General features: G+C 54.3%; 47 protein-coding genes (2 of these 47 only partly in view). 22 read left to right on the forward strand and 25 right to left on the reverse strand.

Going from position 1 to position 57,671, the window contains the following annotated elements; all coding sequences use genetic code 11:
• The 4 genes in view from Q4551_RS01350 to Q4551_RS01365 are tightly spaced (at most 10 nt apart) and all read right to left on the reverse strand, a layout consistent with a single transcriptional unit that may run on beyond the window.
• Window positions 1-500: the 5' portion of a hypothetical protein gene (locus Q4551_RS01350; RefSeq protein ID WP_303431329.1), read on the reverse strand. 7 nt of this gene lie to the left of the window's left edge; the window shows 500 of its 507 coding nt (coding positions 1-500); it begins with the start codon at window positions 498-500; its stop codon lies off the left edge, out of view.
• Between the two features lie 10 nt (window positions 501-510).
• Window positions 511-1,029, reverse strand: coding sequence for a TlpA disulfide reductase family protein (locus Q4551_RS01355; protein ID WP_303431330.1), 519 nt, complete (start codon window positions 1,027-1,029; stop codon window positions 511-513).
• Window positions 999-2,069 carry a hypothetical protein gene (locus Q4551_RS01360; protein ID WP_303431331.1) on the reverse strand — a complete coding sequence of 357 codons (1,071 nt, stop codon included), beginning with the start codon at window positions 2,067-2,069 and terminating at the stop codon, window positions 999-1,001. The genes Q4551_RS01355 and Q4551_RS01360 overlap by 31 nt, the downstream gene beginning before the upstream one ends.
• On the reverse strand, window positions 2,051-2,713 hold the full coding sequence (locus Q4551_RS01365) for a hypothetical protein (RefSeq protein WP_303431333.1): 663 nt from the start codon (window positions 2,711-2,713) through the stop codon (window positions 2,051-2,053). The genes Q4551_RS01360 and Q4551_RS01365 overlap by 19 nt, the downstream gene beginning before the upstream one ends.
• Before the next feature lie 856 nt (window positions 2,714-3,569).
• On the opposite strand from Q4551_RS01365, the gene Q4551_RS01370 reads away from it, so the two are divergent.
• The gene (locus Q4551_RS01370; RefSeq protein ID WP_303431334.1) at window positions 3,570-5,423 is read left to right on the forward strand and encodes a bifunctional diguanylate cyclase/phosphodiesterase; all 1,854 of its coding nucleotides are present in this window, start codon (window positions 3,570-3,572) and stop codon (window positions 5,421-5,423) included.
• Window positions 5,424-5,478: 55 nt separating this feature from the next.
• The gene (gene parC, locus Q4551_RS01375) at window positions 5,479-7,737 is read left to right on the forward strand and encodes a DNA topoisomerase IV subunit A (protein WP_303431335.1); all 2,259 of its coding nucleotides are present in this window, start codon (window positions 5,479-5,481) and stop codon (window positions 7,735-7,737) included.
• A gap of 21 nt (window positions 7,738-7,758) precedes the next feature.
• Here parC and rsmD read toward each other — a convergent pair whose 3' ends face one another.
• Window positions 7,759-8,310, reverse strand: coding sequence for a 16S rRNA (guanine(966)-N(2))-methyltransferase RsmD (gene rsmD, locus Q4551_RS01380; RefSeq protein ID WP_303431337.1), 552 nt, complete (start codon window positions 8,308-8,310; stop codon window positions 7,759-7,761).
• 170 nt (window positions 8,311-8,480) lie between these two features.
• On the opposite strand from rsmD, the gene ftsY reads away from it, so the two are divergent.
• The 4 genes from ftsY (at window position 8,481) to rpoH (ending at window position 12,648) form a co-directional block, all read left to right on the forward strand.
• Window positions 8,481-9,908 carry a signal recognition particle-docking protein FtsY gene (gene ftsY / locus Q4551_RS01385; RefSeq protein WP_303431338.1) on the forward strand — a complete coding sequence of 476 codons (1,428 nt, stop codon included), beginning with the start codon at window positions 8,481-8,483 and terminating at the stop codon, window positions 9,906-9,908.
• A 9-nt stretch (window positions 9,909-9,917) separates the two neighbouring features.
• Window positions 9,918-10,595, forward strand: a complete 678-nt coding sequence (gene ftsE / locus Q4551_RS01390) for a cell division ATP-binding protein FtsE (RefSeq protein WP_303431395.1) — start codon at window positions 9,918-9,920, stop codon at window positions 10,593-10,595.
• The gene (gene ftsX / locus Q4551_RS01395; RefSeq protein ID WP_303431339.1) at window positions 10,576-11,610 is read left to right on the forward strand and encodes a permease-like cell division protein FtsX; all 1,035 of its coding nucleotides are present in this window, start codon (window positions 10,576-10,578) and stop codon (window positions 11,608-11,610) included. Before ftsE ends, ftsX begins: the two co-directional genes overlap by 20 nt.
• Window positions 11,611-11,775: 165 nt before the next feature.
• The gene (rpoH, locus tag Q4551_RS01400; RefSeq protein WP_303431340.1) at window positions 11,776-12,648 is read left to right on the forward strand and encodes an RNA polymerase sigma factor RpoH; all 873 of its coding nucleotides are present in this window, start codon (window positions 11,776-11,778) and stop codon (window positions 12,646-12,648) included.
• A 170-nt stretch (window positions 12,649-12,818) separates the two neighbouring features.
• Here the strand turns inward: rpoH and rho are convergent, their stop codons facing one another.
• Together rho and trxA are read right to left on the reverse strand one after the other, a co-directional pair.
• A complete protein-coding gene (rho, locus tag Q4551_RS01405) occupies window positions 12,819-14,081 on the reverse strand; it encodes a transcription termination factor Rho (protein WP_303431341.1) in 1,263 nt (420 codons plus the stop codon).
• 185 nt (window positions 14,082-14,266) lie between these two features.
• Window positions 14,267-14,593, reverse strand: coding sequence for a thioredoxin TrxA (gene trxA, locus Q4551_RS01410; RefSeq protein WP_303431342.1), 327 nt, complete (start codon window positions 14,591-14,593; stop codon window positions 14,267-14,269).
• A gap of 160 nt (window positions 14,594-14,753) precedes the next feature.
• Here trxA and ppx point away from each other — a divergent pair, with 160 nt between their 5' ends.
• Window positions 14,754-16,265 carry an exopolyphosphatase gene (gene ppx, locus Q4551_RS01415; RefSeq protein ID WP_303431344.1) on the forward strand — a complete coding sequence of 504 codons (1,512 nt, stop codon included), beginning with the start codon at window positions 14,754-14,756 and terminating at the stop codon, window positions 16,263-16,265.
• Window positions 16,266-16,331: 66 nt separating this feature from the next.
• On the opposite strand, the gene ppk1 is transcribed toward ppx, so the two are convergent.
• From ppk1 to rpiA, 4 genes are all read right to left on the reverse strand, one after another.
• The gene (gene ppk1, locus Q4551_RS01420; protein ID WP_303431345.1) at window positions 16,332-18,431 is read right to left on the reverse strand and encodes a polyphosphate kinase 1; all 2,100 of its coding nucleotides are present in this window, start codon (window positions 18,429-18,431) and stop codon (window positions 16,332-16,334) included.
• 9 nt (window positions 18,432-18,440) lie between these two features.
• Window positions 18,441-19,451: a porphobilinogen synthase gene (gene hemB, locus Q4551_RS01425; protein ID WP_303431346.1), complete on the reverse strand. Its 1,011-nt coding sequence runs from the start codon at window positions 19,449-19,451 to the stop codon at window positions 18,441-18,443.
• A gap of 217 nt (window positions 19,452-19,668) precedes the next feature.
• Window positions 19,669-22,449, reverse strand: a complete 2,781-nt coding sequence (locus tag Q4551_RS01430) for a YdbH domain-containing protein (RefSeq protein ID WP_303431347.1) — start codon at window positions 22,447-22,449, stop codon at window positions 19,669-19,671.
• Window positions 22,449-23,123, reverse strand: a complete 675-nt coding sequence (gene rpiA, locus Q4551_RS01435) for a ribose-5-phosphate isomerase RpiA (RefSeq protein ID WP_303431348.1) — start codon at window positions 23,121-23,123, stop codon at window positions 22,449-22,451. The genes Q4551_RS01430 and rpiA overlap by 1 nt, the downstream gene beginning before the upstream one ends.
• A gap of 143 nt (window positions 23,124-23,266) precedes the next feature.
• Between rpiA and ilvA the strand changes: the two genes are divergently transcribed.
• On the forward strand, window positions 23,267-24,784 hold the full coding sequence (ilvA, locus tag Q4551_RS01440) for a threonine ammonia-lyase, biosynthetic (protein ID WP_303431349.1): 1,518 nt from the start codon (window positions 23,267-23,269) through the stop codon (window positions 24,782-24,784).
• Between the two features lie 17 nt (window positions 24,785-24,801).
• On the opposite strand, the gene Q4551_RS01445 is transcribed toward ilvA, so the two are convergent.
• The 3 genes from Q4551_RS01445 to smrA all read right to left on the reverse strand — a co-directional run bounded on the left by Q4551_RS01445 (window position 24,802) and on the right by smrA (window position 26,487).
• A complete protein-coding gene (locus Q4551_RS01445; protein WP_303431350.1) occupies window positions 24,802-25,116 on the reverse strand; it encodes a ribbon-helix-helix domain-containing protein in 315 nt (104 codons plus the stop codon).
• A 94-nt stretch (window positions 25,117-25,210) separates the two neighbouring features.
• Window positions 25,211-25,777 carry a DJ-1/PfpI family protein gene (locus tag Q4551_RS01450; RefSeq protein ID WP_303431352.1) on the reverse strand — a complete coding sequence of 189 codons (567 nt, stop codon included), beginning with the start codon at window positions 25,775-25,777 and terminating at the stop codon, window positions 25,211-25,213.
• A gap of 125 nt (window positions 25,778-25,902) precedes the next feature.
• The gene (gene smrA / locus Q4551_RS01455) at window positions 25,903-26,487 is read right to left on the reverse strand and encodes a DNA endonuclease SmrA (RefSeq protein ID WP_303431353.1); all 585 of its coding nucleotides are present in this window, start codon (window positions 26,485-26,487) and stop codon (window positions 25,903-25,905) included.
• Between the two features lie 198 nt (window positions 26,488-26,685).
• Between smrA and Q4551_RS01460 the strand changes: the two genes are divergently transcribed.
• The gene (locus tag Q4551_RS01460) at window positions 26,686-27,384 is read left to right on the forward strand and encodes a hypothetical protein (RefSeq protein ID WP_303431354.1); all 699 of its coding nucleotides are present in this window, start codon (window positions 26,686-26,688) and stop codon (window positions 27,382-27,384) included.
• 87 nt (window positions 27,385-27,471) lie between these two features.
• On the opposite strand, the gene Q4551_RS01465 is transcribed toward Q4551_RS01460, so the two are convergent.
• Complete coding sequence (locus tag Q4551_RS01465) at window positions 27,472-28,191, reverse strand: YdiY family protein (RefSeq protein WP_303431355.1); 720 nt, start codon at window positions 28,189-28,191, stop codon at window positions 27,472-27,474.
• A gap of 181 nt (window positions 28,192-28,372) precedes the next feature.
• Window positions 28,373-28,588, reverse strand: a complete 216-nt coding sequence (locus Q4551_RS01470) for a DUF2798 domain-containing protein (protein WP_303431356.1) — start codon at window positions 28,586-28,588, stop codon at window positions 28,373-28,375.
• Window positions 28,589-28,955: 367 nt separating this feature from the next.
• Here Q4551_RS01470 and Q4551_RS01475 point away from each other — a divergent pair, with 367 nt between their 5' ends.
• The gene (locus Q4551_RS01475; RefSeq protein ID WP_303431357.1) at window positions 28,956-30,398 is read left to right on the forward strand and encodes a polyhydroxyalkanoate depolymerase; all 1,443 of its coding nucleotides are present in this window, start codon (window positions 28,956-28,958) and stop codon (window positions 30,396-30,398) included.
• 156 nt (window positions 30,399-30,554) lie between these two features.
• Here Q4551_RS01475 and Q4551_RS01480 read toward each other — a convergent pair whose 3' ends face one another.
• Window positions 30,555-31,733 (reverse strand): acetyl-CoA C-acetyltransferase, encoded by a 1,179-nt coding sequence (locus Q4551_RS01480; protein ID WP_303431358.1) that lies wholly within the window; start codon window positions 31,731-31,733, stop codon window positions 30,555-30,557.
• 123 nt (window positions 31,734-31,856) lie between these two features.
• A complete protein-coding gene (locus tag Q4551_RS01485; RefSeq protein ID WP_303431359.1) occupies window positions 31,857-32,369 on the reverse strand; it encodes a MarR family winged helix-turn-helix transcriptional regulator in 513 nt (170 codons plus the stop codon).
• A gap of 292 nt (window positions 32,370-32,661) precedes the next feature.
• On the opposite strand from Q4551_RS01485, the gene ectA reads away from it, so the two are divergent.
• From ectA to tal, 9 genes are all read left to right on the forward strand, one after another.
• Window positions 32,662-33,207, forward strand: a complete 546-nt coding sequence (gene ectA / locus Q4551_RS01490; RefSeq protein WP_303431360.1) for a diaminobutyrate acetyltransferase — start codon at window positions 32,662-32,664, stop codon at window positions 33,205-33,207.
• 13 nt (window positions 33,208-33,220) lie between these two features.
• Entirely contained in the window at window positions 33,221-34,492 is a 1,272-nt protein-coding gene (gene ectB, locus Q4551_RS01495; RefSeq protein WP_303431361.1) for a diaminobutyrate--2-oxoglutarate transaminase, read from the forward strand.
• An 81-nt stretch (window positions 34,493-34,573) separates the two neighbouring features.
• A complete protein-coding gene (locus Q4551_RS01500) occupies window positions 34,574-34,975 on the forward strand; it encodes an ectoine synthase (RefSeq protein ID WP_303431362.1) in 402 nt (133 codons plus the stop codon).
• A 60-nt stretch (window positions 34,976-35,035) separates the two neighbouring features.
• Window positions 35,036-36,496, forward strand: a complete 1,461-nt coding sequence (locus Q4551_RS01505; protein ID WP_303431363.1) for an aspartate kinase — start codon at window positions 35,036-35,038, stop codon at window positions 36,494-36,496.
• Window positions 36,472-37,416, forward strand: coding sequence for a hypothetical protein (locus Q4551_RS01510; RefSeq protein ID WP_303431364.1), 945 nt, complete (start codon window positions 36,472-36,474; stop codon window positions 37,414-37,416). Before Q4551_RS01505 ends, Q4551_RS01510 begins: the two co-directional genes overlap by 25 nt.
• Before the next feature lie 180 nt (window positions 37,417-37,596).
• Complete coding sequence (locus Q4551_RS01515; RefSeq protein WP_303431365.1) at window positions 37,597-40,965, forward strand: hypothetical protein; 3,369 nt, start codon at window positions 37,597-37,599, stop codon at window positions 40,963-40,965.
• Window positions 40,966-41,065: 100 nt separating this feature from the next.
• The gene (locus Q4551_RS01520; RefSeq protein WP_303431366.1) at window positions 41,066-42,157 is read left to right on the forward strand and encodes a hypothetical protein; all 1,092 of its coding nucleotides are present in this window, start codon (window positions 41,066-41,068) and stop codon (window positions 42,155-42,157) included.
• Between the two features lie 16 nt (window positions 42,158-42,173).
• On the forward strand, window positions 42,174-43,481 hold the full coding sequence (locus Q4551_RS01525) for a sugar ABC transporter substrate-binding protein (protein WP_303431367.1): 1,308 nt from the start codon (window positions 42,174-42,176) through the stop codon (window positions 43,479-43,481).
• A gap of 237 nt (window positions 43,482-43,718) precedes the next feature.
• Window positions 43,719-44,669, forward strand: coding sequence for a transaldolase (gene tal, locus Q4551_RS01530; RefSeq protein WP_303431368.1), 951 nt, complete (start codon window positions 43,719-43,721; stop codon window positions 44,667-44,669).
• A 34-nt stretch (window positions 44,670-44,703) separates the two neighbouring features.
• Here the strand turns inward: tal and Q4551_RS01535 are convergent, their stop codons facing one another.
• From Q4551_RS01535 to glnE, 3 genes are all read right to left on the reverse strand, one after another.
• Window positions 44,704-45,516: a class II glutamine amidotransferase gene (locus tag Q4551_RS01535; protein WP_303431369.1), complete on the reverse strand. Its 813-nt coding sequence runs from the start codon at window positions 45,514-45,516 to the stop codon at window positions 44,704-44,706.
• A 168-nt stretch (window positions 45,517-45,684) separates the two neighbouring features.
• A complete protein-coding gene (locus Q4551_RS01540) occupies window positions 45,685-46,614 on the reverse strand; it encodes a branched-chain amino acid transaminase (RefSeq protein WP_303431370.1) in 930 nt (309 codons plus the stop codon).
• A 23-nt stretch (window positions 46,615-46,637) separates the two neighbouring features.
• Complete coding sequence (glnE, locus tag Q4551_RS01545) at window positions 46,638-49,586, reverse strand: bifunctional [glutamate--ammonia ligase]-adenylyl-L-tyrosine phosphorylase/[glutamate--ammonia-ligase] adenylyltransferase (RefSeq protein ID WP_303431371.1); 2,949 nt, start codon at window positions 49,584-49,586, stop codon at window positions 46,638-46,640.
• A 422-nt stretch (window positions 49,587-50,008) separates the two neighbouring features.
• Here glnE and mrcB point away from each other — a divergent pair, with 422 nt between their 5' ends.
• Both mrcB and Q4551_RS01555 read left to right on the forward strand, forming a co-directional pair.
• Window positions 50,009-52,420, forward strand: coding sequence for a penicillin-binding protein 1B (gene mrcB, locus Q4551_RS01550; protein WP_303431372.1), 2,412 nt, complete (start codon window positions 50,009-50,011; stop codon window positions 52,418-52,420).
• Entirely contained in the window at window positions 52,399-52,902 is a 504-nt protein-coding gene (locus Q4551_RS01555; protein ID WP_303431373.1) for a M48 family metallopeptidase, read from the forward strand. Before mrcB ends, Q4551_RS01555 begins: the two co-directional genes overlap by 22 nt.
• Window positions 52,903-52,973: 71 nt before the next feature.
• Here the strand turns inward: Q4551_RS01555 and Q4551_RS01560 are convergent, their stop codons facing one another.
• The 4 genes from Q4551_RS01560 to Q4551_RS01575 form a co-directional block, all read right to left on the reverse strand.
• On the reverse strand, window positions 52,974-53,621 hold the full coding sequence (locus tag Q4551_RS01560) for a hypothetical protein (RefSeq protein ID WP_303431374.1): 648 nt from the start codon (window positions 53,619-53,621) through the stop codon (window positions 52,974-52,976).
• The gene (hemL, locus tag Q4551_RS01565; RefSeq protein ID WP_303431375.1) at window positions 53,618-54,913 is read right to left on the reverse strand and encodes a glutamate-1-semialdehyde 2,1-aminomutase; all 1,296 of its coding nucleotides are present in this window, start codon (window positions 54,911-54,913) and stop codon (window positions 53,618-53,620) included. The genes Q4551_RS01560 and hemL overlap by 4 nt, the downstream gene beginning before the upstream one ends.
• A 111-nt stretch (window positions 54,914-55,024) precedes the next feature.
• The gene (hemJ, locus tag Q4551_RS01570) at window positions 55,025-55,447 is read right to left on the reverse strand and encodes a protoporphyrinogen oxidase HemJ (protein WP_303431376.1); all 423 of its coding nucleotides are present in this window, start codon (window positions 55,445-55,447) and stop codon (window positions 55,025-55,027) included.
• A gap of 57 nt (window positions 55,448-55,504) precedes the next feature.
• Complete coding sequence (locus Q4551_RS01575; protein ID WP_303431377.1) at window positions 55,505-57,274, reverse strand: chloride channel protein; 1,770 nt, start codon at window positions 57,272-57,274, stop codon at window positions 55,505-55,507.
• A gap of 129 nt (window positions 57,275-57,403) precedes the next feature.
• Here Q4551_RS01575 and argC point away from each other — a divergent pair, with 129 nt between their 5' ends.
• Window positions 57,404-57,671, forward strand: partial view of an N-acetyl-gamma-glutamyl-phosphate reductase gene (gene argC, locus Q4551_RS01580; RefSeq protein WP_303431378.1) — the 5' portion only. 770 nt of this gene lie beyond the right edge of the window; the window shows 268 of its 1,038 coding nt (coding positions 1-268); the start codon lies at window positions 57,404-57,406; the stop codon falls past the right edge of the window.

The following is a 57,671-nucleotide window of genomic DNA, read 5'->3' on the forward strand; positions in this document are numbered from 1 at the left end:
GCCTTCAGAGTAGCAACTGCGCTGCGTTTGGCGGTGTCGTCCGTAATAGAAAGCAATAGTTTGAGATGGTTGCCACCTTTACGAAAAACGCCTTCATAGACCAGATCGCGGACACGGTTGTTGTCGTCACGTCCACGAACGACCACTTTCAACAGGTGGTTACCTGGTGCCAGTTCAAGATCGGTCAGAGGCTGGACAGCACCAAACTTGAGGGCCTGAACTTCTTTCTCTGTATACAAGTAATTAATTGGCGAGATGCCATGCCCTGATATGGTAATGGACATGGGGGTAAAGAATTTACCGTTACTGAGTGCCAGGTAGAGTGATGTCTTGGTACTGATCGGGCTGATCAGTTGTTTTTCGATGGCTGACAGTTCACTACTCAACTCAACGACCGAGCGTTTGGCTGAATCGATTTCAAGCTGAATGTCTTCCGGGGTTGCAGCTACGGCCTGGAATATACCGAAGAACCATAGCATCCCTGCAACTAAAAACTTCATAACCACCTCATCAACGTTGACGTACCACGCCGTCCACAGATAACCAGTGACTCAGGGCGCGACGAGTGAATTCCATATTTCTGAAAAGGTTACCTGCGTACAGGTAATCCAGTGTTCCGTCCGGGCTGACCAGCATAACGGCAGGCAAAGGGTTGATTTGCCATGCCCTGGTGAGCGACTGGTCGTATGCCAGTAACGGCAGACGTGTACGGGGTGCGTCTTTTACAAAACGGTCATTGGCATCCCAGATCACCCAGGTAACCAGTCCGTCTTTGCTGTACTGACGCGCCAGCCGTTCGTAGTGTCCCAGTGCTTTCTGGCAGTCTTTACAGGCACCCACCCAAATCAGCATGACTGGCTTGCCGCGCTGTTCTTCCAGGCTCAACGCATAGCCACCTTTTACAGGAGGGAGCGCAAGCTCGGTCAGCGTATCGCCAATCGACAGTTTGTTCGGAGCTGCTTCAGCTATCGAAAAACTGCTGATCAGGGCTGTCAGGATTAGTAGTAAAAACCGACTGCTATGCTCCATTGCAGACCTCGGTGCGAACCTTCTTGGTTGAGTACTTCATCATCGACGTGGTAGTAACGGGTTTCGGTACCAATCCAGTAGTCGCCCATCATGACCTGAAGCGATGTCCCTACACCGAGGTACATACCATGGCTGCTGCCTGTGAACTGTTCACCAATAAGGCCATCCACATTCAGCTGCCATGGCAGGAATGTTTCGCCATCGAGGCTGGTAATACCTTTGAGGAGGGAATAACCCAGACCGGCGGTGATGGCGCGGAAAGATGAATGCTCTTTCAGGTCAACATTGCCATCGTCATCTTCAATTGTTGGATTACCAAATGATGTTAATCCAAGCTCGATATTACCCAATGCATCCAGGCGATCGGTCAGGTGGTAACGGATAGAGCCACCAAACAGCAGGCTGTCACCGTATTCGGCGGAGGTTTGTTGCCCAAGGGACATGCCAATCAGCATGGTCTGCTCAGGTATGCCATCAGAAAAATCGAAGGTGCGGGGAATAGGTTCAAATATCTCTGCCGTTCGTGGCGTTGCGGCAACACCGGCGAGAGGCAAGATGCCTTGCATGATATTGGCCCCATTAAGAACAGAGCTGGGATCAGTCGGCACTTCATCTGCCATATAGCTCTGCTCTGAACTCAGTTGTGCCATCTGAGCCAGGATGGTTTCCATCATGGCCGGGTTATCAAACGCGGATACCTCGGTCGGCTCTTTTTGAGGAACCATGGAGAGCATCTTCTCGAGCACTCTCGGGTCGTTCAGAGCATCCGGGTTTCCTGGAGCCAGCTCGGCATCGGCTTTGGCCTTTTCAGCGACCACCCTCAGCATTTTTTCGAGCACTCTTGGATCATTCAGAGCATCCGGGTTTCCCGGCGCCAGCTCAGCATCAGCCTTGGCTTTATCTGCGACCAAACTCAGCAGATTTTGCAATACAGCGGGGTCGTCAATAGATGATGGAGAAGTCTCGGCAGCTGCAATTGACGACGCTGCCAGGAGGAAACCCAGTGCAAGACTGGATCTTTTCAGAAACGAATTTTCCATACTAGGGCCAACGCTCCGTGATTTGCACTATTGCCAGACAAGGCTTGCTGGACCTGAACCCGGCCGCCGATGCTGACGTTGTAAGCTATATTCCAGTTGATGTCGGTCGTGGCTGACAGTACCGGCACAGTTGTGTCGTCCCCATCATCATCCCAGCGGGTCGAACCGCCGGAACTCTTGCCAATGCCAACTCCCAAATACCCATCCCATGACCAGCGGCCGTTCTCTGCAAAAGGGAAGCGCTTGCCTGCTTCCACTGAGTACCAGTCGTCATTTGTGTCGGTGGAACGGGTTATACGTACCGCTGCAGCCTGATCAAACAGAGTGAAGTTGGCTCCCAGAGTCAGAGCGGTTTCAGATGTTGCGGCCACTTCAAACTGCGGGTTGTTGTCGTCACTGTGATCAAGAAACTGCAGTGGTTCAAGTCGTTTGATATTTTCTGGCAATGCGTCGAGTGATTCAACACTGATCCAACCGTGATATTCACCTGCCTGTACGTATAGCCAGTTGAGCTGGCGCTTCAGGGGAATCAGTGCGGTATCCGACGGTACATCCGTCGTCACGGGATAAGTATCGGCCGGCCCCATGCGCAGCTGAATGGGTGCTGCGGTCGCAACAGAAACAAGACCGACACTCAGTGCCATAGCCTTGATCAGCGTGAGCAGTCTGCCGACTAAATAGTCTGTCGAACGTTGCTTTGTTTCCGGATTCGCCTGCATGTCGGCACCAGTTCCTTGTGTGAGTTACCAGTATTCGTGGCTGTGGCACAACGGCGGGCAGTATGCTTAGCCGCTCAGTGCTCGTCAACACAGTGTATCAATTATGTTACATCACGTTAATTCCGACATCTTTTGCGCACTTCGTCGGTATGGTACTGATCGCTGGCTTATGACGAAGCGATGAGAATAACAGTCTATTTGGACGGTTTTATGTCAGTTCGATAATAAATAGAAGGGGCCTGAGTGATTGTCCGACATGGCGAACAGGTATAACCACTCTGTTTGTGCGCAGGAATGGCGGTATTGCGTCATCTGCAGGGAAGATATGGCTCAATCATCATTGAGCCCTATTCAGACCGAGGCTTCTTGCTAATACTGTGCCTTTGGATTGTTAGCAAATCGACCAAGCATGTTGAATATAAGCAATAAAGTTGCCTGTTATCCGCACTTTCCCCGGCGTTTGTAACCACCGTCAGGATAAAAAAAATTTACAGATTGTGAATTGATTCCGATTTGATCAAGGGAATTTTTCTGGTTACTTCGATGTTTCAGGCAGCTGACAGGCGACTGCTGACATTCTGATCACAGTTCGCTAACCGGTCAATTGGGGAGATAGAGTTACATAAGTTAACACTATGCAGGATATGATGCCTTCACAGGGTTCCGACAGGAATCGGTTTTACAGACTTCTTTAGCGGGACAATGGATGCATTTCACCTCATCTCGTAGGGCAGGTCATTTCGACTGGCTGAAAAGTTATCATTCGCTGATGCTGTTGCCGATGGTGACAGCGCTTCTGCTTATGCCTTTTATGGATGGCACTGAAGTTCGTTACTGGCTGGTTTTCTGGGTGTTGGTGGTGGTGGTTTTGACGATTTGTCGAGCCTGGATGATGCACTCTAACCGGTTGCATTTGCAGCAGCACAGTGGCGTATTACAAGCCATCTTTGATGGCCTGCCCGATGGTATTTTTTTTAAAGACCGTGATGGCGTATACCGTTATGCCAACGAGCGGGCAATGGGAGCCATCGGGACCGACTTGCTAGGCAAAACAGATATTGAGCTGTTTGATGGTGACCCGGCCTGGGAATGCCAGTGCGCTGATGATGAAGTGTCTGACCAGGGCTGTCGCTACCGCCGAGAGCAATGGGTAACGTCATCCAGAGGAGAGCGAGTGTTGATGGAAATAAGCAAGTCACCGCTCTTTGATGCGCAAGGGCACTGTCTGGGAGTGCTTGGTGTCAGCCGCGATGTGACCGAGCTGCGCAAGATTCAGAATAATCTGGAATTTGTTGCGCATCATGATGCGCTTACCGGCCTCCCTAACCATACGCTGTTGTCGAAAAAAGCTGACTATGCCTTACGTCTGGCGCGGCGTCAGGGAGGGAGCCTGGCGCTGCTGCTTTTTGATCTCGACCGCTTGAAAGGGATCAATGACACCTTTGGTTACAATATCGGTAATTTGTTGTTGCAGGACGTGGCGCGCCGTTTTAGCAGCAATCTGAGAGATTCCGATCTTTGTGCCCGTATGGGCGGAGATGAATTTCTGCTCGTACTGCCAGAGTTTGGCGGTCACGATAACCTGGTCGCCAAGGCGACGCAGTTGTTGGCTGTGATTGCAGAACCTTATGAACTTAATGGCCATACTCTGTCACTTTCCAGCCATGTGGGTATCAGCTGTTTTCCACAGGATGGCGATGAATTTGACACCCTGGTTCGCCATGCTGACGCCGCCTTGCATCAGGCCAAATCCCAAGGACACAAGGCATTGTGCTTCTATGAAGCATTCATGCTGGAAACCCTGAACGAGCGCTCGGTGCTGGATCACGATTTGCGTGAGGCTGTCGATCTGGGTCAGCTGGAGATGATGTATCAGCCACAATTCCGTTTTGGGGACAAACAGCCACGACGGGTTGAGGCATTGATGCGGTGGCGGCATCCACGGCTGGGCAGTGTCTCGCCGCTGGAATTTATCCCGATGGCGGAAACCACGGGTCAGATTCACGATATGGGACAGTGGGCGGTGGAACAAGCCTGCCGACAATTTCTGGACTGGCGCGAGCAAGGCCTGTGGCTGGAAAAGATAGCCATCAATGTGTCTGCCATTCAGATCAATAGCGGATTTGCCGACCGGCTAATGGCATCGATGAATGCCATGTCATTCAACCCCGCCTGGCTGGAGCTGGAAATTACCGAAACGGCCATCATGAGCAGCATTACTGAAGTCAGCCGCCAAATCACCCTGTTGTGTAATCAGGGAGTCGAGTTTTCGATCGATGATTTTGGTACGGGTTATTCTTCACTGAGCAAACTGAAATCGATGCCTGTGACGGTACTGAAAATCGACCAATCCTTTGTGCGTAATATCAACGACGATATCAATGATTATGAAATCGTTCGGGCGATTATCCTGATGGCCAAAAGCCTGGGCCTGCATGTAGTGGCTGAAGGCATCGAATCGCAGCCACAAGCGGCGATACTGCAGCGCCTGGGTTGCGACTGGGTGCAGGGCTTTTTGTTTAGTCAGCCATTGTCCGGGGACGACTTTCTGGCTCGCTACCGTGACAACACAGGTGCTAGTGTTACCCCGGCTGCGGCAGAAAACGACAGCATGACCACGGAGAATGATTGCTGATCTGATGGGCCTCAGTCACAATCAGTCCACTTGAATCCAGCCGTATCCGATACCAATGACGCAAATCAGCTATACCGATGATGGCGTAGAACGCCAGTCTCTACGCCAGTACACCGAGAACGCTTACCTGAATTATTCCATGTACGTCATCCTAGATCGTGCCTTGCCTCACGTAGGAGACGGACTCAAACCGGTACAGCGTCGTATTATCTATGCCATGAGCGAACTGGGCCTGAAAGCCACGGCCAAGTACAAAAAGTCCGCCCGGACCGTGGGGGATGTGCTCGGCAAATACCATCCCCATGGTGACAGCGCTTGTTATGAAGCGATGGTCCTGATGGCTCAGCCCTTTTCCTATCGTTACCCTCTGGTGGATGGCCAGGGCAACTGGGGAGCTCCGGACGACCCCAAATCCTTCGCGGCCATGCGTTATACCGAAGCCAAATTATCGGCCTTTGCCGATGTGCTGTTGTCCGAGTTGGGACAGGGGACCGTCAACTGGCAACCCAATTTTGACGGCACACTGGACGAACCCACCACCTTGCCAGCTCGTTTGCCCCATGTTTTGTTGAATGGCACCACCGGTATTGCTGTGGGGATGGCCACGGATATTCCGCCACATAATATTCGTGAAGTTGCCAGTGCCTGTATTCATTTGCTGGATCATCCGGGGGCCACCAGTGACGATATCTGTCAGCTGGTACAAGGGCCGGATTTTCCGACCGAAGCGGAAATCATCACCCCTCGGGAGGAGCTGCAGAAGCTCTATCACAGTGGGCGTGGCAGTATCAAGATGCGGGCGGTCTACACCCGTGAAGATGGTGATATTGTCATTACCGCTTTGCCACACCAGGCATCCGGCTCCAAAATCATGGAACAGATTGCCGCCCAGATGCAGGCCAAAAAACTGCCGATGGTTGCCGACTTGCGTGATGAGTCTGATCATGAAAACCCGACCCGGCTGGTGATTGTACCGCGCACCCGCAAGGTCGAGGCCGATGCGCTGATGACTCACCTGTTTGCGACCACCGATCTGGAGCGTAACTATCGCGTCAATATGAATGTGATTGGTCTGGATGGACGGCCGCAGGTGAAAAACCTGATCACCATGTTGAGCGAATGGCTGACCTACCGAACCGACACCGTGCGCCGCCGTCTCCAGTTCCGGCTCGACAAGGTGCTGGCCCGTTTACACATCCTTGAAGGCTTGTTGGTCGCTTTTTTAAATATCGACGAAGTGATCGAGATTATCCGTGAGGAAGACCAGCCGAAACCGGCGCTGATGGCGCGTTTTGGTATTTCCGACAAGCAGGCCGAAGCCATTCTGGAATTAAAACTGCGGCATCTGGCCAAACTCGAAGAAATGAATATTCGGGGAGAGCAAGATGAACTGGAAAAAGAACGCCAGTATCTGGAAAAAACCCTGGGTTCCGAACGGCGCCTGAAAACCCTGATCAAGAAAGAAATCAGTGCCGATGCCGAGCGATACGGTGACGATCGCCGTTCACCACTGGTTGTACGGGCCGAAGCCAGGGCATTGACCGAGACCGAATTACTGAGCGCTGATCCGATCACCGTGGTGTTGTCACAAAAAGGCTGGATACGAGCGGCCAAAGGCCATGATGTGGATGCGGCAAAGCTGAGCTACAAGGCTGGGGATGCCTTTTTGCAGGCCACGCCAGGCAAGAGTAATGAGCCGGTGGTGTTCCTGGATGATACCGGCCGCAGTTATAGCCTGATTGCTCACACCTTGCCTGGTGCCCGCGGTCAGGGAGAGCCACTGACCGGCCATTTGAATCCTCCCCCGGGGGCGACGTTTGAGCATATGCTCATGGGGCAAGACAGCAGCGAATACTTGCTCTGTAGTGACGCCGGTTATGGTTTTATTACCCGCTTCGCGGATATGCAAAGCAAAAACAAGGCGGGCAAGGCGCTGATCACCTTGCCCGCCAATGCCCGGGTATTGGCACCAAGTGTATTGCCTGCCGGCGATGAGGTCTGGATTGCCGTGGTGACCAACGAAGGCCGTATGCTGGTATTCCCGGCTGCCGACCTGCCTCGCTTGAGCAAGGGCAAAGGCAACCGGATGATTAATATCAGCGCTGCCAGTGCGGCCGAAGGTGTGGAGCTGATGGTCTCGGTTCAGGCATTGCAAACAACCGATACCTTGCTGGTTTACTCCGGCAAGCGTCATCTGAAAATGAAATTCAGCGACCTGGAACATTATTTCGGTGAGCGGGGACGGCGAGGCAATAAGCTGCCGCGCGGCTTCCAGAACGTTGATCGACTGGAGCTGCTGTCGCCACAGGACTGACAGCAATCGTCAGTAATCGAATCAGTCGCTGACAATAAACAACCGAAAGCAGAACTCCTTGGTGGTTTTGCTTTTGCGTTCCTGCCAATGGCTGGGCCAGGTTGGTTGCAGCGCTGTTTCATGCTCGATATAGACCAGGGTGCCAGGTAATAACGTCAGCGCATCAATCGCTGGTTGCAGTAGCTGCTTGCCAAACGGCGGATCAAGGAAAACCAGATCAAAAGGCTGTGGGTTTTGTTGCAACCAGGCCAGGGCATCACCGGCCCACACCTGGGCATTCAGGGCGTTTAACACGCTGAGATTATCCTTTATCTGTAGCGCAACCTTGGGGTGTTTTTCCAGAAATACCACCTCCCGTGCCCCGCGAGACAGCGCCTCGATACCAAGTGCACCACTGCCAGCAAAGGCATCCAGCACCCGCGCGCCTTCGACATCAAACTGTAGCCAGTTAAAAATGGTTTCACGAACCCGGTCCATGGTTGGACGCAAACCATCAACCGCAACAAAGCGCAGTCGACGGGAGCGCCATTCGCCACCAATAATTCTCAGTTGTTGGGTTGGTAACTTACTCACGCAGAATCTCATCAATAACCATGGGTATCGGCGGATGGTATCAAGCGCAGCCCGAATGTCGACATCGGACTTGCAACCCGGGACATCCAAAAGACAGGAATAGTGGTAGCATAGCCGCCTATTTCAGCCGTTTCCGGCATATTCTCCCAGCCACGCTGACAGTGAACGCCATGTTTAAGTTTTTTAAGCGCAAAAAGAAAAACCAGCCAGCCACCGAATCACCGGCAGAGACCGATGCGGTAGTCAGTGCTGATGTAACAACCGACCCGGCAGAGGCCGGACCAGAGAGTGATGCCGGTGTGGTCGATGCCCCACAGGTAGACGCTACCGATGCGATTGAATCGGATGACCTTGACCATCCACCGATTTGGGCTGTCGAGGATAACAGCCCATCCGGGATGTCTGCCTTTCCCGAGCTGGAAGATACTCTGGATGAAGCAGCGCCGATAACAAACGATCTTGCCTCAGACTCTGGTTTGGCAGCGGCTGAGGAGCCTGCTGTTCGTACTCCTGTTGATGCCCAGGTTGACGGCCTTGTTGACGATGCTCTTGAACCTGAGCCGGTCGTGGAAGCATCCATCGAGCCAGTCGTGGATATAACCCCTGAACCCGACTCCGAACCCATCGCCCCAGCCACACCGGCAGCACCAGAAAAAGTCTCAAAACCCGGCTTTTTCGCCCGTATCAAGGCTGGCCTCAGCCGCACCCGCAGCAGTCTGACCGATGGGCTGGCGAACTTGCTGTTGGGCAAAAAAGCCATTGATGACGACCTGATGGAAGAGCTGGAAACCCAGCTGATTATGGCGGATGTTGGTGTAGAGGCCACCGCAGATATCATGTCGCGACTGACCGACCGCGTAAGCCGCAAGGAACTGAAAGATTCCGACGCGCTGTACGACGCCCTGATTGATGAATTAAAAAGCGCACTATCCCCGGTGGAAGCACCACTGCTGGTGACGGCGCAGGCGGCACCCTATGTCATCCTGATGGTGGGTATCAATGGTGTAGGTAAAACCACCACGATTGGCAAATTGGCTCGCCAATTCCAGAATGAAGGCAAGAGCGTGATGCTGGCTGCAGGCGATACTTTCCGTGCCGCGGCGGTTGAGCAACTGCAGGTATGGGGTGAACGTAACGACGTACCGGTGATTGCCCAACATACCGGAGCCGATTCCGCCTCAGTGATTTTTGATGCACTGCAGGCGGCGCAAAGCCGTAAGGTCGATGTGCTGATTGCCGATACTGCCGGACGTCTGCACAACAAGGACAATCTGATGCAAGAGCTGGAAAAAGTGGTTCGGGTGATGAAAAAACTTGATCCGGCAGCCCCTCACGAAGTCATGCTGGTGCTGGATGCCGGTACTGGCCAGAATGCCATCAACCAGACCCGGCAATTCCTGCAGTCCGTCGGCGTGACCGGCCTGACGCTGACCAAGCTGGACGGCACTGCCAAGGGTGGGGTGATTTTTGCACTGGCGAAACAGTTTGGTATTCCGGTGCGATTTATCGGTGTCGGTGAAGGCATTGAAGACTTACGTCCGTTTCATGCCGGTCAATTTATCGATGCTCTGTTCCAGCGCGACAACAGCGGAGACTGAGCGATGAGCATGGTTCGCTTTGACCAGGTGGGCAAACGCTACGCCGGGGGCAAGGAAGCGCTCAGCGGCGTCAGCTTTGAGCTGGAACGGGGTGAGCTGGCTTTTCTGACCGGCCACAGTGGCGCTGGTAAAAGCACACTGCTGAAGCTGATGATGCTGATGGAGCGGCCCTCCCGGGGACAGGTGTTTGTGGATGGCCAGAACCTGAACCGCTTGCGGGCCGGACAGGTGCCTTATCACCGCCGTAAGGTCGGCGTGGTATTCCAGAATCACCAATTACTGTTTGATCGTCCGGTATTCGATAACGTCGCGTTGCCGCTGCAGATTGCCGGGTATTCACCACTGGATTGTGCCCGACGGGTACGGGCAGCGCTGGATTCCGTTGGCTTGCTGCATCTGGAAGGCCGCAATCCGGTGGAATTGTCTGGAGGAGAGCAGCAACGGGTGGGTATTGCCCGCGCCGTGGTCAACAAACCCCCTCTGCTGTTGGCTGATGAGCCAACCGGTAATCTTGACCCGGAACTGTCAGCAGAAATCATGGATTTGTTTGTACGCTTTCAGCAAGTGGGGGTCACCGTATTGATCGCCACCCACGATATTGCCCTGATTGAACGTATGGGCAAGCGTCGCCTGATTCTTGATCATGGTCAGATGGGAGGCGATTTGCATGTCGACCACTCCGGATAAAAAACGGGGCGCCGTTGCGGCGTCGCGTTCCGCCGCATCTGCGGCTCAGCCCACGCGTTCAGCGTCGTCAGGAGCCTCGGCACAAAGTATTGGTTTTGTTCATCGGGCGACCGCCTGGCTGGCTCATAACCAGCTTGTGGCGGTAGAGACCTTGCTGACCTTGCTGGCACGACCGGCATCGAGCCTGTTGACCTGGCTGGTGGTTGCCATTGCCTTGACGTTACCGGGGGCATTGTGGATGTCTCTGACCAATATTGAGCAGCTGAGTGGAAATTTTCAGCAGTCCGGCCGTATTACCCTGTATTTACAGCAAGAAGCCAGTGTGGCCGCAGGGCAGACATTACTGCAACGTATCAAAGGGCTGGAAGATGTGGTCGACACCGAATACATCAGCGCCGAGCAGGCACTGGCGCAATTCAGTGCCGCCAGCGGCCTGGCGGATGCGTTGGCCATGTTGGCGGAAAACCCGTTGCCTGCGGTGATTCTGGTGGAGCCGCCGTTGGGGCTGACTGCGGAGCGCTTGCAACAGTTGCTGCAGCAGCTGACCTCTTTCCATATCGTCGATAGCGCACAGCTGGATATGGCCTGGCTGGAGCGGTTACGGGCCATCATTGCATTGGGCGAACGCCTGATCTGGGTGTTGGGGGTGATGCTGGCCTTGGCTATCTTGCTGGTGGTCGGTAACACCATTCGCTTGTCCATTGCCGCGCGGGTGGATGAAATCCGGGTGATCAAGCTGGTGGGGGGCACAGACGCCTATGTGCGTCGGCCTTTTTTGTATACCGGCTTGTGGTACGGCATGGTGGGCGGACTGCTGGCCTGGCTGATGTTGATTGGTTGCTGGCTGTTGCTGAAACAACCGGTGGCAGAACTGTCCGCCCTGTATGGCTCTGCCTTTGAGCTGCAACCCTTGTCCGCCAATGCCGCTCTGGTCTTGTTGTCTGGCGCGATGCTGCTGGGTTGGTTAGGTGCCTGGTGGTCTGTAAGCCGCCATCTGCATGAAATAGAACCCTGATAGTGTGACTTATGCCGTTATTGTTGCTGTAATGGAACTCAGTGCTGCCTTGGATGTCGGAGAAACCGGGTGCTACACTGACCCTGAAATTCAGATTCTGTAGCGAACCTCGCCACAGTTTATGCGGTGGAGCAATTCGCTACCTTGTCGCTAATGGAGTATGTAATGAACAAAGGCTTGCAAGCCGTCGATGCACTGTCCCCGGGAGCCAATCTCGAGGCATACATTTCAACGGTTAATGCGATTCCTATTCTGAGTGTTGAAGAAGAGCGAGAGCTGGCCAACCGCCTGCACTACCAGGAAGATCTGGAAGCGGCGCGTCGACTGGTTATGGCTCACTTGCGCTTCGTTGTTCACATTGCCCGCAGCTATTCCGGCTATGGGCTGAACCAGTCCGATCTGATCCAGGAAGGTAATGTTGGTCTGATGAAGGCCGTCAAACGTTTTAACCCGGAAGTGGGTGTGCGTTTGGTGTCATTTGCGGTGCACTGGATCAAGGCCGAAATTCACGAATTTATCCTGCGTAACTGGCGTATCGTCAAAGTGGCTACCACCAAGTCACAACGCAAACTGTTTTTTAATCTGCGTAGCCAGAAGAAGCGTCTGGGTTGGTTGAGCCAGGCAGAAGCCAAATCCATCGCTGCCGATCTGGGGGTTGAAACCCGTACGGTATTCGAGATGGAAGGCCGGCTGAATGCTTACGATGCGGCGTTTGATGCCGGTGTCGATGACGATGATGATTCCGCCTATCAGGCCCCTGCGTATTATCTGGAAGATAAAAGTGCTGATCCGGCACTGACCGTCGAAGCCGATAATTATGAGCAGGATGCCAGCGAACGTTTAAGCTCGGCGTTGAGTGATCTGGATGACCGCAGTCGGGCGATTCTGCAGCAGCGTTGGCTGAGCGATGAAAAGGCGACCCTGCATGAGCTGGCGGCGATTTACAATGTTTCCGCTGAGCGTATTCGTCAGCTGGAAAAGAACGCCATGAAAAAGCTCAAGAATGCCATGGGCGGTAGCCTGATTCCGGCAATCTGATCTGCGTTTTGCTGGCTGGGGTCAGCCGGGTCCGTCAGTCTGTTTCATGTATCAAGGTATAAATTCAAGCCATAAAAAAAGCCACCGCTCGGGTGGCTTTTTTTATGGCTGTTTTAACCCTTGTTCCGGTTTTGTCCGGCAGGGCCAAAAAGCATCAAGGGCGTAACAAATTATTTGCCGCCACGCATGGAGTCGAAGAACTCATCGTTGGTCTTGGTTTGGCTCAATTTGCCCAGCAAGAATTCAATCGATTGCACATCTTCCATTTCGGTCAGCAGTTTACGCAAAATCCACAGACGCTGTAGCGAAGACTCATCAAACATGATGTCCTCACGGCGTGTACCGGAGCGACGAATATTGATGGCTGGGTAGATGCGTTTTTCGGCGATCTTGCGATCGAGGTGCAGTTCCTGGTTACCGGTACCCTTGAATTCCTCATAGATCACTTCGTCCATTTTGGAGCCGGTGTCGACCAGAGCGGTGGCGATAATCGTCAGGGAACCACCTTCTTCCACGTTACGGGCAGAGCCGAAGAAACGTTTTGGTTTTTCCAGTGCATTGGCATCGACACCACCGGTCAGTACCTTGCCTGAGCTGGGGACGACGGTGTTGTAGGCACGTGCCAGACGGGTAATGGAATCCAGCAGGATCACCACGTCACGTTTGTGTTCAACCAGGCGCTTGGCTTTTTCAATCACCATTTCAGCCACCTGAACATGGCGCGCAGGTGGCTCATCAAAGGTGGAGGCAACCACTTCACCACGTACCGAACGTTTCATTTCGGTTACTTCTTCCGGACGCTCATCAATCAGCAGCACAATCACATCACATTCCGGATTGTTACGGGTGATGGATTGGGCGATGGTTTGCAGCAGCATGGTTTTACCGGCTTTGGGTGGCGCGACAATCAAACCACGCTGGCCTTTACCAATGGGTGCTACCAGATCGAGTACTCGGGAAGAGAGGTCTTCGGTTGAACCATTACCTTGTTCAAGGAAGAAACGATGATCGGGGAAGAGGGGGGTGAGGTTTTCAAACAGGATTTTGGATTTGGCGTTTTCAGGTTTGTCGTCGTTAATCTCAGCGACTTTCAACATCGCAAAATAACGTTCGCCATCCTTGGGAGGCCGGATCTTGCCTGCTATCTTGTCACCCTTGCGCAGATTGAAGCGTCGAATCTGGCTGGGTGAAACATAGATATCATCAGGGCCGGCAAGATAAGAACTGTTGGAGCTTCTTAAAAAACCAAACCCGTCTTGCAGGATTTCCAGCACCCCATCACCATAAATATCTTCTCCGCCCTTGGCATGATGCTTGAGAATGGCAAAGATAATATCTTGTTTGCGGGTACGGCTAACGTTCTCGAGACTCATTTCCTTGGCGATAGCCAAGAGCTCAGGAACGGCTTTCAATTTAAGGTCGGAAAGATTCATAGGGACAGATAGATGCAATTTAGTGGGTGTTGGGGCGGAGCTTGAATGATATCAAGAGGAGAAAAACTTTGGAGAACCCAAGGCGTACAGAAACTATAGACCCAATGTCCGGGGGTGTCCAGTCCAACCAACCCAAAAATGTTGAACCATTTTTGGGTTGGTTGGACGTGTCAAGCAAGTCGCATTTACAGGGCTTGCTGGATAAATGCTGTCAGTTCCGATTTACTCATGGCGCCAATTTTGGTGGCTTCGACGTTGCCGCCTTTGAACAGAATCAGGGTCGGGATGCTACGGATGCCGTATTTGGGTGCAGTGGCTTCATTCTGATCGATATTCAGTTTGGCTATTTTTAACTGGCCTTTGAACTCTTCAGCAATTTCTTCCAATACCGGGGCGATCATCTTACATGGACCACACCATTCAGCCCAAAAATCCACCAGTACAGGCAGGTCGCTGGCCAGTACATCTGTTTCAAAACTGTCGTCACTCGTCATTGTGATGAGATCGCTCATGGTTTCCCCTTGCGTGTTGAGGTCATAATTTATGTCATTGTACGCGGGCTTCTGTGGGAATCAATCGCAGAGATAGCGCAAAGATCTACTGGACGCCTGCCCCTGTGAGTTGCATATTCGTGGCCTGCCCTCAAAAAAGACAGTTTCAGGACTTCGAGTTATGTCAGATTCCTCAGCCCAGCCAGGCGAATTGATTGCAGCGGTTGATCTGGGCTCCAACAGTTTTCATATGGTCATCGCCCGCGAATTTCATGGTGAATTTCGTACTCTGGAGCGGCGCGGACAAAAAGTTCAGCTGGCTGCAGGCCTGGATGACGAGTTCATGTTGTCTGAAGAGGCCCAGCAGCGTGGTCTGGATTGTTTGCGTGAATTTGGCCAACACTTGCAAGGTATGGACTCCACCAGAGTAACCGTACTGGCCACCAATGCGTTACGGGCCGCTCGCAACCGGCAAGACTTTATCGATCGTGCCGAAGCGGTGCTGGGTTACCCCATTGAGGTGATTGCCGGGCGCGAAGAAGCCCGCCTGATTTACCTGGGTGTGGCGCATACGCTGGCCGACGATGTCGGTAACCGGCTGGTGGTGGATATTGGTGGCGGCAGTACCGAATTTATTATTGGTGAACGCTTCGAACCCAAGGCGCTGGAAAGCCTGCATATGGGGTGTGTGTCGTTTACCCGGCGCTTTTTTGCTGATGGCCAGATTACCGAAGCCGCGTTTGAGCGGGCGGTGGCGGCGGCTCGTCAGGAATTGCTGCATATTGAAACCGACTACAAGCATCTTGGTTGGCAAAACGTTGTCGGCTCATCCGGTACGATCCGCGCAGTAGAGCAATCCGTGGTGGAATTTGGCTGGTCAACCGAAGGCATTACCCGCCAGGCGTTAAAAAAGCTGCGCAAACAAACGCTGCAGTTCGAGACGCTGGATGATGTGGTTTTGCCTGGTGTAAAGGTTGAGCGTCGGCAGGTCTTTATTGGTGGCCTTGCTATCTTGACCGCTGTTTTTGATACCTTCGATATCGAACACATGGTGTATTCCGACGGCGCCTTGCGTGAAGGCGCACTATGGGATCTGTTTGGACGCTCAAGCCATGAAGATGTGCGTCAGCGCACTGTGCGTTCCTTGCAGGAGCGTTTCTATATCGATGAGGCCCAGTCCGCCAGAGTCAGTGATATGGCCCGTGCATTGTTTCTGCAGGTGTACCAGGATCTTGGTCTGGAGGAGAGCCAGGTGCGCTGGCTGTTGTGGGGGGCCGAGTTGCATGAAATTGGACTGAGCCTGTCGCATAGCGGATTCCATAAACATGGTGCTTATCTGCTGCAGCATGCCGATATGCTGGGCTTTACCCGCCAAGGGCAAGCCAAACTGGCGGCCCTGGTACGTTGTCACCGACGTAAATTCAATCTGGGTGAATTTGCAACCCTGTCTCCGGAAAGCCGGGCTTTTGTTATCCAGCTGACGCGCTTGTTACGTATTGCGGTGATTCTGAATCATGGTCGGGGAGCACATCCGGTACCGGTGCCGGAACTGAAGGTTATTGCCGGTGACCATGACTCGCTAAGCCTGACACTGCCGGCTGGCTGGCTGGCAGGGCATTCGTTGACGGCGGGTGACTTGATGGCGGAAGTGGATTACCAGAAAGCGGCGGGTATGACACTGACGGTTGAGTAACCGGTGCCAGCATCGGCGACGGGTGACCAGTCGCCTCGGCCTGGCGGCCGAGGCGGGCTTGAAAGGCTAGCTTGAGGTTGTGGCGAGTGTCGCCAACAGGATATTTTGCGCGCGGATAACTTCTTCGCCCTCTGCTGGCTCGCTGCGCAGGTAACGGCCATCCGACTGTAAGATCCAGGCCTGGCTGTTGTCGAGCATATAGGCTTCAAGCTCAGACTTGACGCGCTCTTTCAGTTTGTTGCTTTCGATCGGAAAGGCCGTTTCAACCCGGTTGAGCAGGTTACGCTCCATCAGGTCTGCACTGGCAGCGTAGACTTCGTCCTTGCCATTATTGAGGAAGTAATACACCCGGGTGTGTTCAAGAAAGCGGCCAATAATGGAGCGCACTTCAATGTTTTCGGAAACACCTGGTACTCCCGGTCTCAGGCAGCACATGCCACGGATAATCAGTTCCACCTTCACCCCTGCCTGAGACGCCTTGTACAGCGCCCGGATCAGCTTGGGTTCCGTCAAGCCATTGGCTTTCAGGCGAATCAGTGCTGGCAGACCTGCTTCAGCATGGCTGCGTTCGCGATCAACCAGTTCGATCAGTTTCTTGTGCAAGGTAAAGGGAGCGTGAAACAGCTTCTTGATTTTCAGTGCTGCGCCCATGCCCGTCAGTTGCTGGAACACCGCGGCGACATCTTCACCAATCACATCGTTACTGGTGAGGAAGCTGTAATCGGTGTAAGCACGGGCATTACCAGCGTGATAGTTGCCCGTTCCCAGATGCACGTAGCGTTTGTAGCGATCTTCTTCCTTGCGCACGATCAGCATCATCTTGGCGTGGGTCTTATACCCAACTACACCGTACACCACCACCGCTCCGGCTTCTTGCAGGCGGTTGGCAAGGTAGAGATTTTCTTCTTCGTCGAATCGCGCGCGCAGCTCGATTACAACCGTGACTTCCTTGCCACTGCGGGCGGCGTCGACCAGGGCGTTAACAATTTCAGACTTGGCACCGGTACGGTACAGCGTCTGTTTGATGGCGCGTACCGCAGGATCTTTGGCGGCTTCCCGCAGCAGGTCGACGACAGGAGTAAAGGATTCGAACGGGTGTAAGAGCAGCGTGTCGCGTTCGCGCATGCTTTCAAAAATGCTCTTTTTGAACTTGATGTTCTTGGGTAGGCCAGGAGTGAATGGCGTGTATTGCAAGTCGGGGCGATTGATCTGGCCAATCACTTCCATCATGCGGCCCAGATTCACCGGACCATTCACCATATACAGATCGTTGGCCGCCAGGTTGAACTTGTGCAGCAAGAAGTTCACCAGCTCGGACGGGCAGTTGTCGGCCACTTCCAGCCGCATCTCTTCACCGAAGTTACGGGAGTGCAACTCATCCTCAAGCGCGGAGGCCAGATCGTTGGTGCCGTCTTCGTCGATCTCCAGATCCGCGTTACGGGTTACCCGGAACTGGTAACAGCCTTTGACCTTCATGCCTGGGAACAGCTCAGCGGCATGCTCGTGAATCATGGAGGACAGGAAAATAAAGTGGTCGCCACCGCTGGTGAGATGATCCGGAATCCGGATGATGCGCGGCAGGGAACGTGGTGCCGGAATAATCGCCAGGCCGGTTTCACGGCCAAAGGCATCCTTGCCGTCCAGCTCCACAATAAAATTCAGGCTCTTGTTGACCAGTCGTGGGAACGGATGGGAAGGATCCAGACCAATCGGACTGACCAGTGGCTGAATGCTGTCGCGAAAATATTCCTCCACCCAGAGCCGCTGCTCTTCGGTCCAGTCCCGGCGTCGCTGGAAGTGAACATTTTCCTGCTCCAGCGCCGGCAGAATGGTTTCATTGAGAATACGATACTGACGCTCGACGGTTTCGCTGCACAGGGTATGAATCGCACTCAGAACCTGCTGTGGATGCATGCCATCGGCACCGGCCTGTTCACGGGCGAAGGTGAGTTGCTGTGTCAGGTTGGCGACCCGGACTTCGTAGAACTCATCCAGGTTGCGGCTGAAAATGCACAGGAAAAACAGGCGATCAAGCAGTGGATGGCTTTCATCCAGTGCTTGCTCCAGTACCCGGATATTGAACTGCAAATGGCTCAATTCACGATTGAAGTAGTATTCGCTGCTGCTCAGATCGATAGGTGCTTCGGTTGTCTGTACGTCGCTCATTCGGCTTCCTTAAGCGTTGATCCACTCGGCGTATTGCTTGGCATAGTAGGTGAGGATGCCATCGGCACCGGCTCGTTTGATACAGGTCAGTGATTCCAGCATGATGGCTTCATCGTCCAGCCAGCCATTAAGAGCCGCTGCTTTCTGCATGGCATATTCACCACTGACCTGATAGACAAAGGTTGGCACCTGGAATTCATCTTTTACCCGACGCACGATATCAAGATAGGGCATGCCCGGTTTGACCATCACCATGTCGGCCCCTTCTGCCAGATCCAGCGCCACTTCATGAAGGGCTTCATTGCTGTTGGCCGGGTCCATCTGATAGGTGTATTTGTTGCCTGTGCCTATGTTGCCGGAAGAACCGATGGCGTCCCGGAACGGGCCATAGAAAGCGGAAGCGTATTTGGCGGAATAGGCCATGATACGGGTGTTCACAAAGCTCTCTTCTTCCAATGCTGCGCGGATATCACCAATCCGGCCATCCATCATATCGGACGGCGAAATAACATCGGCACCGGCTTCGGCATGGGACAGCGCCTGTTTCACCAGGGTTTCAACGGTGATGTCGTTAAGCACATAACCATCGCCATCAATAATGCCATCCTGACCGTGGGTGGTAAAAGGGTCGAGTGCGACATCGGTCATGACGCCCATGTCTGGTACGGCGTCCTTGATGGCACGGATTGCCCGCTGGATCAGACCATTGGGGTTAAACGATTCTTCCGCCCGTTCAGACTTGGCATCTGCCGGGGTATAGGGAAACAGGTCGATGCAGGGAATGCCCAGGTCATAGAGGTATTTGACTTCTTTTACCAACTCATCAATGGACAGGCGTTCGATACCCGGCATGGAAGCAATAGGCTCACGTTCCTGATGACCTTCGAGAACAAACATCGGGTAAATCAGGCTATCCGTCGTCAGCTGTGTTTCGCGCATCAGGCGGCGTGAAAAATCATCCCGACGCATGCGGCGCATGCGGGTTTCTGGGAACATTCGCTGTGAATCGTTAAAGGCCATGATGTACTCCTGAGTTACCCGTGAAAAATCAGTCCGATTGTAGCCCGCTTTGGCCAAGGCTGGGGACATTATCCGGCAGGACAACGCGGAATTCTGAACCTGAATCAAAGGAGCAGCAGCCTAGAGCAAGAACATGACGGTTTTACGGCAAAATATCCGCCGCCGCCCTGTCGGGTTTGATCCGGTGCCCAGGGCGGAACCGTGGCCGGACCAACAGCTATTGGTATTTCTGTTCCAGCCGGTTGATCACGTCGTCGGCGACCCGCAGGCTCGAGAGCAAATCGAGCAGGTTGTATTCCAGATTGACGTTGAGGTGGGTGGCCTGGCCGTCAAAAAAATCGGGGTTGTTGCCTTCAAACTGCAAACTGAGGTTAAGCGCGCCATCGGGTTGGTAGCGTACCCCGGATTTGAGTTCCTTGAAGTGGAAGTTTTCCAGTAACTGCATGGCCAGGGCGACGCTGGGGTCGCTTTGTTTGAGGGCTTCGCTGGCGTCAGTCTGATAACGAATGGTGCCACCGGGAGCGCGGGCAAACAGATTACCGGCAGGAATGCTGGGGCCTTGCGGGGTCAGGACAATCGGCAAGGCACCGTCGAGCAGACCGTCGGCATCCAGTTCGGCACTGGGTTCCAGCCTGGCCAGACTGCCCAGCTGCAGTTGTTCAATGGCAATACCGAAGGAGTTGATCTCTTTGCGGCTGTCGTATTGCACGGCTGGAATATAAATCCGGCCACCCAGTAACCGGGTATGCAGTTCGTGGACATTGGCCGTTGCCCAGCTGAAGTCCTGGGGCAGGGTGATGTCGGCCCGGGCCAGCAGTTCGGACAGCTCGACGCCAGTGTTCAGGGTGCTGCCACTGATCTGGCTGTTGATCTGATAGTGCTGGTCTGCGTCGGAGCGCATGGCCATCAGGAATTGCCAGCGATCCAGGGTGATGCGGTTGTCGTAGACCAGGCTGATATTGTCACCGCGTAACATGATATCGGGCTGGATGCGCTGTTGTTCCAGATCCCAGTCGACCCAGCCCTGGCCAGACAGTTCACCACTGAGAATCTCGACACCGGTCAGATTGGGCATGCTGTTCAGCCCCAGCTGGCTCCAGACGATGCTGCTGTCCAGTAGCTGGAATTGCCAGGAGCCAATACCGGAATCGAGCTGGTGCTGCAGCTGGCTACGTAATTGTAACTCGCCGTTGCCCAGGCGCAGCTCGGGGTTGGCGGTCAGTCGGGTGGTTGCAACATGGTAGCGAAGGTTGGCCGTCAGGCGAGCATCAGGCAAGGGCCACTGTTGCCATTGGGATGGTCGCAACAGCAGCCGTAACTGACAGCGTGGTTTTGCCAGATCGAGCATGCAGCCGAGCTGTGATGCACCGGTACGGATTACCCGATCTTCTTGTCGGGCCGTCAGCGGTGACAGGTCGAACGCCAGCTCCGTCAGGGCGGCAAAGGGGGCGGTGCTGTTCTCCGTGTCCCAGGTCGCCAGCAAGTGCTCGCTTTGGCGCAGCTGCAGGTCAGACAGTTGCCACTGTTCAATCGGCTGTGGCTGGGCGTTGATCCGGGTGTTGTCCAGTTGCAGTGTAATCGGGCCGGTCGGGTTGAGGGTGAGCTGTAGATGACTGGTGAGGTCCCAGGCGCTGGTCAGGCCGGTGCTGTTCAGCGTGCCGGTGGCGGCCAGTTGTATCTGGGCCGAGAGCATGGGGTGGCTGGCGGTGCTGAGGCTGTGCCACTGCAGCTGCATCGGTACCGTGATCTGGCTGTCAATGCGGGTCTGGTCCTGGTCTTGCCACTGGAAGTGTATACCGGGCTGGGTCTTGGCCTGGCAGTCCGTCAGCAACCGGTCGCATTGCATCGTCGCCTGCCATGGTGATATGTGAACGCTCTGGCCTGGTTGGCGCAGACGGATGGCTGGGCCACTGAGCTGGCTGTGCCAGGTATCCTGTTGGTGTTGCAGACTGAATTGCCATTGGCCGAGGCGGTGACCGGTGTCAGTCAGGGCTTCAATCGTTGTATCGGGGAGCTCGCGACTGAGCTGGTGTTGGCCGGGGCGCATGGTTAAAAGGGTGGTCGACTCCACCTGCAGGTCTTGAGGAAAACGAAACCGGTTGTTTACCGACAGGGTGGCAGTGGATTCCAGTGTTTCGAGTGCTGACAACACGGGGTGGGAGCTGAATAGCTGGCGCAGGTCGTGGGGGAGTCGATAGGCCTGGCGGGATAACTCCGGCAGTACCAGTACCTGACGAACGTTAGCCTGGGTGGTGGTGTCATCCTGTTGCAGCTGGACAAACCAGTGTGCCAGCAGGGTCGACTGGTCGGAGATTTGCGCCAGAATCTGGCCGTCAGCCAGTAACTGCAGGTTCAGGTTCCACGGTGCGGCGCTGCTTGTGCTTGCGCTTGCCTCGGCAGGAAAAGGGGTTAATTGTCCGAGCAGTTGCCAGCGTTGTGAGTTCAGGTGGGCACTGAGTCGGGCGTGTAATTGGGGGTGTTCGATGCGCAGAGTATCAATGGCTATATCGTTGATCGGCAGAGTGGTCAGTAGCTGACTTAATTCTGGTAACTCGATCCACTCACTTTCCAGCTGTGCGCGGGCAGCGGCTTCAGTGCTGTCTGCGTGCGCTGTCGCCAGTTGGGTGCTGGTACTGCCGAGTACAATATTCAATTCGTGAATCTGCAGTTGCTCCAGCTGGCCGCCCAGTAGTCCGATGGAGTCGTATTGCAGGCGTGCGTCCTGCAAAGCCAGAGTGGTGCCATCGGTGAGCCGGGCTGACAGGTAATCCAGTTCGAGCCGATCCAGCTGCAGGGTCTTGATATGCCAGCTGACTTCAATACTGGTCACTTGCTGCACCAGGCCGGGCAGCCACTGGTTGGCAGCCGATTTGACCAAGGCCGGTAATGACACCAGCACCAGAATCAGCAGGCAGATAACCAATAACCCGACGGCCGCCAAGCCGCGGCACAGCCACGCGCCCAGGGTCCGCCAGCCGGTCGGGTGCTGGGCGCTCATTACTGCGCAGTCAGGGTCTGGACGCCCTTGTCGGTGCCCAGTAGCAGGGTATTGGCCGGGCGCATGGCAAACAGGCCGTTGGTGATAACACCGGTGATCTGGTTCAGCTGTTTTTCCAGAGTGATGGCAGCATCGATACGCAGGTTATAGACGTCGAGGATCTGGCCGCCATTGTCGGTGATCACGCCTTCCCGGTAGACCGGGTCTCCACCCAGTTTGACGATTTCGCGGGCTACGTAAGAGCGGGCCATGGGAATCACTTCCACGGGCAGCGGGAATTCGCCCAGGGTGGTGACCAGTTTGCTTTGGTCGGCAATACAAATGAAATGACGGGCAACGGCGGCAACGATTTTTTCGCGCGTCAGCGCGGCCCCGCCCCCCTTGATCATTTCCAGATGGTGATTGATCTCGTCGGCACCATCGATGTAGTAGTCGATGACATTGGCGGAGTTCAGGTCATACACCGGAATACCATGATCTCGCAGTCGTTGGGCTGAAGCATCGGAGCTGGCGACAGCGCCATCAAACAGATCCTTGTGTTGGGCGAGGGCGTCAATAAAGCAGTTGGCGGTGGAGCCGGTGCCTACGCCGACAATGCTGCTGTCTTCGAGGTGAGGCAGAATATATTGCACCGCGGCGGCACCGACGGCTTGTTTGAGTTCATCTTGAGTCATGTTGATTCCGTATGTGCAAATGATACTGGCGCTTAAACGGTGCCCATTATAGAGCGCTGTGCGTTACAATGTCTGGCTTCATTCTTATTCTTCCCCCGCCAGGCAATCCGGCCTGGCCTTGTTTCTGGATTGGCCACTTCACCATGTTGAACGAGTATCTGAAAAAAATCCTTACTTCTCGGGTTTACGATGTCGCTACCGAGACGGCGTTACATATTGCCCCGTTTTTGTCTGAGCGACTGGGCAATCAGATCTGGATTAAACGTGAAGATCAGCAAGATGTGTACTCCTTCAAAATTCGAGGTGCTTACAACAAAGCCGCTCAGTTGACGGCTCAGGAAAAAGCACGTGGTGTTGTCACCGCTTCTGCTGGTAATCACGCCCAGGGGCTGGCTCTGGCTGCCAGCAAGCTGGGGTTGAAAGCCGTTATTGTGATGCCGCGTACGACACCGGAAATCAAGGTGCGTTCGGTCAAGGCCCGTGGGGCCAAAGTGGTGTTACATGGTGATGCCTTTGATGATGCCTTTGCCTACTCGCAAAAGCTGGTGGCTGAAAAAGGCATGACCTATATCCACCCGTATGATGATCCTGAGGTGATTGCCGGTCAGGGAACGATTGGTATGGAAATCCTGCGTCAGATGCCGCAGCCGATTGATGCCATTTTTGTTCCGGTTGGTGGTGGTGGTCTGGTGGCTGGAGTGGCGGCGTATATCAAGGCCCTCCGCCCGGAAATCCGGGTGGTTGGTGTTGAAAGCACGGAGTCAGCCAGTCTGGCAGCGGCGTTGGCAGCGGGTGAGCGCGTTACCTTGCCATCGGTGGGCATTTTTGCCGATGGGGTGGCGGTAGCGACCGTTGGTGAACACACCTGGGCAATCGCCAAAGACTGTGTGGATGAAGTCATTACCTGTACGCCGGATGAAATTTGTGCTGCCATCAAGGATGTTTTTGATGACACCCGGGCGGTCTGTGAGCCGGCCGGTGCGCTGGCCATTGCCGGGGTCAAAAAATACGTTGAGCGCGAAGGTTGTGAGAACCAGAATCTGGTCACGGTCTTGAGTGGCGCCAACGTTAACTTCGACCGCCTGCGGTATATCTCGGAAGTGGCGGAAATTGGTGAAGGCCGCGAAATTATTCTGGCAGTAAGCATTGCGGAACAGCCGGGCAGCTTCCAGCGTTTTTGTGCGTTGCTGGGCAAGCGTCCGATTACTGAGTTCAACTATCGTTATGGTGATGACGATATGGCGAGGATTTATGTCGGCGTCAAGGTCGGGCCGGAACCGGGGGCACGGGATGCGTTGCTGGCGGAATTACGCGCGGATAATTATCCGGTGCTGGATCTGACCGATGATGAAATGGCCAAATATCATATTCGCCATATGGTCGGTGGGCACGCACCGGCATCTGTTCAGGATGAGCGTTTGTACCGCTTTGAATTTCCGGAGCGTCCGGGAGCCTTGTTGCTGTTTCTGAAAACACTGGGCAAGCGCTTTAATATCTCGCTGTTCCACTACCGTAACCACGGTGCGGCCAGTGCTCGTACATTGGTGGGCTTACAGGTACCGGCCGAAAAACTGGCGCAACTGCATGGTTATCTGGATGAGCTGGGTTATCCCTACTGGGACGAAAGCGACAACATGGCGTACCAGTTGTTTTTGCGCTAGGGCTGATGCTGCTGCCGTCAGTGCGAAATGTCCGGGCTTAACCGGGTTCGGGCAGCTGGCACCGTCAGGCGCTGGCCCTGATTCAGATGGGTGGTACAGGCCACCCGCAGCAAAGAGGCAAAGTTACCGACTTCGCCGCGCCGTTCAATCACTTCTCGGTGAATACGGCTCAAGAAGGTCCCCAAAGACAAGTCGGCATCGCTGGCAATGTCTTCCAGCAGATGCCAGAAGACCGCTTCCAGCCGAATACTGGTGACCACACCATCGAGTCGGATGGAGCGGGTTTTCAGTTCAAACAGCTCCGGTTCGGCAGCAGAATAAATCTCACACATAACACCCTCTCCTGGCCCTGGCCAAGGTCAGTATGCCCTGCGGTATGGCAGGGCATGTCTGGATGATTCTAGCGGGTTTGGCAGGAAGGGAAACTTACAATGCCATCAGCAGTTGGTTAAATTGAGCCAACCAGGCCGGGTGGGCAGGCCACGCGGGTGCGGTGACCAGATTACCATCCGTGATGGCATCCGTTACCGCGAGGTCGGCATAAATACCACCGGCCATGGCAACTTCCGGAGCGCAGGCCGGGTATGCGGAAATGGTACGCTCACGAATGACATCGGCGGCGGTCAGGATCTGGGCACCATGGCAGACAGCGGCAATGGGTTTGTTGTTGTCTGCAAAGTATTTGACCAGTGCGATAACGTCACTGTTCAGACGCAAGTACTCTGGCGCGCGACCACCGGGAAGCAGCAAGGCATCATAATCGGCAGGGTCCAGACCGGCAAAATCGGCATTCAGGGCGAAGTTGTGGCCCGGCTTTTCGGTGTAGGTCTGGTCGCCTTCAAAGTCGTGGATCGCGGTTTTGACGATATCCCCTGCAGCTTTGTCCGGGCAGACTACATGCACCTCGTGACCAACCATCTGCAACGCCTGGAAAGGCACCATCAACTCGTAGTCTTCAACAAAATCACCAGCAATAAACAGTACTTTAGCCATGAGTCAGTTCCTTTATTGTTATCTGAATCGCCGCTGTAACGACAATGGGCTTTTACTCTAAGGGCTGGTGAGTGGCGGTGGGTAACAGCGGGTTACTACATGGCAGAGGCACCTGGCATTGGCCGTTACAGTCGGCCCTTGCTGTAGCGCTCACGCGCTTCCTGTTTCTTTTTCTCGCTTTTTCGCAACAAAACATACAAGACTCCGGTGCCGCCATGTTGAGGCTGGGCAGTGTGATAAGCCTGAACGTCATCGATCTGTTCCAGCCAATACACCAGATAGCTTTTCAGAATGGCCGGATCACCTTCGCTGCGGTCTCCTTTGCCGGGCAATATCACCACACTGCGAATGTCATGTGCCATGCAGTCCTGCAAAAAATGAAACAGTTGGCGGCGGGCTTCTTCGACGGTACGTCGATGCAGATCAAGGCGGGCTTCGCTTTCGTACTTGCCCAGGCGCAATTTGCGAAAAACACCATCCTGGATACCGGGGCGCTTGAACCCCACGACGTCGTGGGGGCCGACACGCTGGACGCCGGTCGTTTGCAAGTGATTCGGGTCGCGTTTCGGGCTGCTATCCACCGCGGCAATACGGCGGGCTTGTTGCGAGGCGCGGGTAATATCACCTTTTTTGATGGCGACTCTGTCCCGGGTTTGCAGGGGTTTGACGTCTTGCATGTGCTGGGAAAACGTATCGTCGTGATCAGTCATGAGGGGGCGCCCTTGCCAGTGTTCCTGTCTATAATAACCAGTATTACTGAGATGCGGTAAAATTGACGACCCTTGAACCGAGGGCATTGGGCCATGTGGTGACAAATCTTTGCTCAGAATCACAGACTGGGGACGGTCAGTGATCTTAATGTGGTATATCGTTGGGTGTTTAATGAACAGGATCGCTGAAGGCGAGTCATGACAATATTTCGACGATTATTATTGCTGTCAAGTGCATTGGCGATGCTCGGCATTGGCGTTGTTGCCAATGCCTTCGAGGGCTCCCATCGGGTGATGGATTGGGCGCAGCTACTCGATTTGAGCAGCCAGCAGCAAGCTGACATTAAAGGTATAGAAGCCAGCTTCCTGCAACATTTTCAGCAGTTGCGTGATGACGCCATCCCCCGGTGGGGACAAGGGTTTGATGAGCAGCGGTGGTTGGAGCAGCGAGCCAGGGAGCGGGAGCTGGAGGCTGGCATAAGACAGCAATTACGGCAGGTACTGAATGAATCGCAACGTCTGAAGGCCGATACCATTGTGCAACGTTTTCACACTAAAGCGGCGGCTGGCATGTTGGAGCGAATCACCCAAGAACTGGATTTGACTTCCGATCAGCGTCATCGTCTGAAAAAAGCCCAGGCCTCGATTGCAGCAGATTTCCACTGGCCGATTGATCATCGCCAGATGGAGCTGACCCGCATTGGAGTCGAAAAGCTGTTAAGTGAGTATTTGACACCAGAGCAGCTGGAGGTCGCGCAACAGCGGCGTCAGAACAATAATAAACGCTGGCCAAAACCAGAAGATTTCAGGGACGACCGGGAGAGGCGAGATAACAGACCTCGGCCGCCTTTTGATGCGCCCCCTCATCCTGACGACTTACCTTTCATGCACGAATAGAAACCCGGCGACAGGCGAAACCATAACCGCCATTAAAGACCAACCGCCGGGCGGCTCTGAATGCGGCCCGGCGTGCAGGTTCTATGATCAGAAGCTGTAGACGAGTGTGACGCCAAATTCCTTGTCCATGTTCTTGTTGGCATCCGGTACTTCTTCAACGTATTTGATTTTATAGGTCAACTTGGTAGCCAAAGAGCCATTGATCTGACTTTTGAGGCCGGTTTCACTTTTGTAGGTACTGTTGTCATCGCCCATTTCAGCGCTGGCAATTTGAGTAAAGTGGGTAGTCTTGCTGATTTTCCAGCCGTATTTCATCGCCAGACGCAGCATGCCCTGTTCTTCAATTTCATCGCTGTTTTCCAGCTTGTCGCGGTTATAACCAGGGCCAGCCTCGAGATCCAGGTTGGTGGTGTCTGAGTCGATTGCCCGGTAGCCGTAGCCAACCGAAATGGTGCTTTGATAGGTGAAGCCAGAAAAGCGGGCACGTTCCTGATCTGCATGCAGCGCCAGATAGGAATGCTCACTGAAATTGCGGTCCAATTGTATGGCACCGTAATAGGTTTCTTTCGAAACGGTGTCATCTTCTTTGCTGGTCAAGGCTTCAAGACGGTAGTGAGAGTCCCAGTTGATGCCTTTGCGCGACAGTCCGAACTTGCCGTTCAGGCTACTGGTCTCGGTATTACCCGAGGTTATGATGCTACCCAGCTCCGCAGATCCTCCCCAAAAAGGTGGCATTTTTTCGGTGTCGGCTGCCTGGGTGTGAGCGGCGATAGCCAATAGGGTCAGAGCAAGGGCCTGTTTGGACATGAGTGTCTCCGTAAGAGGTGTTGCATTTAGTGCGGCAGAGTAACGATGCCTGTTTGACAATTCAACCTTATAAATTGCGTGTGTATGGTCACGCAACGTCAGGTTTATTGACGCAGCAGAACAGCCAGCTCTGACGACCGTAAGGGTGAAGATAATGGCTCTATATCGTAGACGTTCAGGCTTATTTCGCCAGTTTTTGTGCCAGTTTCAGTATGGCGGGTCCGGCAATAAATGAAATAACCATCGCGGCTGGCCACGCCAATCCCCAGGCTTTCATCCAGAATGATAAAAAATGACTGGAGTAACCAAGATTGATAAAGACGATCCAGCCACTCATCAGAAAACTCAGGACGCCGGACATTAAGGTGCTGTGTATCAGTCTAAGCTTGAAATGCATGATTTTTCCGAGGTTGGGGCCAGAGAGACCGGTGCCGCAGTCTGGAATCTGGCGCAGGCGATGGGTGTATGGTGCTGAGGCAAACTCTGATATGGCTTGCGTATTGGTTGATGCACTGGGCCATTATAAACGGTCTCGGTCTGCCAATGCGTGCATCACGATTGTATGGACTGTTGCGTGTGTTGCTTTATTCGATAAAAAAGCCGGGTGATACAGGTTAATTCTCAGGAATCTTGGCAGTGGTTATTGGCTGTCTGGTTTATAGATGATTTCGACCTAACCCTTCCTCCGATGAATCGCTCTATTTCTGTTAGGATTTTAATTACTTACCAGGCCTGCGTGTCAGGCAAAGCGAAGGAAACAGATTATGCTCTATAAACTGAATGCGAAAATAATGGACGCCATGCGCCCCGTTCACGTTTGGTCCCGGATGACTCGACAGAGCCTGTACCAGCCGTTGAATCCCCTGAATAGCAGCTGGACTTTCCGTAGCATGCGAGCGGGGCTCGAAACGGTTGAGCGTTTGACCGACTGTTATGAAACCCCAGTATGGGGGTTGGACACGACCGAAATTGATGGTCGTGAAGTGGTGGTTCACTACGATGTAATTGTGGATCGACCTTACTGCAACCTGCTGCATTTTCGTCGCGAAGAGGCACCGGAAGGCCAGCCCACCGTATTGTTGCTAGCTCCTCTGTCCGGGCACTATGCGACCTTGCTGCGCAATACCGTGCGGGAGTTCTTGCCTGATCACGAGGTGTACATCACCGAATGGAAAAATGCGCGGGATGTACCGATGGCCGATGGTGCCTTTCACTTCGACGACTACGTTGAGTACCTGATCGACTTCTGTCGGGTCTTGGGGCCGAATATTCATGCGATTGCGGTGTGTCAGCCTTGCGTGCCTGCGCTGGTCGCGGCCAGTCTGATGTCGATGGATGGTGACCCCAATCTGCCAAGCAGTATGACGCTGATGGGAGGGCCGATTGATGTGCGTATCAACCCGACCGGAGTGAATGACTACGCCTCCGGCAAGGATCTGGAATGGTTTGAAGATAACGTTATTTGCCGGGTGCCCCGTGACTTCAAGGGGCGCGGGCAACTGGTGTACCCAGGGTTTATCCAGCTGTCAGGGTTTATGTCCATGAACATGGACTCGCACGTCAGCAAGCACTTCAAGTTCTTCACCGATCTGGTCAAGGGCGATGGTGAAAGCGCAGAAGGACATCGGGTGTTCTATAACGAATACCTGGCCGTGATGGATATGCCTGCGCACTACTATCTGGATACGATTCGACGGGTATTTCTGGATCAGGCATTACCGAAGGGCGAAATGGATTATCGGGGGCGTCGCATTGACCTGACGGCAATTACCGATATGGCGATGATGACTGTCGAGGGCGAGCTGGACGATATTACCGGTCGTGGCCAGACCTCGTGCGCGCTGGAGCTGTGCTCCGGTATCCCGGCGGATCGCAAGCAGCATATGGAAGCTGAAGGTGTAGGCCACTATGGCATCTTTAATGGTCGTCGGTTTCGGGAATTGATTGCACCCAAAATCAAGGCGTTTATTGCCGAGCAGCCCATAAGAGAGAGCCAGGACGTTGCCGCTGCCGAGTCAAAGGCTGGGGTGACGGACGTTGTCAAACCCGCGGCTCCAAGCGCTCCGGAACCTGCCAGTGCATTGGCACGGGTATCGGATCGTAAACCTCGTACGTTGAGAAAGCCGGCTTCAGGCAAATCGGCAGAAAACAAGCCAGCGGCAAGCAAACCGGTAACAAGCAAACCAAAGCCTGAATCGTCAGAATAAACGGCGATAGATAATAAATAGATATACGTAGCCCAGCCGCCAGGCCGGGCCATAAAAAAAGCCAGTGACTACGATGTAGCCTCTGGCTTTTTTTGTGATTTTTATCCGTGCAAATGATTTGGCGATATCACTTTGCCATTCGCACAGACCGGGTGTTTAGCGTTCGATCGCCAAGGCAACACCCATACCGCCACCGATACACAAGGTCGCCAGACCTTTTTTGGCATCCTGACGGATCATTTCATGCAACAGGGTGACCAGGATACGACAGCCGGAAGCACCAATCGGGTGGCCCAGTGCAATGGCACCGCCGTTGACGTTAATCTTCTCGACATCCCAGCCCAGCCCCTTATTAACAGAGAGCGATTGCACAGCGAAGGCTTCGTTGGCTTCAACCAGATCCAGATCTGATATATCCCAACCGGCTTTTTCCAGGCACTTCCTGGTGGCCGGAATCGGACCGGTTCCCATGATTTTTGGGCTTACCCCGGCGCTGGAATAACCCTTGATGGTAGCCAGAATCGGCAGCCCCAGGGCTTCGGCTTTTTCTTTGCTGGCCAACATAACGGCTGCGGCGCCGTCATTGAGGGACGAAGCATTACCGGCGGTGACAGAACCATCACGCTTGAAGGCAGAACGCATACCGGCGAGTTTCTCGACGGTTACACCGGCACGCGGGCCTTCGTCGGTATCGACGATGATCGGATCGCCTTTCCGTTGTGGAATTTCGATGGCAGTAATTTCATCTTTGAACTTGCCAGCGGCAATGGCTGCAATCGCCTTGGCCTGGGAAGCCGCGGCGAAGGCATCCTGCTCTTCACGGGTAATGCCGTATTCATCGGCGATATTTTCGGCGGTAATACCCATGTGATAGTCGTTAAAGGCATCCCACAGGCCGTCGGAAATCATGGTGTCGACCATATTCCAGTTGCCCATGCGCTGGCCATTACGGGAGTTGGGTAATGCGTGAGGTGCGTTGGACATGGATTCTTGTCCACCGGCGATAATCAGGTCAGCATCACCACAGGCAATGGATTGTGCTGCCAGGTGCAGTGCCTTGAGGCCAGAGCCACACACCTTGTTGATGGTCATGGCGGAAGTGGTTTCGGCCAGACCTGCCTTGATCATACTTTGACGTGCAGGGTTTTGCCCGCATCCTGCGGTCAGTACATGCCCCATGATGACTTCGTCAACCTGGTCATTCGCAACACCCGTTTTGCTCATGAGTGATTTGATGATTTGGGTGCCGAGATCGATAGCCGACATACTGGCCAGTGAGCCGCCAAAACTGCCGATGGCGGTACGGGTTGCTGCAACGATTACTACGTCTGTCATGGATTTCTCTCCTTCCTGGGTTGATAAGGCTATGTATTGAGTACCACAGCCAGCGTGACAAGTGTGTGACTGGCGTCAGGTCAAGACAATTAATACAGCGTTGTCCTGAGATGCGGCAGTAAATCAGGAGTTCCCGGGCGCAAGGTCCGTCGAGGCATTATTGCCGATACGATCAAGAGCACCAACATCCAGCACCGGGGATGCGTCAATATGTTGCGCATCCATCATATAGGCCACGCGTTCCAGTGAACTGAGAATCATGGTCTGTTCCCATTCCTGCAGATCCTGGAACTGGCGAATAAAACTTTCCTGTAACGGACGAGGTGCATGCAGCAAGGCTTTTTGTGCGTCTTCCGTCAGATGAACATACACCTTGCGTTTATCCTGGCTGCCGCGCTCCCGTACAACGTAACCCCGTTTCTCCAGCCGATCAATAATGGTGGTGACGGTGGCCTGCGACAAGCTGACCTTGCGCGCCACTTCGCCAACGGTCATATCGTCGTTGTGACGCAAGGTTTGCAGTATCAGTAGCTGGGGAGCGGTCAGGCCAGACGTTTTACTGAGTTGTTTGGAGTGTAAATCGGTGGCACGGATTATACGTCGCAGGGCGACCAGGACTTCATCATAACGTTTCATGAGAGGCACAACTGTCGGGTAGATAGAGAGCAGATTCTACCTTGTCAGTGATCATTAGAATACGAAGAAAATGGTGATTGTCTGGATGGGACTGAATCCGGCGTTTTGGGGCAAAAACGGTACAGGTTCTGGTTTTTGGTTAAATTTTGATCTTAATTTTGTTTAGGGTTGTAAGTATTTAGGTGAGCGACTAAAATGCTTCGTGTACTAAATAAATGGTTGAGGCGTAATGAGGCTGTATGTGGCTTCAGTAGGCGGCTCTATAAAATGTGTGACTGATGCATTGTCGGAAATGTCCGAAATTACCAATACAGATCAAAGTAATATTCTCTTCCGGAAACCAAATTCCACTGATGGGAATTCAGTTTTCAAGCTGATCAATGAATGTAAGCCCTTAGATGTCAATTCAATGTATTGCAATTTGCTGCAATGCACGCACTTTCGGGATACCTCGATTCTGGCGGAATCCTCCAACCAGCTGGCCGGATTTATTTCGGGCTATCGGGTGCCGGAACAGCCGGATGTGCTGTTTGTCTGGCAGGTGGCGGTTGCCCCTCATGCCCGTGGTCAGGGACTGGCCAGCCAAATGCTGTCACGACTGATCGAACAGCAAGGGCCTCACATTCGTTATGTCCACACCAGCATCACCGCTGACAACACTGCTTCCTGGAATACCTTCCGCCGTCTGGCGCGGGACCTGGGTGCAGCGTTGGAAACAGATGTGATGTTCGATCAACAACAGCATTTTGGCGGTGAGCACGCTACCGAGACCCGCGTCTCGATCGGACCTTTTGTTGTGTCTGACCCGGCAGTTGCTGAACCACTGGTTAATCAATAAGGAGCACTGGATTATGGGTATTTTCAAAGAGATAGAGTCGAACGTTCGTGGTTACTGCCGTGCTTTTCCGGTTGTGTTTCAAAAGGCATTGAATGCCACTCTGGTTGATGACCAGGGCAAGGAATATGTCGACTTTCTTGGCGGCGCAGGAACCTTGAACTACGGCCATAACAACCCGGCATTCAAACAGGCACTGATTGAATACATTGAGGCTGATGGTGTGACACATGGCCTCGATATGCATACTGAGGCGAAGCGGGATTTTCTGGAAACCTTCCAGAGCCATATTCTCAAGCCCCGCGGCATGAACTACAAAGTCCAGTTTACTGGCCCAACCGGTACCAATGCGGTTGAAGCGGCCCTGAAAGTGGCGCGAATGAATACCGGCCGACAAACCATTGTGTCGTTTACCAATGGTTTCCACGGTGTCACCCAGGGCGCAGCGGCGGTCACTGCCAACGGCTATTACAAAAAATCCATCGGCATGCCGACAACCGGTGTGCAGTTTATGCCGTTTGATGGCTACCTCGGTGATTTTGATACGCTGAAGTACTTCGAAAAAGCATTAAAAGACGGTTCTTCAGGTCTGGGTCATCCCGCTGCAGTCATCGTTGAGTGCATCCAGGGTGAAGGTGGCCTGAATGTCGCCAGCGCCGAATGGATGCGTGGTCTGCAGGCGCTGTGCCGTCGTTATGACATGTTGCTGATTGTGGATGATATCCAGGCCGGTTGTGGCCGTAGCGGTACGTTTTTCAGTTTTGAAGAGTTTGATATCCAGCCGGACATCATCACCTTGTCCAAATCACTGGGCGGTTATGGTTTGCCGATGGCCGTGGTGTTGCTGAAAGACAAGTACGACACCTGGAAGCCAGGCGAGCACAACGGTACCTTCCGGGGTAACAACCACGCCTTTGTTACCGCCCGCCGGGCGCTGGAGACCTACTGGGCTGATGACAGCTTCTCGACAGAGGTCAAGCACAAGGCTTTTGTACTGAAAAACCGTCTGAAGAGCATTCAGGCGCAGCACGCCGGAGACTGCAAACACAAGGGTCGCGGCATTATGCAAGGGCTGGAGTTTGCGTCCGGTGACGTGGCCGGTGACATTACCGCACAGGCGTTCACACGTGGGTTGATTATCGAAACCAGTGGTTCCGATGGACAGGTGGTAAAAATCCTGACGCCGCTGACGATTGAAGAAGCCAACCTCAACAAGGGGCTGGATATTCTGGAATCCTGTATCAACGATGTGCTGGCTGAACGCAGCCGGGTTGCTGACGCGTCCTGACCTCCCCACTGACGGGTGGCCTGTACACTGGTCGCCCGTTGCTCGTTTATTCTGGTTTGAAAAATTTACAAGGGACTATCCATGATTGTTCGTACTCTGCAAGACTGTGAAAACTCTGAACGCTCGATTGACGGCGGCACCTGGAAAAGCGTGCGCATGTTATTGGCCGACGATAATATGGGCTTTTCCTTCCATATCACGACGATATTCAAAGGCACAGAAACCCCGATCTGGTATAAAAACCACTTGGAATCGGTCTATTGCATGAGCGGTGAAGGCGAGATCGAAACCTGTGCCGATGGTAAGATATACCCCATTACCGCGGGTACGCTTTATATCCTCGATCAGCACGACAAACATTTGTTGCGTGCCACGACCGCCGATATGGAGATGGCGTGCGTCTTTAATCCGCCGTTGAACGGCAAAGAAATTCATGATGATGATGGTGCTTACAAGCTGAACGATGAGCCGTTGTCGGTATAAGTCGGGCAACCGCAACCGGGCATCTCGTTCAGTCTGAACCTCGCAGGAGAGAGTGTTTACATGACACATAGTGTCGAAAAAATCGGCGGTACGTCGATGAGTCAATATCAGCATGTGCTGAAGAATATCTGGATGCGTCCGCGTTCAGTCAGTAATGCTGACGTCAGTCTGTATCGCCGGATTTTTGTAGTATCCGCTTACAGCGGCATTACCAATGGTTTGTTGGAACATAAAAAAACCGGTGAAGCCGGTGTTTATGCCCTGTTTGCCGAAATGGATGATGCCCGCTCCTGGCAGTCGCGTTTACAGGACGTATTGAATGCCATGCTGGCGATCAATATGGGCATGTTCGGTTCCGCCGGTCTGAACAACGATATGGTGCGCAAACGGGCTGACCAGTTTATTACCAATCGTATGGACGATGTCCGGGATTGTCTGGAGCATCTGGAAGCGGTGTGCAGCTTTGGTCACTTCCAGCTCGACGATCATTTGCATCGTGTGCGCGAAATGCTCAGCGCCATGGGAGAAGCCCACAGTGCGTATAACTCTGTGTTGTTGTTGCGCCAGCATGATGTCAATGCCCGTTTTGTTGACCTGACCAACTGGCGCTCTGATACCCAGATGAGTTTTGCTGACCATATTCTCAAGGCGTTTCAGGGCATTGACCTGGAAACGGAAATGCCCATCGTGACCGGCTATACCCAGTGTCGGGAAGGCCTGATGCGCACCTATGATCGTGGTTATAGCGAGATGACGTTCAGTAAGATCGCGACCATGACCGATGCCTGTGAAGCGGTTATTCACAAGGAATATCACTTCAGCACTGCCGACCCCTTGCTGGTGGGTGCCGAGAATGTCAAACCGATCGGCATGACCAATTACGATGTTGCTGACCAGCTGGCCAACCTGGGTATGGAAGCGATTCACCCACGGGCAGCTGCCGGTTTGCGTAAAAAGAATATTCGCCTTATTGTGCGCAATACTTTCGAGCCGGAACATCAGGGCACCGAGATTCGTCGAGACTACTGCAGTAGTACCCCAAAAGTTGAAATCATTGCCGGAACGCGCAACGTCTGGGCGTTGGAAGTGTTTGACCAGGATATGGTTGGTGACGCTACCCACGGACAGAAAATGGCCGATCTGGTCTTTGAATCCGGCGTACGGGTACTGACCAAAGACTTTAATGCCAACACCGAGACCTTTTACCTGAAAGGTAACAAACGCCGTATTAACTGGCTGATGGATCGTCTGCGTCAGGTATATACCGATGCAGATGTTCGGGTTGAAAAATTGGCGATGGTCAGTGCTATTGGCAGTGATATGAAGATACCCGGGCTGTTGCAGAGCGCCGCTGGGGCTTTGTCGGATGCCGGTGTCAATATCCATTCGGTTCACCAGGCAATGCGCCAGGTGGATATGATGTTCCTGGTCAGCGATGCGGATTACGCAACCGCCGTCAAGGCACTTCATTCCCGATTGGTAGAGCAGGCAGATATATGGAAACAGCAGCAAACGGCATAACACAATTCACGCATCTGCTGCTTCGGCTTGGCGCAGCAACTGGCTTATGGCTGGTTGCTGCGTTTTGCTTTGCGGCATCCGAACCGTCGGATGATCGCACCTCCATCACGGCCGACGAAAAAGCCGAAACCACCATTAATCAGTTACAAGCCCCCTTGTATACCGCGTTCACCGAGCGCTACATTCTTGATGAAGTGAAAAACCTGCGTCAGATGCTCGCCGATGCACGGGTTGAGTTCACTGAAAAGGTCGTCGAACGTGAGTTTCAGGTGGCCGATCGGGCACTGACCTACGCTACCGACACGGTTACCTATTTCTTTTATCTGATTGCCGGATCGTCAACACTGCTGGTGTTGGTGGGCTGGAACTCCCTGCGCGACGTCAAAGAGCGGGTGGGTGCCTACGCCAACGATGAAATCAAACGCATTACCGACTCTTATGAGTCGCGGCTGGAAAAGCTCGAACGGGACTTACACAGTAAGTCACGCCATATTGCGGCCGCTCAGGAAGAAATTGAGCTGACCAACGAAATCCACTCACTGTGGCTGAAGGCATCGCAGGAAAGCAGTCCGCAAGGCAAGATTAATGTCTACGACCAGATTTTGCTGTTGCGCCCGGATGATGTTGAAGCGCTGACCTACAAGGCCGATGCCGCACTGCTGCTGGGGCAGGCGCAATGGGCCAGCAGCCTGGTCAACAAGGCGTTGGATATTGACCCGGAAAACAGCCACGCCATGTATCAGCGTGCCTGTGCCCATGCTGAATCCGGTTTTATTGAAGAAGCATTACGCGACCTGGAACAGGCGATTCAACAATCAGAGACTTTACGTTTACAAGCCAAGGACGACAGCAGTTTTGCAGCCATGGCAGATCATGAACAGTTTTTACTGTTGGTGTCGGGTGCGGTAGCGGGGGAATAATCACCTTTTTCATTGCCCATAAGTGTATTTTATTGTCATGAAATGATGATGAATTTGGCGGCCGAGCTGTTTTCCTTTGGTTGTTTTTCCGCCATTATTGCCGCAATTGCATCTGGCTTGGCAGATTTTCTGTTACGACGGTTCAGATGTCTGGCAATCTAACCAACACGGACAGTGAATATGACTCGATTTTCTTTGACGCCATTGGCATTGGCTGTTGCACTGACTCTGACTGCATGTGGCGGTGGTAGTGATAGTGGTGATAGTGATGGTAGCAACAGCGGTACTGGCTCTGGATCAGGTACTGGCTCTGGCTCTCTTACAGCGGTCAGCCTGACCGGTCTGGCGGTCAAAGGGATTCTGACAGATGCTGACATTAGCGTCACCAGCCTGGATGGCACCACCAGCTACGGTACCACCAGCACCGATAGCACGGGCCGTTACAGCCTGGATGAGATGGATATTCCATCCGATGTGCCCGTCAAGGTCACCATGACCACCAATGCCCAGACCCAGGTCAAATGTGATGCTGCGGGTGGCTGCACCTGGGGTGGCCAGAATTATGCCTTTGGCCAATTCTATTTTTACAACAACAGCGACTTTGTTCTGTCGGCCATCTTGCCATCCTATGGTGCAGAGACTGCCAAGAACCTGATGGTAACGCCAATCACGCATTTGGCCGCGATTCGTGCCGCCGCAGCGTACCCCAGCGGCGCCAGCGCTGCCGAAGTTGAAGCTGTCAACAAAGCCACGGCCACCTTGCTGGGTCTGGATAACGTCGATATTACCAATGTTTCTCCTGCCGATATCACCGCCGCCAGCTCGTCCAGCGCCGATATTGACAGCCAGCGTTATGGCACCATGGTTGCCGCCATTGCCACCATCGCAACCAACAAAGATACCGATATCGCCAATGTCGTGAATGATCTGGCTACCGATTACAGCGATGGCGGTATTGTGATTAATGCCAGCGACGACGACACCGTCGACCTGGAGGACATCTTTGCCGGAGCCGCCGATGCGGCAGAGGAAGCGGGCAGTAATCTGGAAGACGGTGCGCTGATTGCCAGCGAATACCATCTGGAAGAACAGCAAGCCAGCATTGCCCCTGAAGATGAAGAAGCCACCGCGGATACAACCACGATAGATGACGGTTCTGAAGATCTCAGCGAAGAAGAGCGTAAGGCGGCAGCGGTTGATGATGCAGTGAGCTTGCTGGAAGATCTGAACGACTGGAGTGACGCCATCCAGAGCGTCGATACCGGCACACTGCTGACCGCTCTGGATGCCGAAGCCGAAGAAACCGAAGCATTGATAGGCGCGATGGAAGACAACTCGGATATTTTCCGGGGTCTGGCAGAGTTGGTTGTTGATACCGACGATGAACCCGGTTTGGTGTTCGAAGCCACGGATATCCTGCTGCAGCACATTGCATTGGGCGCCTATATTGCCCAAAACCATGCAAGCCTGGACAGTACCGATCATGGTGATGACAGTTTCACCATTACCGCCAGCGAGCTGTTGGCCAGCGGCGTCAGCTTGTCGATTCTTGAGTTTCTGGATGATGACGGCGACGGTGAGCCAGACGATGGCAAAGACATCAGTGTGACCTACACCACCACAACTTCATTTGGTGAAACCTATGTTGATAGCTTGAGCTTCTCTGGTGAAGGTGTTGGGGCGAGTGTTGATGCCGATTCGGTGATGACCGTCAGTGTTGGCCTCAGCAGTCTGACGGCCGGGATCACAGGTTTCCATATGACCGGGCTGGAGGATGGCGAAGTTTTCTCCGCAACTGGCAATATAGAAATGACCTTTGATTCGTTTAATGGTCTGACCGCATATGTTGATTCTGAAGCCATTGATGGACTGAAAACACTGAGTATTCAGCTCAACAGTCATTTGGATGGCGTCAGTGAATTGGCTGATAGCACACACTTCGCCCAAGCCAGCACAGACCTGATCATCGATATCGAAGCCAGTCGTGCGTCTGATAGTGAGGGTAATTACACCGGTGATCTGGACGGTTCACTGACGATGGACGTGCTGGTGAAAAATGATGCCGGTAACGATGACAAGATAGAAGGCACGCTGACCGCCGTGGTTGGTGGTTCTGCGGAAGACATCAATGATCTTGAACGTTGGTTTGTGGCCGATACCGGCTCCGTTAATTTTGACGGTGTCTTGCAGGCAACCGATACCGATGGCAACGTACTTTCTTTTGACGGCAGTATCGGCATCGTACCAACACTGGTCGATGGCGACGAGGCAGGTATGAGTCTGAACCTCGATGGTGCCACCAAACTGGCCAAGGCCAGTGGCTATTCTACCGCCTTTGCCGGCACGATTGGCGTTCGTGATGAAGCGTTATTGACGGCTGATGGCTCGATTATCGAAGACAGTTATGGCTTCCCGATATATGTGTATAGCGAAGCATCGTTATCGGGGGAACTGGAAGTAATCAACACTTCTGGTACCACCAGTTTGTCGTTGTCCGCCTATCTTGGTGCCAATAATCTGCAGGAAGTGGCCGCATTGGCGAACCTCGATGCTGGTCCGCTTGATCCCGGTTATGGTACGACCGTCGACACGATTACCTTCACGGGAGCAACGGTAACCTATAACGATGATGGCAGCGTGGGCGTGGTGATGGCAAGCGACTACGATGATAGCTTTGCCAACCTGCTGGATAACATGACGGACTATGGCTGGACAGCCTATCTGACCAGCGGTGATATCAGTATGCCAACGGCGAGAACACTCTCGTTAAGCGACTGCTCTGGTGATGAGGAATCGGGCTACGAATGTGCGATTTACATGAACGGTGCAAGTATCCAGGATGTTTCTCTGGATGGCAGTGTGGATATCAAGGATGCACAGTCGTGGTGGACGGCAGTGTCCAGCAGTCTTGATTATTACGAATTGGCATCCGTCGGTTTGAATATTGCCGATGCGAATGGTTCAACGGCAGCGATCGGCGGCTTTCGTTACGTTTATCTGTCCGATCTGGTCGCCGGTGACGAGGTAGCCCTGGATCTGGACATCAACGATGTCTATCTCAACGACATCAATGTTGAAGAACAGATTCTGGATGCCGAAACCACTTCCACTTATCTGGAGTATTCCGTCGCTTTGGAAGCCGATGCAACCGCCCTGGGAATGGACGATGCCAGCATTCGACTGGTGGGTGAGCGTACCGGTCTGGAAGATGGTGTTGGCCTGTTACGTCTGCAGTACGGCGACCGTTCGATTACCATCAATCTGGATACGGCATACCTGAGCACAACTTCTGTGACCAATCTGACGATCAGCAACGGTGATGTCACCATGGTGATCGCAGCGACCTGTGCCAGCGGTGACGTCACGGATATGGGCATTGCAGCCTGTGACGAAGATCTGGAGTTTGCGGGCAATATCACCTCAGGTGGTTATGAGGTAGGTACCCTGGAAATTCGCAGTGGCTTGCCTGTGTTTATCTTTGACGATGGCAGTAAATACAACCTGGTCGTCACACCGGCCTTTATGGTAGAGCTGGCAACCGCGCAATAAATGACTCGTTGCCGGTGATAAAACAGGGAGCTGCGGCTCCCTGTTTTTTTGCCTGTTTGTTTTTGCCGGAAAGTCATCAATCTCCCAGAGATAAGGCATTATGCTGACAAGGAATTATCGCTCCCCATGGTCTTGGCTATTGGCATCGACGGTACTGATGGCCGGCTTCGTGCAAGCGGAAGACTGGCATATCCGCTATACGCAAGATATCCATGCCTGGTCGGGAGCCATGGCCGTTGCAGAAATTACCAACGACTGGAACGGCACCTTGAAAGACGACGATGACGGCTTCTTATGGATGCAGACCAGTGCCTCAGTGGGTTACGGCGCGTTCTCTGTGGCTTATATCAGCCGCCATCATGCCGAATACGAGTTCTCCAATGCCCTGGCGCGCGGGTTTTATTATCAGGCCAACGACGTGGCACTGGATCAGGTGTACGAAGTGGAAGCCGATGTACATGCCCGCCACTATCAGGGCGAAGGCCTGAACCTGTCCTGGGTATTTGCCGCGGCAGATAACCGGCGTTGGTCCATTACCCCATCGGTGACCTGGTTACGCTTGTATCGGCTGATCTGGGGAGAGGTGAGCGGCACCCTGAATTATCTGGATGCGGATCACTGGGGCGGTGATCTGGATGTGGATTATGGTTATACCGAAGATAAAATCCCTCTTGAGAGAACTCTGGCAGAACGTTCCTATGGCGACCTGTACAGTCTGGATCTGGCTTTCCACTGGCACTGGCAGCAGTATCAAATCGACTATCAAGGTTACAATCTGCTGGCACGAATCGATTGGCCGGACATGCCAGGAACGATTGCCAATAAAAACTGGCAATACGATGATGGCAGCCTGACTACTGACAGCGGTTATTTTGTGTATGGTTATGAGTTCTATGAAGACCGTGTGTTGCGACCGCCACGATTGCATACGATTCGTCAGCGTTATGGCCTCAGCGATACTCTGGCGGTGACTCTGCGCAGTTACCTGAACCAGATCCGCCAGGGCCATGAGCTGGGTCTCCGTTGGCAAGCGGCTGACCTGGCCTGGATGCTGGCAGTGGATTCACAAGGTCATGCCTTTCGGGCGGGGCTGCATCACCCGAAGGTTCAGCTGGAGCTGTTGAGCGAACGCGTTAATATCTCTCGCAGCCGTTTATTGGCGCTGCAGTTCGGGATTACACAGACATTCTAGGCAATAGGAGCCCAACATGCCCTTCAAGCTAGTGACAGCGGTACTCACGATCATGATGGCGCTACCGGTGTCTGCCAAAGCGGTGACGGAGCTGGTTATTGCGACCGTGAACAACGGCCATATGATCGAAATGCAAAAGCTGACCCCCGAGTTCGAACGCGCTAACCCGGATATCAAACTCAGATGGGTCACCCTCGAAGAAAGTGTACTGCGCCAGCGTATTACCACCGATATTGCCACCCGCTATGGCCAATTCGATGTGATGACCATTGGCTCGTATGAAGCACCAATCTGGGGAGAACGAGGCTGGTTAAGACCCTTGGAGTTTGGCCCACAGTATGACGTTGACGACTTGCTGCCTGCGATTCGCAGCGGTTTGTCGTATCAGGGGCAGCTGGTGGCGGCGCCTATTTACGGCGAAAGCTCGATGCTGATGTATCGTACCGACCTGGTCGAAAAGGCCGGTTTCACAATTCCGGATCAGCCCAGCTGGGCGCAAGTTGCCCGCATCGCCGCCGCTATTCATGACGAAAAAAACGGTGTTTATGGCATCTGTCTGCGTGGCAAGCCTGGCTGGGGTGACAACATGGCCCTGCTGACAACGATGGTGAATACCTGGGGAGGACAATGGTTTGATATGGACTGGAAACCCCAGATCGACACCCAACCCTGGCATGATGCAATCCAGTTTTATGTCGACCTGGTCGCCCGCTATGGCCCACCCAATACCTCGGCCAACAGCTTTAATGAAATATTGACGCTGTTTAATGCGGGTAAATGCGGCATGTGGGTGGATGCTACCATTGCCGCCTCGTTTATCTCCGATCCAGCAATCTCGCAAGTGGCAGACAAGGTTGCCTATGCCCAGGCACCGATCCAGGTGACGACCAAGGGTGCCAACTGGTTATGGGCCTGGGCTCTGGCAATTCCGGCATCGTCCCGCCAGCCGGATGAGGCACTGCGCTTTATTGCCTGGGCCACCTCGCGTGAATACATTCAGCTGGTCGGACAAACGGCAGGCTGGGCCAGAGTGCCGACCGGTACCCGTTTTTCTACCTACGAGCATGACGGCTTTCAGCAAGCCGCGACATTCTCGGCCGCCGAATTACAGGCTATTCGCAGTGCCGACCCGCAAGACAGCACCCTGCATGAATCGCCCTACAGCGGCATTCAGTTTGCCGCTATCCCGGAGTTCCAGCGAATCGGTATTGTGGTTGGTCAACAAATCAGTGCGGCACTGGCCGGTAAACGCAGCGTTGACGATGCACTCAAGGCAGGGCAGCGTTTTGCAGAACAGGAAATGAACAAAAAGCATTATTACTGAGCCATGATCTATGCCGGATGCCATTGCGCGGAAACAATGGGCGGAAAAAGACAGCCATCCGGGTGCTATTGGCATCAAGTTGTTATAACGTCGACCTGAACAGGCGATAGGAAAACAATCACTGTTGTTATCGTCCTGTCTTGTTTGAAGGTCATCCTCTCTGGCTATACGGCGAGGGTGACGTTTACTCCAGCTCTCCCTGTTAATGCAGCATGAACACGATAAAAGGAACCTGTTATGCCCAGTCTGTTAGAGCAACTGAAACAACACAGCACGCTGGTTGCCGATACCGGTGACCTGACAGCCATTCAGACTCTGAAACCGGAAGATGCCACCACCAACCCCTCGCTGGTGTTAAAAGCAGTGCAATCCGGGCAGTACGACGCCACTGTCGATGCCTCCCTGCAAGCCGCCACGGGTGACTGTCTGGAAGACAAAATCGACGACGCGTGTGATCGGCTGGCCGTTGCCATGGGAGCTGCCATTCTGCAACACATTCCCGGGCGTATCTCCACCGAGGTGAATGCCCGGCTGTCGTATCAGCGTGATGCCAGTATCGACAAGGCTCGCCGGCTGGTGGCCTTGTATGAAGAGCAGGGGGTCGGTCGGGATCGTATCCTGATCAAACTGGCCGCCACCTGGGAAGGTATCAAGGCTGCAGAGCTCCTTGAGCAAGAAGGCATCCAGTGCAACCTGACATTGATCTTCAGTTTTGCTCAGGCCCGTGCTTGTGCTGAAGCCGGTGTCTTTTTGATCTCGCCTTTTGTCGGGCGCATTCTGGACTGGTTTAAAAAGGCCAACCCCGGCACGGAATACGCTCCAGCCGATGAACCCGGCGTGTTGTCGGTGGCCAGTATCTACCAGTATTACAAACAACACGGATACAACACCGTGGTGATGGGGGCCAGCTTCCGTAACAGTGGTGAAATCCTGGCTCTTGCCGGTTGTGACCGTCTTACCATCAGCCCGGCCCTGCTGACAGAACTGTCTGAAACAGAGGGTGAACTGGATCGTGCTCTTTGCTATGACGGCGATATCAGCGAACCCCCGGCTGCCATGACCGAAGCGGAATACCGCTGGGCTCTGAATCAGGATGCCATGGCCACAGAGAAACTGGCCGAAGGCATCCGTGGCTTTGAGAAAGACCAGCGGACCCTCGAAGGATTGTTAGCCGAGAAATTGGGCTGATCTTCGACTTATCAAGGGCTGCTGCCGGTAGGTACTACTGATCAGGATTAGGGATAGTCTTGTGCACCGGCACATCCACCTGGCCGCAGGCGATCACTTCGCCCTGCTGCCACAGCTTCCATTCCCCCGGTTGATACAGATCCCAGGCTTCATCGCTGGTCAGTGGTTCGGTGGCGATCACACTGACGACATCATTGGGGGTGGTTTCCGCGGCGAAATCGACGGTGACGTCGGCATCGGCCAGTTGTGCCGGGCCAAATGGCGCACGACGGGTAATACTGGCCATTTTGGTGGTGCAAAAACTGAACAGCCAATCACCGTTGCTCAACAGGCCGTTAAATACACCTTGTTGGGCGTATTCTTCGGCCAGACTAACGAGTGTACGGGCGAGTTGCTCCGGCATGGCATCGCGAGGCAGGTTTTGTCGTACCTGATTCATCAGGTCACAAAATATTTCTTCGCTGTCGGTATCGCCGACAGCTTCATATGTTCCGACCCGGCGCACAAAGTGCGGAATCTGGCCGTTGTGGGCAAATACCCAATAGCGACCCCATAGCTCACGGGTAAACGGGTGGGTATTGGATAGATTGATATTGCCGACGTTAGCCTGGCGAATATGACAAATTGCCGTTTTGCTTTTGATCGGCAGCTGCGATACGAATTCAGCAATGGCCGAGCTGGCGGATGGTTCCGGGTCATGGAAGTTTCTGACTCCCTTGCCTTCGTAAAAGGCTACGCCCCAGCCATCTTTATGAGGGCCGGTTTCACCGCCACGGCGGGTCAGGCCGGTAAAGCTGAAACACAAATCGGTGGGGGTGTTGGCGCTCATGCCCAAGAGTTCGCACATTCGTTAATGCTCCAATACGTCGGCCAGTGGCTGAATCGGATTTGAGTGGCTCGCCATGCCTGGCCGGTGGCTCACAATATGAGCCTGATAAATATTGATCGAAATCCGGGAAAAACAAAACCCCGTCAGATGACTCTGAGCGGGGTTTTTTATGGTTGCCACAGAGGATTATTTTACCGCTGTTTGCCACTCAGGTTTGTAATCACGTTTGCCGGTCACCTGTTCAAAGTACATGCTTTGCAGCTGTTCCGTGATCGGGCCACGATGTCCGGCGCCAATAACCCGGCCATCCAGGCTTTGAATCGGCAGTACTTCGGCGGCGGTGCCGGTAAAGAAAGCTTCATCGGCAATGTAGACTTCGTCGCGGGTGATGCGTTTTTCACGCACCTCGTAACCCAGGTTACGGGCGAATTCCATAATGGTGCGGCGGGTAATGCCGTCCAGGCAGGAAGTCAGTTCCGGGGTATAGATCACCTTGTCTTTGACCAGGAAGACGTTTTCGCCAGAGCCTTCAGCGACGTAGCCTTCGTTGTCGAGCAACAAGGCTTCTTCACAGCCGCTGTCGAGGGCTTCGCGCAGGGCCAGCATCGAGTTCATGTAATTGCCGTTGGCCTTGGCCTTGCACATGGTGATGTTGACGTGATGGCGAGTGTAGCTGGAGGTGCGGATTTTGATGCCTTGGGTTTTGGCATCTTCGCCCATGTAGGCGGGCCATTCCCAGGCTGCGACCATCAGGTGCACGCGCAGGTTGTCAGCACGCAGGCCCATGCCTTCGGAACCGAGGAAAACCATCGGGCGAATATAAGCACTGTCGAGGTTGTTTTCACGTACGGCGGCGCGTTGGGCTTCGTTAACTTCTGCTTTGCTGTATGGCATTTTCAGCCCGAGGATGTGAGCAGAGTTAAACAGGCGGTCGGTATGCTCCTTCAGGCGAAAAATCGCCGCACCCTCGTCTGTGTTATAAGCCCGCACACCTTCGAAAACGCCCATGCCGTAGTGCAGGGTATGAGTCAGAACGTGGACTTTGGCGTCACGCCAGTTTACCAACTCGCCGTCTAGCCAGATCAGACCATCACGGTCAGACATGGAAGGTTGCATAAGGACCTCTCAAAAAATGTAAATTAGTTTTCTATCCAGAGTTTCCACAGTCGGGTCACACCCTCGCGGCGCTCGTCGAAGCCAAGTTGTTGGCTCTGCGTTTGGTCCAGAATCAGGTTTGTGTTCTGCAGCGCGCGCCGGTGGGTTTCGGCTCGGTAGGTCAGGTAGGTTTCCTGCAGGGTCTGACGATCTTGTGAATCGAGCAGGCCGACTGTTTCAAACGAATCCAACAAACGCATGTTGTCGGTTACCGCTAACAGATCTGGATATTGGTGTGACCAGGCCAGAACCCCGTATTGAACCAGAAACTCGATGTCAACAATACCCCCGGCATCCTGTTTGAGGTGGAATTTATCGGCAGATTTTTCTGCCATGCCCAAGTTCTCGCGCATTTTCTTGCGCATGGAACGGACTTCTTCTTTCAGAGTAGGCAATGGCCGTGGTTGTGCCAGCGTCTGGCGACGGATCTGATTGTAAGCGGCGGCCAGTTCCGGGTTGCCGCACAGCACGCGAGCGCGCACCAGCGCCTGATGTTCCCAGGTCCAGGCATGGTGGGCCTGGTATTCTTCAAAGGCCTTGAGCGAGGCGACAATCATGCCGGAGTTGCCGGACGGGCGCAGGCGCATATCGACCTCGTAGAGATCACCGGAGCGGGTCTGGGTGGTGAGAATATGGATCATGCGCTGACCCATGCGGGTGTAGAACACGTTGTTGTCGATACTGCGTTGCCCCGCTGCCGGGCTGGCCTGGGTGCTGCCCATATTCCAGCTGTTGTGCAGAAAAACCAGGTCGAGGTCGGAGCTATAGCTCATTTCCAGACCACCGACCTTGCCGTAGCCGACGATGATAAATTCCGGCTCGGTGACGGCATCGCCCTGGCGGTTGGCCGGGTAGCCGTATTTGTTGGTCATTTGTTGCCAGGCCAGCTGCATGACATTGTCGAGTACGACTTCGGCTATCCAGGTGAGGTAGTCGGAAATGTGCATCAGCGGCAGAGCATTCATCACTTCACCTGCCGCGGCCCGGAGTTTGTGAGCGTGCACAAACTGGCGCAGGGCTTCCATTTGTTGTTCGAGGTCGTCCTGGTCGATACGTAACAGTCGCAGTTGCAGTTCTTCTTGTAATTCGTGACGTTGCGGACGGTGGTAGAGCGTGGCGGGGTTGAGCAATTCATCCAGTAGCAACGGCATCTGGGTGATGTAGTGTGCGACCCACTCCGAGGCGCCGCACAGCTGTACCAGCTGGGTACGGGCCTGGGGGTTTTCTTTCAGTAGCACCAGATAAGCGGTTCGACGCAGGACGGCTTCCAGCAGGGGAATCAGTCGCTGTAAGGTGTTCAGTGGCTCCGGGCACTGGCTCAAATCGTACAGCAGTTGCGGCATCAGGGTTTCCAGCCGGTCGTGGCCGATGGCCTGCATGCTGCTTACGGCGCGGGAGTGGCGGAAGTTGGCCAGACATTGGCTGAATTCGGTAGTCAGCATGACTGGGCAATGGTGGCTCAGATGGGTATGGGCTTCATCTGCCAGATCACCGTGCCAGACGTCGACCCAGACGTGGTCATTGCTGTCGTTAGGTTGTTCGTCATCGTCATTGCAGACGATATTGGCAAAGTGGTGTTTGACATGGCTGCGATGCAGGCTGAGCTGTTGTTCAACGGCGTCCCAATGGTCGCAATCCAGCGCCAGAGCGATGCGGTCCTGGGCTTCAGCCTCGGTGGGAAGTTGCTGGGTCTGCTCATCATTGAGGGCTTGCAGGGCGTGTTCGACGTCGCGTAAATACAGATAGGCATCACGCAATTCATGGGCGGCATCGGCGGGTAGATAGCCATCGTCGATCAGTATATTGAGCAATGGCACCAGTGCGCGTTGTTGCAGTTGTTTTTCCTGGCCGCCACGAATCAATTGGAATGCCTGGACGATAAATTCCACTTCGCGAATGCCACCCGGCCCAAGCTTGACGTTGTCGTCGAGGCGACGACGACGCACTTCGGCGTTGATCATGGCTTTCATCGAGCGCAGGGATTCAAAGGCGCTGTAATCGATGTACACCCGATAGGTAAAGGGCCGCAGAATGGCCAGCAGCTCCTGTGCCGCCGGAGTGTCTTCACCGGTCAGAATTCGGGCCTTGACCATGGCGTAGCGTTCCCAGTCACGACCCTGGTTCTGGTAATACTCTTCGAGGGAGTCGAAGTTCATCACCAGAGGGCCGCTCTGGCCATAAGGGCGCAAGCGCATATCGGTACGAAAAACAAAACCGTCGATGGTGTGTTTATCCAATGCCCCGATCAGCTTTTGGCCCAGTTTGACAAAATACTCCTGGTTGCTGATGGATTTTTTGCCGTTGGTCTGGCCGGATTCCGGGTAACTGAAAATCAGATCGATATCGGAGCTGAGATTCAGCTCGTAGGCACCGAGTTTCCCCATGCCCAGTACCAGTAATGACTGCGGCTGGCCGGATGCCTTACCCACGGGAGCGCCGTACCGTTGCTGCAATTGCTGCTCAAAATACCGGATGCTCTGGCAAATCACTTCATCGGCAAGGTCGGATACCGTGCGGGTGGTGGTGAGGGTATCGGCGAGGCGCAGCAGATCGCGCCAGATGGTTTGCACCATAACCCGGCGGCGTAATATACGCAGGCGGTGTAACCATTGCTCTTCACTGATACCGGTTGTCGGTACCGGTTCGGCTTCTTGCCCGCTGTGCTCGTTCAGGTCGTGCAGCCACTGTCCAATGTCCGCCCGGCTTACCGGCTGGCTGAGCTGATTGCTTTGCAGTTGCTGGACAAAGTAGTCGCTGTCTTTTGGTAGCGCATCAACCACGTACTGGCTGACCAGCAAGACCTTGCGCAGTTGTTGTTGCTGTTGCGGCGGCAGGGACTGCCAAAGGCTGGGCCAGTCGAAATCGAAGCGGGCACCGGTGTCCGTCAGTTGGTGATTGATTTGTTGCCAGCGGTGTTCGAGCCGTTCCGTCATGATGGTAGGTATCCGTTTGTTTTTTCCAAGTGTAAGCGCTCTGTGGAATGGATGCATGGGCACGGCGAATTTTGACCGGGAATAAGATGCTGTCAATTACGTGACATCCGGTGTTGCCCGGACGTTGTGCGACCGATATATCGGCCAAGGGCAGGCACCGGCTGTTAGACTTCTGGTCATAGTGTTTGGGCCATGCCAGCGCGTGGTCAATTTTTGTATTTACAGACCGGATGATTGTCATTGTTATGACTGGTAAAACTCCCAACAAGCCTGCGCGGGGCAAAACAGACGGCAGTTCGAAAGCAACGCCTGCCAAGCCTGCCTCGAAAGCCGCCAAACCGACTTCCAAAGCCACTTCAGCGTCTTCAAAGCCTGCTCCAAAAAAGCCTGCCCCAAAAAAGCCAGCATCACGGACCAGGGCCGTGGATAACAGTGCCAGGGCGGGCTCAAAACCCAAAGCCGCTGCAACGACCAAAACTGCCAAGCCGTCTCCCAAGCGTGCCCAAGCGCCGAAAAAACACACCTCGGCTAAAAAAGCGCCAACGGCCAAGAAAGCCTCAACGTCGGGGGCCGGTAAATCGTCACGCTGGCATACTGCCTGGCGCATCAGCTGGCAGCTGGGGCTGGTTGGTGTGCTGGTACTGGGCGTCTGGATGGTGTTTCTGGATGCTCGGGTACAGCAACAGTTTGATGGCAAAAAATGGACCTTGCCTGCCCGGGTATATGCCCGGCCACTGCTGTTATACCCCGGTCGCTTGTTGCCGCCGGCACAGTTACAGGCGGAACTGGAGTGGACGGATTATCAGTCCGGGGCCGTGTCTCGCCCGGGCCGCTATCAGCAGCAAGGATCCCGCTGGCGAATTCATCGTCGCCAGGTGAATTTCTGGGACGGGCCGCAACCGCAGGCGGTGATTGAGCTGACGCTGGTGGATCAGCGGGTCGAACAGTTGTCGGTAAATGGCAAGGCGGTGCCGCTGGTCCGGCTGGAGCCGCAATACGTTGGCGGTATCTTCCCGTCCCATAACGAAGATCGTGAACTGGTGACACTGGATCAGGTGCCCAGCGATCTGTTGGCTGCGCTGGTGGTAACGGAAGACAACCACTTTTTTGAACATCATGGTATTTCATTACGAGGCATTAGCCGGGCGCTGGTGGCCAATATTCAAGCCGGTGGTGTTGTGCAGGGTGGCTCGACACTGACACAACAGCTGGTCAAAAACTTTTTTTTAACCAGTGAGCGCACCTTGATGCGCAAGGCGCAGGAAGCCTTGATGGCGATTCTGCTGGAGCTGCATCACAGCAAGGCCGAGATTCTGCAAGCCTACCTGAATGAAGTGTATCTGGGGCAAGCGGGTCGCCGGGCCATTCATGGTATTGGTCTGGCCTCCCGCTTTTATTTTGGTAAACCGGTACAAGAGCTGGAGCTGGCAGAAATCGCCACCCTGGTTGGACTGGTGAAAGGAGCGTCTTATTATAATCCGCGGCGACATCCACAACGGGCGTTAGAACGTCGTAACCTGGTGTTGGGGTTAATGGCCAAACAAGGGCTGATTGGGCAGGACCGTTACCTGGAAGTCAGCCGTCAGCCGCTGCGTACCGCCGACAGCCAGCGGGTCAGTCAGCGTGAGTATCCTGCATTTTTGGAGCGAGTGCGCAAACAGCTACAAGAAGATTACCGCCGCGAGGATTTGGAAACCGAAGGGCTGAATATCTTCACGACGCTGGACCCCTGGATTCAGCATGCACTGGAAGTGTCGGCCACGACCCAGCTCGACCGGCTTGAAGCCCGTTATCCGGCGCTGGCAGGCAAGCTGGAAACGGCGGCCGTGATTACCAGTGTGGATGGGGCCGAGATTCGTGCCATGATCGGCGGGCGGCAAGCGGGTTATTTTGGTTTCAACCGGGCGCTGGATGCACGTCGATCGATCGGTTCGCTGGCCAAACCGGTGGTCTATCTGGCGGCGTTGCGCAGTGGCCGTTACCACTGGGGCACTTTGGTGGATGACAGCCCGGTACAGGTGACGGGGCAGGATGGCCAACTCTGGCAGCCGCAAAACTACGATGGCAAAAGCCATGGTTTGGTGCCGATGGTGGATGCCCTGAGCCATTCCTATAACCAGGCCACAGCGCGTATTGGTATGCGAGTGGGTCTGGAGCAGGTGGCCCGGACGTTTAATGATCTTGGCCTGCAACAAGAGGTGCCGCCGTATCCATCGGTGCTGTTGGGGTCGCAGGAATTATCACCACTGGAAGTGGCCGGGGTTTATCAAACGCTGGCTGCGCGAGGGTTTGTGATGCCATTGCGGGCGGTAGAGGCGGTAGCAACGGCCAGTGGCAAGACCTTGTCGTCGTACGCGATACATGGGCATCAGGGCGTCGCAGCAGAACAGGTCGACTGGTTGCGCTACGGGCTTGAGCAAGTGGTGAACGATGGCACGGCGAAAAAATTATTAACCCGGTTTGCTGGCCCGCTGGCGGGTAAAACCGGCACCAGTGATCAGCAACGGGATGCCTGGTTTGCCGGTTTTGATAACCGTCATCTGGGCGTCGTCTGGGTTGGTCGGGACGACAACCAACCGATGCCGCTGGCGGGCAGCTCAGCGGCATTACCTATCTGGCAGCAAACCTTTGCTCAGGCTGGTGTTGAGCCACTGTTACCCACTGGTTTGCCATCGGTGGTAGTGGATGCGGATGGACAGATTCTGGAAGACGGTTGTGACGGGCGTTCCATGCCGATGCCGATCAGTGCCATCAAACAGGTACCAAAACCTTGCCAAACGGTGAGTAAACCCACAGAAGGAGAGCGGAAAGGATGGTTGGATTGGTTGTTTTGAATGTAAAGCAGCGCATCGAGTGGCTGGCGGTAGTACTACTGCTCGCAGGCTTGGCTGGTTGTAGCAGTACACAGGTGATGGCACCGGATACCACCACCGCACCCGCGGCTGATGAGGAGATGGTTTGGCAAGCCGGTGGCCTGGCGACACTGGATCAGGGCCAGCATCATCCGGCAGTGAGTGCGCTATTAAAACAGGCAGAGCAGGCACGGCAGGCCGGTAACTGGCCGAAGACCATGAGTTATCTGGATCAGGCGCGCCAGATCCAGCCACGGAATGCGGCTATTTTTTATCGTCAGGGCTGGGTGAGCTGGCAAATGCATCGGCCGGAAGAAGCAGAGCAATTATTGCGGCGTGGGTTGTTGTTCAGTCGTGACAAGGGATTGAGCCAGCGTATCCGGTGGTTGCTGGTGGATGTACTGGAAGATCAGGGCAAGCAGGCTGAAGCGGCACAATTAAGGGCGGATTTGATGCAAGGATAAACGGAATAAACAGAGCGCAGCGGGGCGGCGCTCTGTTTATTCCATGGCGGGGCATGTGTTTGACGGTGTGCCTAGGACGGTGTGGCCTTGTTGTCTGATCCGCGCTTGGCCATCTGATAAGACAACGGCTGAGCGTTATGCAGCGCGATCAATGCCAGCGTCAGTCCAGCCATTTGAACCACAGGATCGGTGGTGGACTGGGTGGCCTGTCCTGAGCACAGCAGCAGCCAGGCAATCACCGGAAAGTACGCCCGTTGCCAGCTGCGTTTGCCGCCATCCGTCAGGTCGGTCTGGCGTAATGCCGAGAGTATCCAGGGCAATAGCAGCGTGACCAGGCCGATAATCAGTGTCGCAATCAGTACCCATTCAAGGACGTTGCTGCGGCGCGTCAGCTCGAACACCACACACCAGCCCAAGAAAATCCGGCCCCAGATCTGGCGGTTCCAGTTATAACCCAGGCGTTCGGCCAGATGACTGGATACCAGCATCGGCAACGCGGCGTACAAGCTCAGCTGCTGCATCAGCAAGGCGGTATGTTGCACCCCGTCGCTGGTTAGCCAGGCGGTCAGTAACGAGGTGATACCATAACCCACCAAAATCAATCCGGCGGTAAAACGCCCAGCCGCCGAGCCTGGCCATTGGCGCGACGTTGCCGGACGGTTCTGCCAGCTTGATACCAGCGCGGCAGCCAGCAGACAGAGAGCGGCCAGGATCATCACAGTGCAGCCATAACCTTGTCGGCGGCAGCAATGGTGTACTCGATGTCGGCTTCAGTGTGAGCCAGTGACATAAAGCCTGCTTCGAACGCCGATGGCGCGAGATACACTCCTTGCTCCAGCATGCCATGGAAGAATTTGCCGAAGCGGTCGGCATCACACTGGTCGGCGACCTGACGGAAGTTCTCGACCTTGTCCAGTTCCGTAAAGAACAGGCCAAACATGGAGCCGGCCTTGTTAAAGGTGAATGGAATCTGGTGCTTGATTGCCGCGGCCTTGAAGCCGTCCAGCATCTGGTCGACGCGGGCGGTCAGTTGCTCATAGACGCCGTCATGCTGGATTTCTTTCAGCATCGCCAGACCGGCGGCCATGGCCAGAGGGTTACCAGACAGTGTTCCGGCCTGATAGACAGGCCCCAGTGGAGCCAGGCATTCCATAATGGCGCGCTTGCCACCAAAGGCACCGACGGGTAAACCGCCGCCGATCACTTTACCCAGGCAGGTCATGTCCGGAACGATGTCGTAATAGGCTTGTGCGCCGCCAAGGGCGACCCGGAAACCACTCATGACTTCGTCAAAGATCAGCACGATACCGTGCACATCACACAGCTCTCGCAGCCCTTGCAAAAAGGATTTGGCCGGTGGGATGCAGTTCATGTTGCCTGCGACGGGTTCGATAATGACACAAGCGATCTGATCACCCATACGGGAGAAGCACTCACGCACGCTGTCGAGATTGTTGTAGTCCAGTGTGATGGTATGTTCTGCCACGGAAGCCGGGACGCCTGGGGACGTGGGCACGCCCAGCGTCATCATGCCGGAACCGGCCTTGACCAGCAGCGAGTCTGAGTGGCCGTGATAGCAACCTTCGAACTTCACCAGCTTGTCGCGGCCGGTGTAGCCACGGGCGAGGCGAATGGCACTCATGGTGGCTTCGGTGCCGGAATTGACCATGCGCACCATGTCCATTGATGGAATCAGTTTGCACACTTCGCTGGCCATATCGTTTTCAATCGCGGTTGGAGCACCAAAACTCAGCCCCATTCCCATGCGGGCAGTGATTGCCTCAAGAATCTGCGGCGCACTGTGGCCCAGAATCATCGGCCCCCAAGAGCCAACATAGTCGACGTAGCGGTTGTCGTCGGCATCGTAGACATACGCGCCCTTGGCGTGATCGAAAAAAATTGGCGTGCCACCGACACCCTTGAAGGCGCGTACCGGGGAATTGACGCCACCGGGGATATGCTGCTGGGCGGATGCAAACAGGGCCTGTGATTTGGTCGTGCTATAGCTCATGGAGTTCTCTCTTGAATCTGTTTGTTTCGGTACGGGGCACCGCAATGGCCGGTATCGTTACTGTGCGTCCAGGCCCTGATCAGCGCCTGGACAGACTATTTAAACAGCCTGTTAAAACGGCCTGACCACCACCAGAATGACGATCGCGATCAATACAAAGACGGGCAGTTCGTTAAACCAGCGGTACCATACATGGCTGCGATGGTTTTGATCCTGTTTGAACATCTGGTTCAGCTTGCCGCAATACAGGTGATAGCCGACCAGCAGGACAACCAGCGCCAGCTTGGCGTGTAACCAGCCACTTTGCAGGTAGTAAGCAGGATTAAAGCTGATCAGCCAGGTGCCCAGGGCGATGACTACCACCATCGAAGGCCACATGATGCCACGATAGAGTTTGCGTTCCATGATCTTGAAGCGCTCGCGGGAGGCTGTGTCTTCCGCCGCCGCATGGTAGACGTACAGGCGCGGCAAATAGAAAATACCGGCGAACCAGGTGATCACGGCGATAATATGGAAAGCCTTGACCCAAAGCATAAATAACATCCTGAATGGTGTTTTGAATGACGTTGCAGCACCGCTGTCGCGGCACTGCTAGCGGATAATTTGTGGCCGGTAACGATAGTGGCGTTCGATCATGGCTCGCGATACCAGACCAACACAAGGCCCAGGGCCTTTACGTGAATCCGGATCGCGACGATACACCGCCAGCCAGTGTAAGTCATGAGTCTGCATATGATCGAGAGCATCCTGCAGATTGGCTTTAAGGGCAATCCGGCCAACGCTGAAACGCTCGGCAGGTATGCCAAGCAGGTCGATATCGGCTGGCAATGAGGACTCCTCGGCAATACTGCTTTCCTGGCTATCGATAAATTCGGCCAGCTCAGCGGGCGGCAAAATGGTCTGCTCGTCTTCAATATAAAGCCAATCGGTCTGTTGGTCGATCAGATGTCGAGCGGCCTGCAGGCTGATATGACGAGCGCTGATTGCAAGGGATCGGCTCAAGGCTTCTGCTACCCAGGTACTGCGCAACATCATCTGGACCGGATGCGGTGGCTGATACAGGCCATTATTATTATTGCCCAGCTGGACCTGGAAAATGGAAGGCAGCCGGAATACTTCACCGGCGACCAGAGTGGCAATCACAATGGCCAGCATGCCAGGCATGATAATGTGTGGATTGGCGGTCAGCTCCAGCAACGCAATTAACGCCGCCAGCGGGGCTCGCAGTACCGCACCCATCATGGCACCCATGCCCAGCATGACGTAAAAACCGATTTCGACCGGATAGTCCGGCATCCAGAACAAGGACAGCTTGCCCAAAATACCTCCGGCCAAGGCTCCCATAAACATCGTTGGACCAATCAGACCGGCAGGAAATCCGACTGCCGAGGCCCACGCAGCCAATACCAGCTTGCCAGCCAATAAGCCGAGGCACAGCCCGATCGCGACATTACCCGCCAGAGCGGCATTCACGGTGTCGTAGCCGATCCCCAGAATGCCCGGCAGCCACCAGGCAATGGCGGCAGTGGTGAGGGTCAGGCCCCCCCAGCGAACCCAGAGCGGGCTGGGTGCCAGTGCCTGAAAGCGTTGGGTCAGGGTAATAAACCCGGTGGCCAGCAAGCCACAAGTCAGACCGAGGGCGACCACATAAGGCAGTTCAATCAGGGAGTGCATGGCCAGTGGTGGAACATCAAAGGCGGTGGCACTGCCAAACACGACCTGACTGATTACCGCCCCGGCAACCGACGCCAGAATAATAGGAATAAAGCCGCGCAGGTTGTATTCCAGCAACACCACTTCCATGGCAAAAATCACCCCGGCCATTGGCGTATTAAAAGACGCCGCAATGGCACTGGCCACACCTGCTCCGGCCAGAATCCTGAGACGATGGTGGGCAACCCCGGCAGCTTGCCCTAACTGACTGGCGGTTCCGGCGCCCATATGAATCGCCGGGCCTTCACGACCGACGCTGTGACCACTGAGCAGCGCAATGGCGGCAGCCAGCCATTGCAGTACCAGATTGGCGGCGGGCATATAACCCTGATGGCGTTCCATACGCATCAAGACATGGGTGACGCCAACGCTGCGTTGTGCCGGGGAGAGGGGTTGGAACAGCAGGATCAGCAGCAGGCCGCCGCCAAGCAACAAGGCAACCCGGGTGATGGCACTGAGTGCCTCGTAGTCATCTTCGCTGGCCATCGGTAGGAATATTTCCAGCGGCCAGGCAATGGCAAGGCGAAACAGGGTAATGACCAGTGCTGCAGCGATGCCTGCCAGCAGCGCCAACAGCGCGAGACCCAGCGGATTATCGGATAACGTCAGGTGTTGTAGCCATTGCTGGCTGCGAGTTTTCAGTAGCAAACCAAACCTCTGTGTTTGCAAGGAATGTGCAACGTGACTGGAAGGAGTATCAAGAAGCGGTATTATAAGCGGCTTCGGGATGAACTGCCCCCGCTTATGGCAGGAAATGGTTTAAACAGAGGTAATCGCGTGATCAAAGTAGGTATTGTTGGTGGCACCGGCTATACAGGTGTGGAATTGCTACGCATTCTGGTCAACCATCCGGACGTTGAGTTGCGCGTAATTACATCCCGAAGTGAAGACGGTACTCCGGTTGCCGATATGTATCCCAACCTGCGCGGCCATACCGATCTGACGTTCAGCGTGCCGGATACCGCAACGCTGGGAGCCTGCGATGTGGTCTTTTTTGCCACTCCGCATGGAGTTGCCCATTCATTGGCGGCAGAGATTCTGGCCA

Origin of the sequence: Oceanobacter sp. 5_MG-2023 (genome assembly GCF_030548165.1) — a bacterium.
Classification (GTDB): domain Bacteria; phylum Pseudomonadota; class Gammaproteobacteria; order Pseudomonadales; family Oceanobacteraceae; genus Oceanobacter.

Bases quoted from the DNA above. Each gene is read 5' to 3' on its own strand.
- Q4551_RS01525 (WP_303431367.1), top strand. From the start codon at position 42,174: ATGCCCTTCAAGCTAGTGACAGCGGTACTCACGATCATGATGGCGCTA.
- Q4551_RS01430 (WP_303431347.1), bottom strand. From the start codon at position 22,449: ATGAGCGCCCAGCACCCGACCGGCTGGCGGACCCTGGGCGCGTGGCTG.
- tal (WP_303431368.1), top strand. From the start codon at position 43,719: ATGCCCAGTCTGTTAGAGCAACTGAAACAACACAGCACGCTGGTTGCC.
- Q4551_RS01535 (WP_303431369.1), bottom strand. From the start codon at position 45,516: ATGTGCGAACTCTTGGGCATGAGCGCCAACACCCCCACCGATTTGTGT.
- Q4551_RS01470 (WP_303431356.1), bottom strand. From the start codon at position 28,588: ATGCATTTCAAGCTTAGACTGATACACAGCACCTTAATGTCCGGCGTC.
- ftsX (WP_303431339.1), top strand. From the start codon at position 10,576: ATGTCGACCACTCCGGATAAAAAACGGGGCGCCGTTGCGGCGTCGCGT.
- Q4551_RS01510 (WP_303431364.1), top strand. From the start codon at position 36,472: ATGGAAACAGCAGCAAACGGCATAACACAATTCACGCATCTGCTGCTT.
- rho (WP_303431341.1), bottom strand. From the start codon at position 14,081: ATGAATCTTTCCGACCTTAAATTGAAAGCCGTTCCTGAGCTCTTGGCT.
- rpoH (WP_303431340.1), top strand. From the start codon at position 11,776: ATGAACAAAGGCTTGCAAGCCGTCGATGCACTGTCCCCGGGAGCCAAT.
- rpiA (WP_303431348.1), bottom strand. From the start codon at position 23,123: ATGACTCAAGATGAACTCAAACAAGCCGTCGGTGCCGCCGCGGTGCAA.
- ftsE (WP_303431395.1), top strand. From the start codon at position 9,918: ATGGTTCGCTTTGACCAGGTGGGCAAACGCTACGCCGGGGGCAAGGAA.
- smrA (WP_303431353.1), bottom strand. From the start codon at position 26,487: ATGACTGATCACGACGATACGTTTTCCCAGCACATGCAAGACGTCAAA.
- ilvA (WP_303431349.1), top strand. From the start codon at position 23,267: ATGTTGAACGAGTATCTGAAAAAAATCCTTACTTCTCGGGTTTACGAT.
- Q4551_RS01475 (WP_303431357.1), top strand. From the start codon at position 28,956: ATGCTCTATAAACTGAATGCGAAAATAATGGACGCCATGCGCCCCGTT.
- hemB (WP_303431346.1), bottom strand. From the start codon at position 19,451: ATGGCCTTTAACGATTCACAGCGAATGTTCCCAGAAACCCGCATGCGC.
- Q4551_RS01555 (WP_303431373.1), top strand. From the start codon at position 52,399: ATGGTTGGATTGGTTGTTTTGAATGTAAAGCAGCGCATCGAGTGGCTG.
- Q4551_RS01445 (WP_303431350.1), bottom strand. From the start codon at position 25,116: ATGTGTGAGATTTATTCTGCTGCCGAACCGGAGCTGTTTGAACTGAAA.
- Q4551_RS01360 (WP_303431331.1), bottom strand. From the start codon at position 2,069: ATGGAAAATTCGTTTCTGAAAAGATCCAGTCTTGCACTGGGTTTCCTC.
- Q4551_RS01540 (WP_303431370.1), bottom strand. From the start codon at position 46,614: ATGCAACCTTCCATGTCTGACCGTGATGGTCTGATCTGGCTAGACGGC.
- ppx (WP_303431344.1), top strand. From the start codon at position 14,754: ATGTCAGATTCCTCAGCCCAGCCAGGCGAATTGATTGCAGCGGTTGAT.
- Q4551_RS01370 (WP_303431334.1), top strand. From the start codon at position 3,570: ATGGTGACAGCGCTTCTGCTTATGCCTTTTATGGATGGCACTGAAGTT.
- Q4551_RS01450 (WP_303431352.1), bottom strand. From the start codon at position 25,777: ATGGCTAAAGTACTGTTTATTGCTGGTGATTTTGTTGAAGACTACGAG.
- Q4551_RS01515 (WP_303431365.1), top strand. From the start codon at position 37,597: ATGACTCGATTTTCTTTGACGCCATTGGCATTGGCTGTTGCACTGACT.
- ftsY (WP_303431338.1), top strand. From the start codon at position 8,481: ATGTTTAAGTTTTTTAAGCGCAAAAAGAAAAACCAGCCAGCCACCGAA.
- trxA (WP_303431342.1), bottom strand. From the start codon at position 14,593: ATGAGCGATCTCATCACAATGACGAGTGACGACAGTTTTGAAACAGAT.
- Q4551_RS01520 (WP_303431366.1), top strand. From the start codon at position 41,066: ATGCTGACAAGGAATTATCGCTCCCCATGGTCTTGGCTATTGGCATCG.
- hemL (WP_303431375.1), bottom strand. From the start codon at position 54,913: ATGAGCTATAGCACGACCAAATCACAGGCCCTGTTTGCATCCGCCCAG.
- Q4551_RS01365 (WP_303431333.1), bottom strand. From the start codon at position 2,713: ATGGCACTGAGTGTCGGTCTTGTTTCTGTTGCGACCGCAGCACCCATT.
- ectA (WP_303431360.1), top strand. From the start codon at position 32,662: ATGTCCGAAATTACCAATACAGATCAAAGTAATATTCTCTTCCGGAAA.
- Q4551_RS01485 (WP_303431359.1), bottom strand. From the start codon at position 32,369: ATGAAACGTTATGATGAAGTCCTGGTCGCCCTGCGACGTATAATCCGT.
- Q4551_RS01480 (WP_303431358.1), bottom strand. From the start codon at position 31,733: ATGACAGACGTAGTAATCGTTGCAGCAACCCGTACCGCCATCGGCAGT.
- ppk1 (WP_303431345.1), bottom strand. From the start codon at position 18,431: ATGAGCGACGTACAGACAACCGAAGCACCTATCGATCTGAGCAGCAGC.
- parC (WP_303431335.1), top strand. From the start codon at position 5,479: ATGACGCAAATCAGCTATACCGATGATGGCGTAGAACGCCAGTCTCTA.
- glnE (WP_303431371.1), bottom strand. From the start codon at position 49,586: ATGACGGAACGGCTCGAACACCGCTGGCAACAAATCAATCACCAACTG.
- ectB (WP_303431361.1), top strand. From the start codon at position 33,221: ATGGGTATTTTCAAAGAGATAGAGTCGAACGTTCGTGGTTACTGCCGT.
- Q4551_RS01465 (WP_303431355.1), bottom strand. From the start codon at position 28,191: ATGTCCAAACAGGCCCTTGCTCTGACCCTATTGGCTATCGCCGCTCAC.
- hemJ (WP_303431376.1), bottom strand. From the start codon at position 55,447: ATGCTTTGGGTCAAGGCTTTCCATATTATCGCCGTGATCACCTGGTTC.
- Q4551_RS01500 (WP_303431362.1), top strand. From the start codon at position 34,574: ATGATTGTTCGTACTCTGCAAGACTGTGAAAACTCTGAACGCTCGATT.
- Q4551_RS01460 (WP_303431354.1), top strand. From the start codon at position 26,686: ATGACAATATTTCGACGATTATTATTGCTGTCAAGTGCATTGGCGATG.
- Q4551_RS01355 (WP_303431330.1), bottom strand. From the start codon at position 1,029: ATGGAGCATAGCAGTCGGTTTTTACTACTAATCCTGACAGCCCTGATC.
- Q4551_RS01505 (WP_303431363.1), top strand. From the start codon at position 35,036: ATGACACATAGTGTCGAAAAAATCGGCGGTACGTCGATGAGTCAATAT.